General features: G+C 70.9%; 55 protein-coding genes and 1 riboswitch. Of the genes, 25 read left to right on the top strand and 30 right to left on the bottom strand.

The annotated features are described in order from the left end of the window. From ABZE72_RS00630 to ABZE72_RS00640, 3 genes are all read left to right on the top strand, one after another. A partial coding sequence (locus tag ABZE72_RS00630) for a hypothetical protein (protein WP_372727071.1) occupies nt 1–378 on the top strand: 378 nt, incomplete at its 5' end. Beyond that, nucleotides 375–650, top strand: coding sequence for a hypothetical protein (locus ABZE72_RS00635; protein WP_372727072.1), 276 nt, complete (start codon nt 375–377; stop codon nt 648–650). The genes ABZE72_RS00630 and ABZE72_RS00635, both read left to right, overlap by 4 nt. A gap of 219 nt (nt 651–869) precedes the next feature. After that, the gene (locus tag ABZE72_RS00640; protein WP_372727073.1) at nt 870–2,108 is read left to right on the top strand and encodes a PP2C family protein-serine/threonine phosphatase; all 1,239 of its coding nucleotides are present in this window, start codon (nt 870–872) and stop codon (nt 2,106–2,108) included. Between the two features lie 24 nt (nt 2,109–2,132). On the opposite strand, the gene ABZE72_RS00645 is transcribed toward ABZE72_RS00640, so the two are convergent. After that, nucleotides 2,133–2,849 carry a M50 family metallopeptidase gene (locus tag ABZE72_RS00645; RefSeq protein WP_372727074.1) on the bottom strand — a complete coding sequence of 239 codons (717 nt, stop codon included), beginning with the start codon at nt 2,847–2,849 and terminating at the stop codon, nt 2,133–2,135. 35 nt (nt 2,850–2,884) lie between these two features. Here ABZE72_RS00645 and ABZE72_RS00650 point away from each other — a divergent pair, with 35 nt between their 5' ends. The 5 genes from ABZE72_RS00650 to ABZE72_RS00670 are packed head-to-tail and all read left to right on the top strand — an operon-like array spanning nt 2,885 to nt 6,327. After that, complete coding sequence (locus ABZE72_RS00650) at nt 2,885–3,268, top strand: hypothetical protein (RefSeq protein ID WP_372727075.1); 384 nt, start codon at nt 2,885–2,887, stop codon at nt 3,266–3,268. Beyond that, nucleotides 3,265–3,720 (top strand): hypothetical protein, encoded by a 456-nt coding sequence (locus ABZE72_RS00655; RefSeq protein WP_372727076.1) that lies wholly within the window; start codon nt 3,265–3,267, stop codon nt 3,718–3,720. The genes ABZE72_RS00650 and ABZE72_RS00655 overlap by 4 nt, the downstream gene beginning before the upstream one ends. Nucleotides 3,721–3,753: 33 nt before the next feature. Continuing rightward, nucleotides 3,754–4,593, top strand: a complete 840-nt coding sequence (locus ABZE72_RS00660) for an aldo/keto reductase (protein WP_372727077.1) — start codon at nt 3,754–3,756, stop codon at nt 4,591–4,593. Continuing rightward, entirely contained in the window at nt 4,593–5,645 is a 1,053-nt protein-coding gene (locus tag ABZE72_RS00665; RefSeq protein WP_372727078.1) for an alanine racemase, read from the top strand. Before ABZE72_RS00660 ends, ABZE72_RS00665 begins: the two co-directional genes overlap by 1 nt. A 22-nt stretch (nt 5,646–5,667) precedes the next feature. Further along, nucleotides 5,668–6,327 (top strand): peptidylprolyl isomerase, encoded by a 660-nt coding sequence (locus ABZE72_RS00670; protein ID WP_372727079.1) that lies wholly within the window; start codon nt 5,668–5,670, stop codon nt 6,325–6,327. A 9-nt stretch (nt 6,328–6,336) separates the two neighbouring features. Here ABZE72_RS00670 and ABZE72_RS00675 read toward each other — a convergent pair whose 3' ends face one another. From ABZE72_RS00675 to ABZE72_RS00685, 3 genes are read right to left on the bottom strand one after another with little or no spacing between them, the layout of a single operon-like run. After that, entirely contained in the window at nt 6,337–7,224 is an 888-nt protein-coding gene (locus ABZE72_RS00675) for an oxidoreductase (protein ID WP_372727080.1), read from the bottom strand. After that, nucleotides 7,224–7,691 carry an SRPBCC family protein gene (locus ABZE72_RS00680; RefSeq protein WP_372727081.1) on the bottom strand — a complete coding sequence of 156 codons (468 nt, stop codon included), beginning with the start codon at nt 7,689–7,691 and terminating at the stop codon, nt 7,224–7,226. Before ABZE72_RS00680 ends, ABZE72_RS00675 begins: the two co-directional genes overlap by 1 nt. After that, on the bottom strand, nt 7,675–8,115 hold the full coding sequence (locus tag ABZE72_RS00685) for an OsmC family protein (protein WP_372727082.1): 441 nt from the start codon (nt 8,113–8,115) through the stop codon (nt 7,675–7,677). Before ABZE72_RS00685 ends, ABZE72_RS00680 begins: the two co-directional genes overlap by 17 nt. Before the next feature lie 58 nt (nt 8,116–8,173). Between ABZE72_RS00685 and ABZE72_RS00690 the strand changes: the two genes are divergently transcribed. Beyond that, nucleotides 8,174–8,773: a flavin reductase family protein gene (locus ABZE72_RS00690; protein WP_372727083.1), complete on the top strand. Its 600-nt coding sequence runs from the start codon at nt 8,174–8,176 to the stop codon at nt 8,771–8,773. 89 nt (nt 8,774–8,862) lie between these two features. Then, entirely contained in the window at nt 8,863–9,147 is a 285-nt protein-coding gene (locus tag ABZE72_RS00695; protein WP_372727084.1) for a Fe-S cluster assembly protein HesB, read from the top strand. Between the two features lie 75 nt (nt 9,148–9,222). On the opposite strand, the gene ABZE72_RS00700 is transcribed toward ABZE72_RS00695, so the two are convergent. Continuing rightward, nucleotides 9,223–9,366, bottom strand: a complete 144-nt coding sequence (locus ABZE72_RS00700) for a hypothetical protein (protein WP_372727085.1) — start codon at nt 9,364–9,366, stop codon at nt 9,223–9,225. A 157-nt stretch (nt 9,367–9,523) separates the two neighbouring features. Between ABZE72_RS00700 and ABZE72_RS00705 the strand changes: the two genes are divergently transcribed. Further along, a complete protein-coding gene (locus ABZE72_RS00705; protein ID WP_372727086.1) occupies nt 9,524–10,525 on the top strand; it encodes an NADP-dependent oxidoreductase in 1,002 nt (333 codons plus the stop codon). Between the two features lie 115 nt (nt 10,526–10,640). Next, nucleotides 10,641–12,326 (top strand): CHAP domain-containing protein, encoded by a 1,686-nt coding sequence (locus ABZE72_RS00710; RefSeq protein ID WP_372727087.1) that lies wholly within the window; start codon nt 10,641–10,643, stop codon nt 12,324–12,326. Between the two features lie 10 nt (nt 12,327–12,336). On the opposite strand, the gene ABZE72_RS00715 is transcribed toward ABZE72_RS00710, so the two are convergent. After that, nucleotides 12,337–14,037, bottom strand: coding sequence for an aminotransferase class V-fold PLP-dependent enzyme (locus ABZE72_RS00715; protein WP_372727088.1), 1,701 nt, complete (start codon nt 14,035–14,037; stop codon nt 12,337–12,339). Between the two features lie 110 nt (nt 14,038–14,147). Then, nucleotides 14,148–15,908 carry a SpoIVB peptidase S55 domain-containing protein gene (locus tag ABZE72_RS00720; protein ID WP_372727089.1) on the bottom strand — a complete coding sequence of 587 codons (1,761 nt, stop codon included), beginning with the start codon at nt 15,906–15,908 and terminating at the stop codon, nt 14,148–14,150. 131 nt (nt 15,909–16,039) lie between these two features. Between ABZE72_RS00720 and pepN the strand changes: the two genes are divergently transcribed. From pepN to ABZE72_RS00750, 6 genes are all read left to right on the top strand, one after another. Continuing rightward, complete coding sequence (gene pepN / locus ABZE72_RS00725; RefSeq protein ID WP_372727090.1) at nt 16,040–18,502, top strand: aminopeptidase N; 2,463 nt, start codon at nt 16,040–16,042, stop codon at nt 18,500–18,502. Beyond that, complete coding sequence (locus tag ABZE72_RS00730) at nt 18,499–19,356, top strand: formate dehydrogenase accessory sulfurtransferase FdhD (protein ID WP_372727091.1); 858 nt, start codon at nt 18,499–18,501, stop codon at nt 19,354–19,356. Before pepN ends, ABZE72_RS00730 begins: the two co-directional genes overlap by 4 nt. A 63-nt stretch (nt 19,357–19,419) precedes the next feature. After that, nucleotides 19,420–20,589: an exonuclease SbcCD subunit D gene (locus ABZE72_RS00735; RefSeq protein WP_372727092.1), complete on the top strand. Its 1,170-nt coding sequence runs from the start codon at nt 19,420–19,422 to the stop codon at nt 20,587–20,589. After that, nucleotides 20,586–23,576, top strand: coding sequence for an AAA family ATPase (locus ABZE72_RS00740; RefSeq protein WP_372727093.1), 2,991 nt, complete (start codon nt 20,586–20,588; stop codon nt 23,574–23,576). Before ABZE72_RS00735 ends, ABZE72_RS00740 begins: the two co-directional genes overlap by 4 nt. 24 nt (nt 23,577–23,600) lie before the next feature. Then, the gene (locus ABZE72_RS00745) at nt 23,601–25,115 is read left to right on the top strand and encodes a TldD/PmbA family protein (protein ID WP_372727094.1); all 1,515 of its coding nucleotides are present in this window, start codon (nt 23,601–23,603) and stop codon (nt 25,113–25,115) included. Continuing rightward, nucleotides 25,115–26,509, top strand: coding sequence for a metallopeptidase TldD-related protein (locus ABZE72_RS00750; RefSeq protein ID WP_372727095.1), 1,395 nt, complete (start codon nt 25,115–25,117; stop codon nt 26,507–26,509). The genes ABZE72_RS00745 and ABZE72_RS00750 overlap by 1 nt, the downstream gene beginning before the upstream one ends. 98 nt (nt 26,510–26,607) lie before the next feature. Here the strand turns inward: ABZE72_RS00750 and ABZE72_RS00755 are convergent, their stop codons facing one another. Further along, nucleotides 26,608–27,435, bottom strand: coding sequence for a mechanosensitive ion channel family protein (locus tag ABZE72_RS00755; RefSeq protein WP_372727096.1), 828 nt, complete (start codon nt 27,433–27,435; stop codon nt 26,608–26,610). Nucleotides 27,436–27,535: 100 nt separating this feature from the next. On the opposite strand from ABZE72_RS00755, the gene ABZE72_RS00760 reads away from it, so the two are divergent. Next, on the top strand, nt 27,536–28,150 hold the full coding sequence (locus tag ABZE72_RS00760) for a hypothetical protein (RefSeq protein ID WP_372727097.1): 615 nt from the start codon (nt 27,536–27,538) through the stop codon (nt 28,148–28,150). A 35-nt stretch (nt 28,151–28,185) separates the two neighbouring features. Beyond that, a complete protein-coding gene (locus tag ABZE72_RS00765) occupies nt 28,186–28,746 on the top strand; it encodes a hypothetical protein (protein ID WP_372727098.1) in 561 nt (186 codons plus the stop codon). A 9-nt stretch (nt 28,747–28,755) separates the two neighbouring features. Here the strand turns inward: ABZE72_RS00765 and ABZE72_RS00770 are convergent, their stop codons facing one another. The 13 genes from ABZE72_RS00770 to ABZE72_RS00830 all read right to left on the bottom strand — a co-directional run bounded on the left by ABZE72_RS00770 (nt 28,756) and on the right by ABZE72_RS00830 (nt 41,496). After that, nucleotides 28,756–30,105 carry a serine hydrolase domain-containing protein gene (locus ABZE72_RS00770; protein WP_372727099.1) on the bottom strand — a complete coding sequence of 450 codons (1,350 nt, stop codon included), beginning with the start codon at nt 30,103–30,105 and terminating at the stop codon, nt 28,756–28,758. Continuing rightward, complete coding sequence (gene gcvP / locus ABZE72_RS00775) at nt 30,102–32,894, bottom strand: aminomethyl-transferring glycine dehydrogenase (protein WP_372727124.1); 2,793 nt, start codon at nt 32,892–32,894, stop codon at nt 30,102–30,104. The genes ABZE72_RS00770 and gcvP overlap by 4 nt, the downstream gene beginning before the upstream one ends. Before the next feature lie 183 nt (nt 32,895–33,077). Beyond that, nucleotides 33,078–33,182, bottom strand: a riboswitch (glycine riboswitch). Nucleotides 33,183–33,280: 98 nt separating this feature from the next. Beyond that, nucleotides 33,281–33,823: a MerR family transcriptional regulator gene (locus ABZE72_RS00780; RefSeq protein WP_372727125.1), complete on the bottom strand. Its 543-nt coding sequence runs from the start codon at nt 33,821–33,823 to the stop codon at nt 33,281–33,283. 247 nt (nt 33,824–34,070) lie between these two features. Beyond that, entirely contained in the window at nt 34,071–34,538 is a 468-nt protein-coding gene (locus tag ABZE72_RS00785) for a bifunctional nuclease family protein (protein ID WP_372727100.1), read from the bottom strand. A gap of 52 nt (nt 34,539–34,590) precedes the next feature. Next, the gene (locus ABZE72_RS00790) at nt 34,591–35,331 is read right to left on the bottom strand and encodes a MerR family transcriptional regulator (RefSeq protein WP_372727101.1); all 741 of its coding nucleotides are present in this window, start codon (nt 35,329–35,331) and stop codon (nt 34,591–34,593) included. 2 nt (nt 35,332–35,333) lie between these two features. Further along, complete coding sequence (locus tag ABZE72_RS00795) at nt 35,334–35,855, bottom strand: FHA domain-containing protein (protein ID WP_372727102.1); 522 nt, start codon at nt 35,853–35,855, stop codon at nt 35,334–35,336. Between the two features lie 135 nt (nt 35,856–35,990). Then, nucleotides 35,991–36,377: a glycine cleavage system protein GcvH gene (gcvH, locus tag ABZE72_RS00800; protein ID WP_372727103.1), complete on the bottom strand. Its 387-nt coding sequence runs from the start codon at nt 36,375–36,377 to the stop codon at nt 35,991–35,993. A gap of 50 nt (nt 36,378–36,427) precedes the next feature. Beyond that, a complete protein-coding gene (locus ABZE72_RS00805) occupies nt 36,428–37,177 on the bottom strand; it encodes a DUF881 domain-containing protein (RefSeq protein WP_372727104.1) in 750 nt (249 codons plus the stop codon). Further along, nucleotides 37,170–37,502 (bottom strand): small basic family protein, encoded by a 333-nt coding sequence (locus tag ABZE72_RS00810; protein WP_372727105.1) that lies wholly within the window; start codon nt 37,500–37,502, stop codon nt 37,170–37,172. The genes ABZE72_RS00805 and ABZE72_RS00810 overlap by 8 nt, the downstream gene beginning before the upstream one ends. Continuing rightward, nucleotides 37,499–38,386, bottom strand: coding sequence for a DUF881 domain-containing protein (locus ABZE72_RS00815; protein ID WP_372727106.1), 888 nt, complete (start codon nt 38,384–38,386; stop codon nt 37,499–37,501). The genes ABZE72_RS00810 and ABZE72_RS00815 overlap by 4 nt, the downstream gene beginning before the upstream one ends. A gap of 1 nt (nt 38,387) precedes the next feature. Continuing rightward, nucleotides 38,388–38,990: a CDP-alcohol phosphatidyltransferase family protein gene (locus ABZE72_RS00820; protein WP_372727107.1), complete on the bottom strand. Its 603-nt coding sequence runs from the start codon at nt 38,988–38,990 to the stop codon at nt 38,388–38,390. A gap of 98 nt (nt 38,991–39,088) precedes the next feature. Then, entirely contained in the window at nt 39,089–40,138 is a 1,050-nt protein-coding gene (locus ABZE72_RS00825) for a hemolysin family protein (protein ID WP_372727108.1), read from the bottom strand. Then, complete coding sequence (locus ABZE72_RS00830) at nt 40,135–41,496, bottom strand: hemolysin family protein (protein ID WP_372727109.1); 1,362 nt, start codon at nt 41,494–41,496, stop codon at nt 40,135–40,137. Before ABZE72_RS00830 ends, ABZE72_RS00825 begins: the two co-directional genes overlap by 4 nt. Before the next feature lie 265 nt (nt 41,497–41,761). Between ABZE72_RS00830 and ABZE72_RS00835 the strand changes: the two genes are divergently transcribed. Both ABZE72_RS00835 and ABZE72_RS00840 read left to right on the top strand, forming a co-directional pair. Beyond that, on the top strand, nt 41,762–43,357 hold the full coding sequence (locus tag ABZE72_RS00835) for a DUF1800 domain-containing protein (RefSeq protein ID WP_372727110.1): 1,596 nt from the start codon (nt 41,762–41,764) through the stop codon (nt 43,355–43,357). A gap of 5 nt (nt 43,358–43,362) precedes the next feature. Further along, a complete protein-coding gene (locus ABZE72_RS00840; RefSeq protein ID WP_372727111.1) occupies nt 43,363–44,619 on the top strand; it encodes a DUF1501 domain-containing protein in 1,257 nt (418 codons plus the stop codon). Nucleotide 44,620: 1 nt separating this feature from the next. Here the strand turns inward: ABZE72_RS00840 and ABZE72_RS00845 are convergent, their stop codons facing one another. After that, nucleotides 44,621–46,201, bottom strand: a complete 1,581-nt coding sequence (locus ABZE72_RS00845; RefSeq protein WP_372727112.1) for a diguanylate cyclase domain-containing protein — start codon at nt 46,199–46,201, stop codon at nt 44,621–44,623. A gap of 257 nt (nt 46,202–46,458) precedes the next feature. Between ABZE72_RS00845 and ABZE72_RS00850 the strand changes: the two genes are divergently transcribed. Next, on the top strand, nt 46,459–49,437 hold the full coding sequence (locus tag ABZE72_RS00850) for an EAL domain-containing protein (RefSeq protein ID WP_372727113.1): 2,979 nt from the start codon (nt 46,459–46,461) through the stop codon (nt 49,435–49,437). Between the two features lie 44 nt (nt 49,438–49,481). Here the strand turns inward: ABZE72_RS00850 and ABZE72_RS00855 are convergent, their stop codons facing one another. Next, entirely contained in the window at nt 49,482–49,826 is a 345-nt protein-coding gene (locus ABZE72_RS00855; RefSeq protein ID WP_372727114.1) for a hypothetical protein, read from the bottom strand. A gap of 123 nt (nt 49,827–49,949) precedes the next feature. On the opposite strand from ABZE72_RS00855, the gene ABZE72_RS00860 reads away from it, so the two are divergent. Next, a complete protein-coding gene (locus ABZE72_RS00860) occupies nt 49,950–50,438 on the top strand; it encodes a hypothetical protein (protein ID WP_372727115.1) in 489 nt (162 codons plus the stop codon). Nucleotide 50,439: 1 nt separating this feature from the next. Next, the gene (locus ABZE72_RS00865; RefSeq protein WP_372727116.1) at nt 50,440–51,180 is read left to right on the top strand and encodes a FliA/WhiG family RNA polymerase sigma factor; all 741 of its coding nucleotides are present in this window, start codon (nt 50,440–50,442) and stop codon (nt 51,178–51,180) included. 17 nt (nt 51,181–51,197) lie between these two features. Here ABZE72_RS00865 and ABZE72_RS00870 read toward each other — a convergent pair whose 3' ends face one another. The 7 genes from ABZE72_RS00870 to ABZE72_RS00900 all read right to left on the bottom strand — a co-directional run. After that, nucleotides 51,198–51,746 carry a TetR/AcrR family transcriptional regulator gene (locus ABZE72_RS00870; RefSeq protein ID WP_372727117.1) on the bottom strand — a complete coding sequence of 183 codons (549 nt, stop codon included), beginning with the start codon at nt 51,744–51,746 and terminating at the stop codon, nt 51,198–51,200. Between the two features lie 22 nt (nt 51,747–51,768). Then, on the bottom strand, nt 51,769–52,734 hold the full coding sequence (locus ABZE72_RS00875; RefSeq protein ID WP_372727118.1) for an oxidoreductase: 966 nt from the start codon (nt 52,732–52,734) through the stop codon (nt 51,769–51,771). A 21-nt stretch (nt 52,735–52,755) separates the two neighbouring features. Then, nucleotides 52,756–53,196, bottom strand: a complete 441-nt coding sequence (locus tag ABZE72_RS00880) for a hypothetical protein (protein ID WP_372727119.1) — start codon at nt 53,194–53,196, stop codon at nt 52,756–52,758. A gap of 11 nt (nt 53,197–53,207) precedes the next feature. Further along, complete coding sequence (locus tag ABZE72_RS00885; protein ID WP_372727120.1) at nt 53,208–53,474, bottom strand: hypothetical protein; 267 nt, start codon at nt 53,472–53,474, stop codon at nt 53,208–53,210. Between the two features lie 81 nt (nt 53,475–53,555). Next, a complete protein-coding gene (locus ABZE72_RS00890; RefSeq protein WP_372727121.1) occupies nt 53,556–54,011 on the bottom strand; it encodes a PA2169 family four-helix-bundle protein in 456 nt (151 codons plus the stop codon). A 74-nt stretch (nt 54,012–54,085) separates the two neighbouring features. After that, nucleotides 54,086–54,250: a hypothetical protein gene (locus tag ABZE72_RS00895; RefSeq protein ID WP_372727122.1), complete on the bottom strand. Its 165-nt coding sequence runs from the start codon at nt 54,248–54,250 to the stop codon at nt 54,086–54,088. A 71-nt stretch (nt 54,251–54,321) separates the two neighbouring features. Next, the coding region (locus tag ABZE72_RS00900; RefSeq protein ID WP_372727123.1) for a hypothetical protein at nt 54,322–54,709 on the bottom strand (388 nt) is incomplete at its 5' end.

Here is a 54,709-nt window from a genome sequence, read left to right on the forward strand (position 1 = left end):
GAGTGGGGCCACAGCGAGGCGCCCCGACGTCAGTGGCCGACCCGTCTGAAGCGGCTGGTCAAGCGAGCGGCGATCAAGAAGGGCTACGTGCGGCGTCCCGGTGCGCGGACGACCGGATCTCGCGGTCAGGTGGGGCAGTCGTGGAGCGACTTCTTCGATGGCCTCGTCGACGCGATCGACTGCATCGCGCCGGGCGCCGAGTCGTCCTGCCGGCGCGATCTGGACCAGGTCGGTGGCCTGGGTCGCTCAGCGCGGGTCGCGCTGAAGTGTGGTGGGATGGCGGTGATCGTCTACTACTCGGGAGGCACGGCCTTGGCGGCGATGGGTGCGGGTGTCACGGCCTGCTACTGGGACGAGGCCTGGAGCGCGTGGGAGTGACGACCAGGCCGACCAACCGGTGGCTGCAGCCACGCCAACGCCGGCTCGGACCGCTGGGCACCGGACTCGTGGTGATGCTCGCATTCGTCCTGATGGACGTCCTGACGAGTGTGCTGTTCGGAGAGCTCGACGACTTCGCCCTGAGGCGCTCACTGACGGTGGCGATGCTGTCCGGTGTGACCGTGTGGCTCGTGGTGTCGTTGGTGGAGCGTCGCCGACGACGTGGGCAGACGTCCGACTCAGCAGCTACGGCTTCACGGACCCGGATCTGAGCGCGGGTGGGGCCCCCTTTCCGCCGTACCGGCGTATCGCCGATAACTGACATTATGTCAGGCCATCCGGGTGGAACCCCTCTTGCCAGCCCGCGACCGACGCCTGCTTCCCCACCTGTTCTGTCGCTTCCATGGCGTTGCAACCCCGTGGAAGCGACAGGATCCCCGGAGATCCGGGGATCCCGACAACCCAGCACCACCACGGGTTACCGTGACGCCGTGACTGCGCCGACCTCCTCGTCCACCGACACCCAGGACGACGCAGCCTTCTTGCGGAGCGAACTCCAGGCGACCCGCTGGATGCTCGACCTGGCCACCTCGCTCAACGAGACCCGCTCGGAACAGGGCATCCGGTCTCGACTCAAGCGGCTGATGGCCCAGGTCGAGGGCTCGACGGGCGCCGACCTGCACGTGCCCCCGGCCTGGCACGGCTCCCCCGACCACCCCGACCACTCATTCACCAGCGCCCTGGAGCGCTGCGGCGCCAGCTCGTCGCTCGTGTGGCAGCCCTCGGACACCACGCCGGACGACACCTCGGGCACCCTGTTCGTCCCGGTGGTCGGCCCGACCGGTCTGCTCGCGATCCTGAGCTGGGGCTGGCGCCGGCGCCCCGATCTCGAGGATCCCTCTCAGACGGCCCGGTTCGCCGCCATCGCCCGCCACGTGGCCGCCTCGCTCGAGCGGGCCCAACTCCTGGAGCGTCGGACCGGGATCGCCATGGGCCTGCAGTCGGCGATGCTGACGCCACTCCCCCGCGTCCCTGGTCTCGAGCTCGCCGCCTGCTACGTGCCGGCCTCGGACGACGAATGGGTCGGGGGCGACTGGTACGACGCCGTCGTGCTGCCGGCCGACGACCGTCACGACCTGCGGGTGGCGGTCACCGTGGGCGATGTGATGGGCCACGACCTGCCTGCGGCGGCGATGATGGGCCAGGCCCGAGCCCTGCTGCGCCAAGCCGCCCAGCAGCACGCGGACCATGGTCCGGCTCTGATGTTCGAGCGCTTCGAGGAGACCTGCACCGAGCTCGGGGTGGCCGCCAGCGGCAGCGCTGTGCTCGCCTGCCTCGAGCGCTCCCGGACGACCGGCGGCTGGTCCCTGCGCTGGACGTCCGCGGGCCATCCACCCCCGATCGTGGTCGACGCCCACGGCACCGTCCGGCGTCTCGAGCTGACCGCCGAAGCCCAGGGCATGCTGTTCGGGTACCGCGACGTGTTCGACGGCGCGCGCGTGGAGTCCCACCTTGCCCTGCAGCCGGGCGCCACCGTGCTGTTCTACTCCGACGGGGTCATCGAGATGCCCGGACTCACCCTCGAGTCCCAGATGGACGAGCTCGGCGACGTGCTCGAGAGCGAGCACCACCGCGGCCCCCAGGCAGTCGTGGACTCGATCAGCATGAACTTCGGCACCGGGTACGACGACATCGTCGCCTTGGCCGTGCGACTCCCCGCCGACGCCTGAACGCTGCCCTCACATCGCCTGCCCTCACGTCGCGGGCAGCAGCAACCACCGTCCACCCAGGACCAGACAACCGAGGGTGAGCAGCAGGAAGGACCCGACCCAGACCAGCGCCGGCACCCGGGTCAACCGCGCCAGGACGTCCGCGTCGGAGGTCCGGCTGCGCGACCGCCGTCGGTGGCCCTGCAGCTCGAGCACCGCGCGCGGGGCCGCGATGAGCAGGAACCAGGTGCCGACGTACGCGGTCGCCACCTGCACCTCCTCGGCCGCCCACCAGGAGACGGCGCCCACCGCGATCCCGGCCACGCCCACGGCATAGAGCCCGTAGAAGTTGCGGATCTGCACCAGCAGCAGCGCGAGCAGCAGGACCGCGAGCCAGAGCGCCGCAAGGGCATGCCGCTCGCTGAGCAGGAAGGCCGCACCCAGCCCGGCCAGCGCCGGTCCGGGATAGCCGGCGAAAGCCGTGACCACCATGCCCGGACCACTCGACCTCCCGCGCGAGACGGTCAACCCGGAGGTGTCGGAGTGCAGCCGGATCCCGGCGAGACGCCGCCCACTGAGCACCGCGGCCACGGCGTGGGCGCCCTCGTGCGCGATCGTGACCACGTGGCGTCCGATCGACCACGTGCCGGGGACGGCCACGAGGACCAGTGCCGCCACCCCGGTGAGCAGCACCAGGCGAAACTCCGGGGCCGGCTGGGTGCCGACGAGGTCGTTCCACACGCGGCTGAGGACTCCGGTCATGGCCACACCGTAGAGGCACGCCTAACCTGAGTCCCATGACCCGCTTCCCCTTTGCCTTCTCCCCCGCCTACCGCGCCGCCTCCCTGCCGTTCGGCGTCCTTCCCGGCACAGCCTGGGCCGAGGTGGAGGACGACGAACTGCGCTGCCGCTTCGGCATCTGGCGCCTGTGCACCCCCCTGAGCAACATCGCCTCGGCCCAACGCTCTGGCGGGTTCTCGTTCGTCAAGGCAGCCGGCCCGGCCCGGCTGTCGCTCGCGGACCGCGGCGTCACCTTCGCCACCAACGGTGACGACGCGGTCTGCCTGCGCTTCCACGAGCCGGTCAAGGCGATCGACCCCACGGGTCTGCTGCGCCACCCGGGGGCGACGCTCACGGTGGCCGACCCGGACGCCTTCCTGGCCGCCGTGGGGATGGCGTGAGCGAGACCCCCTCCCCCGGGCACCGACGCCCGGACGGCGTCGACGACGCGACCGTCGCGGCGCTCGGCAAACTCTCCGAGGCGCTGGAGGCGGTGGAGGTGGCCCGCGGGCACCTGTATGCCTTCCACCGGCTCTGCGGGACCGCGGACCTGACCCTGGGCACGGCCGTCGAGGAACTGCGCGACGCCGGCCACGGCGAGCTGGCCGACCGGATCTCCGACGAGCTCGTGGGCCGCAACGTTCTTGACGGCAGGTGGAGCTTCCAGATCGTCGAGGAGTACGACGCGACGTACTGGACGACGTTTCGCACCCTGGAACGTGAGGCGCGCGAAGCACTCGTGCACGGTCGCCAGCACCTGCACGAGGCCGAGATGAAGGAGGAGCGCCGCACCCGGGGACACCCGCACCACACCGCGCGACCGTCCGGGTCCGGCGCACCGACCGGGACCTAGCCCTCGCCACCGACGCCCACCTAGGTTGGGCGCATGGCACTGGTTCCCTGCGTCACTCTCAACGACGGCACCTCGCTGCCGGCGATCGGCTTCGGCACCTACCCCCTGACCGGCGACGACGCGGTTGCTGCGGTCGAGTCCGCGATCGGCTGCGGCTACCGACTGCTGGACACGGCCGTGAACTACGGCAACGAGGTCGAGGTCGGCGAGGGCATCCGGCGTTCCGGGATCGCCCGCGAGGAGCTCGTGGTGACCAGCAAGCTCCCCGGCCGGGCCCACGGGTACGACGAGGCGGTGGCGAGCGTGCGGGACTCCCTGGCGCGGCTCGGACTCGACCGCATCGACCTGCACCTGATCCACTGGCCCAACCCTCGGGTGGGCCGGTACCTCGACGCGTGGCGGGCGCTCGTCGACCTGCAGAAGGACGGCCTGATCCGGACCGTCGGCGTCTCCAACTTCACCTCCGAGCACCTACGGGTCGTCATCGACGACACCGGCGTGGTCCCCGCGGTGAACCAGATCGAGCTGCACCCGCACTTCCCCCAGCCCGAGATGCGGACCGAGCACGAACGCCTCGGCATCCAGACCGAGTCGTGGAGTCCGCTGGGCAAGCGCCAGGCACCCTTCGGCGCACCGCCCGTGGCCGCTGCCGCCGAACATCACGGCGTCACCCCCGGCCAGGTGATCCTGCGCTGGCAGGTCCAGCTCGGCTCGGTGCCCATCCCCAAGTCCGCCACCCCGAGTCGTCAGCAGGAGAACCTCGACGTCTTCGGGTTCACCCTCTCCGTCGACGAGATGACGGCGATCAGTGCGCTGGCCCGCCCGGACGGTCGCCTCTTCGGCGGCGATCCGGACACCCACGAGGAGCAGTGATGCCGGCCACGCCGTACCTCTGTGTCGACCTGCCGCGGCTGCGCCGCAACATCCGGGTGGCGGCCGAGCGCGCCGACGAGGCGGGGATCGCGCTGCGTCCGCACGCCAAGACCCACAAGAGCATCGAGATCGCCAACCTCCAGCTGGCCGCCGGCGCCACCGGCATCAGCGTCGCCACGATCGGCGAGGCGGAGACGTTCATCCGCAACGGGGTCCGCGACGTCCTGATCGCCTATCCGCTGTGGCTCGGAGACGACGCGGGTTCGCGGCTGCTCGACCTGGCCCCTGACGCCCGCCTCGCCATCGGCATCGACTCGCCCACCAGCGCCGCCAACGCCGGCCGTCTGCTGGGCGGCTCGAGTGTCGAGGTGATGGTCGAGGTGGACTGCGGTCAGCACCGGTCGGGGTCCCTGCCCGATCAGGCCGGGGAGATCGCCCTGGCTGCCCAGCGCTCCGGCCTCACCGTGCGTGGCGTCTACACCTTCCCGGGGCACAGCTACGCCGTCGACGCGCAGGAAAGCTCGGCGCGGGACGAGGCGACCTGCCTGAGGACCGCCGTGGAGTCGATGCGCGCCGCCGGCATCGAGCCCCAGGTGGTCAGCGGCGGCTCCACCCCGTCGCTGCGGTTCACCGACGCGTCCGTGGTCAACGAGCTTCGCCCCGGCGTCTACGTCTTCGGCGACGCCCAGCAGTGGGAGCTCGGGGTGATGGACCCCTCCGAGATCGCTCTGACCTGCCGGGCCACCGTGGTCAGCCACGCCGGCGACCGGTTGGTCCTCGACGCCGGGAGCAAGGTGCTGGGCGCGGACCGGGCGCCCTACGCCACCGGACACGGACGGCTGCCGCACTACCCGGAGGCTCGCATCGTGCTGCTCGCCGAGCACCACGCGGTCGTCGACCTGGCCGGAGCGGCCCTGCCCGCCCTGGGCAGCCAGGTCGACGTCGTGCCCAACCACGTCTGCAACGCCGTCAACCTCGTGGACACGCTGTACGCCGAGGAGTCGGGCGAGCTCCGACCGTGGCAGGTGGCTGCCCGCGGACTCAACAGCTGAGGGCTCGCCTACCATCGACCCCATGTTGAAGCGACCCCTCGCCGCCCTGGCCACCCTCGTGGCCGTCTCCGCGCTCGCCGGCTGTGCCGACGACTCCACCGACACCGCCGACGACGCCCAGGCGACCGGACCGGCCTGCACCTACACCGAGGACGGCCGCGACGCCGCCAAGGAGGTCGAGCTGCCGCCCGAGAACGCGACCGTCTCCGGCACGGTCGAGGCCACGATCGCCACCAGCGCCGGTGACGTGGTGGCCGAGCTCGACGCCGACGCGACCCCGTGCACGGTGAACTCGTTCGTCTCGCTGGCCGAGCAGGGCTACTTCGACGACACCGCCTGCCACCGCCTGACCACCCAGGGGATCTTCGTCCTGCAGTGCGGCGACCCGACGGCCAGCGGGATGGGCGGCCCCGGCTACTCCTACGACGACGAGCTCAGCGGCGAGGAGACCTACGGCCCCGGCACGTTGGCGATGGCCAACGCGGGCCCCAACACCAACGGCTCGCAGTTCTTCATCGTCTACGGCGACAGCCCGCTGCCGCCGAGCTACACCGTCTTCGGCCAGATCGACGCGGACAGCCTCGAGGTGGTCAGCGCGATCGCCGAGAAGGGCACCCAGAGCGGTGGCGGCGACGGCGCCCCGAAGGAGAAGGTCACCATCACCGCGGTCGAGACCGACTGACCCACCCGCTCAGAGCGGGAAGCCGACGCCTGTCAGCGACTCCGACTCCGCCCACAGCCGCCGGGCGAGGTCGGGGTCGCTGGCCTGTCGGCTCCGTCCCACCAGCGTCGGCCAGCCACGCATCTCTCGCGGACCGTGCGGGCCGACGTAACTGTTGCCGGGCAGGTCGAGCGTCGCGGCGTACAGCGTCGGCAGCGCACCCTGCCAGGCCGGCATCCCGACCAGCCGATGGCCGAAGTCCCCGATCCGGGTCAGCATCGCGTTCCCCGTGCCCCCGGTGATGCCGGTCGCGGTGGCGCCGGGGTGGGCGCCGGTGGCGCGCAACGTGGATCCAGCCGCCGTCAGGCGACGCTGGAGTTCGGCGAGGAAGAGCAGGTTCGCCAACTTGGAGGCGGCGTAGGCCGCGAACGGCCGGTAGCCGCGCCGGGACCAGTCGAGGTCCGTCACGTCGAGCTCGGCCGTCCGGTGCGAGGCGGACCCGATCACCACCACCCGGTCGCTCAGCGTCGGCAGCAACAGGTTGGTGAGCGCGAAGTGGCCCAGGTGGTTGGTGGCCAGCTGCAGCTCGAAGCCGTCGCCGGTGCGGGTGAAGGGCACCGCCATCACGCCGGCATTGTTGATCAGCACGTCGACCGCGCCCACTCGTGCGGCGAACGCACGCACCGAACCCAGGTCGGAGACGTCCAGCTGCTCGACCACGGCCCGGGCACCCCAGGATCGCGACACCTCGGCACCCTTGTCGGGGTTGCGGACGGCGAGGACCACGTCCGCACCGCAGTCGACGAGGCGGCGCGCCGTCTCCAGCCCGATGCCACTGGTCGCGCCGGTGATCACGAAGCGCCGTCCCGTCTGGGGCGGCACCGCGGTCCACGGTCCGACGGATCGCTTCGATGCCATCAGGCCTCCAGGATCTTCTTCAGGGCAGTCAGGTCCTTGGTCGTGGCGCGGCGCATCGCCGAGGACAGTGCGGGGGCCGCCAGCTTCGAGAAGCCGGTGGCCCGGCCGGTGTTGCGCAGCGTCATCCGGGTGCCCGGTCCCTCGGGCGTCCAGGTGTAGGTGGTCCGCATCGGGAACGGTCCCTGGCTGGTCTCCATCACCAACCGTTCACCGGGGACGAGCTCGACGACCTCGTAGGTGTAGTTCAGCTGGCGGCCCAGGAACCTGGCCGTGAAGTCCATCCTGGAGCCGACCCGCAACGGAGGCTCGGTGCGCCACTCCACGGTGCGGATGTTCTCGTACCAGGCCGGCGCGTTCGTCGGGTCGCCGGAGTACGCCGCCACGTCGGCCGGAGACCGCGCGATCAGGGTCGAGACCCGGACGTCGACGTCGTCGGCCGATCCGCGCTGGTCAGCTGCGGGTGGCATAGGTCACCGGTTCACCCAGGGCGACCGTGCGGCCCACGGTGCACAGGCGGTCACGGGTCATCTCGAGGGCGCGCGGCAGCACCTCACGCGCCTGGTCGCCGGCCTCGCCCTCCGGGAAGCGCAGGTCGAAGGTGACGGTGAGGCCGACCATGTGGTTGCCGCTCTCGTCACGGACCTTGTGCCCCTCGGCGCGTACGTCGAAGGCCTCGGCCGTCGCCCGCTTGCCCGTGATCAGGTCCACGTCGATCGCGCCGCACCCGGCCAGCGCGACAAGCAGCAGTTCGGTCGGGGTGAAGTCGGGGTCCTGGCCGGACCCCACCGGCAGCACGCCGCCCCGACCGTTGGTCGCCTTGTAGCGCAGGGGCCCGATCCGGGTCAGGTCGATGCTGCGCAGGTTCTCGTCCGTCGGGCTCTTGTCGTCCATGCGCACAGCCTGCCAGACCCGAACGCGGGGCCGCGGCCGAGCGCCGTACCCTCGCGACATGCGCACCGTCATCCGCTGCGACGACCCCGAGGTGGACCCCTACCGGTGGCTGACCTCGCTGGTCCTGCCGCGCCCGATCGCCTGGATCAGCTCGGTGGGTGCCGACGGTGTGGCCAACCTCGCGCCGCACTCGTTCTTCAGCGTGGCCTGCGCCCACCCGCCGATCGTCTCGTTCACGTCGGTGGGCGACAAGGACACCCTGGCCAACGTGCGCGCCACCGGTGAGTTCGTGGTGAACCTCGCAACGCTGGCCATGCTCGAGCTCGTCAACAACACCAGCGCGCGCTTCGCGCCCGACGTCGACGAGGCGGCGGCGCTGGGCATCTGCGTGGAGCCCAGCACCTTGGTCACCCCGATGCGCGTGACCGACTCCCCCGCCTCGCTGGAGTGCCGCCTGCACTCGACGCAGACCCTGGGCGACTCGACTCTGGTGCTCGGCGAGGTCCTCGCTTTCTCGGTGCGCGAGGAGATGCTGGTCGACGGGCGACCCGACGCCTCGCGCCTGCGGCCGCTCTCCCGGCTGGGCGGCAACCTGTGGGGGCTGCCCCCCGATCCCGTGGCAGTACGCCGGCCGGTGCAGCCCGACGAGATCGTCTGACAGTCAGACGAACACGCCGCGGGTTTGCGTCAGTAGGGGGCCTCGGAGATGGTGGAGGTTGCCCCTGCACGCCAATCGGAAGGCGAGTCATGCTCACCCTCACCGAGAACGCCAGCACCATCGTCAAGGACATCACCACCCAGTCGGGTCTCACCGAGACCGCAGGTCTGCGGATCACCGCGGAGAGTGCCCCCGAACCCACCTTCTCCGTCAGCGCCGCCGAGGCGCCGGAGCCGGGCGACCAGACCGTCGAGCAGAACGGCGCCACGGTCTACCTCGACGAGGAGGCCGCCGTGCTGCTTGACGACAAGGTGCTCGACGCCGCCGTCGACGAGGGCGGCCGGGTGGAGTTCGCCCTGGGGATGCGCGCCTGAGCCTCCCCTTCGAACGACACGAGCCCCGGGCGATCCGCCCGGGGCTCGTGCTGTCTGGTGCGTCGTACGGGTGGCTCAGCGAGCCTGGTGTCGACGCGAGCGGCGCTGCCGTCGCGCGTCCTGCTGGGCGAGCTCCACGTCCCGTAGCAGGGCCCGGTCCTGGCCCTGGTGCGCGCGAGCGCCGACAATCCCGTAGGCGAGGTGCAGCTGGCTGGTCATGGAGCATCATCCCCTTTCAGCCCGTTCCAGGGCCCGTGGTGCGTAATAGGTATGTTCGGTTTGTCGACCCTTACAGAGTAGCGACTCGTGAGGCCCTGTTCCGAACCGACGCGAGGGTGATCTCGGCCACCACCGCACGACTGACACAATCACCGGCATGACCACCCCCACCCGCGAGATCCACCTGGCCTCCCGCCCCACCGGACAGCCCACGCTGGAGAACTTCCGGACCGTCGAGACGGAGCTGGCCGATCCGGCGCCGGGGCAAGTCCTGGTCCGCAACACGTTCCTGTCGGTCGACCCCTACATGCGCGGCCGGATGAACGACGTCAAGTCCTACGTGCCGCCGTTCCAGGTGGGCGCGGTCCTGGACGGCGGCGCGGTCGGCGAGGTGATCGCCTCGGGCGAGGAGTCCCTCCCGGTCGGCACGACGGTCCTGCACCAGGCGGGGTGGCGCGAGCACGCGCTGATCTCCGCGAAGGCGGCGCGACCGGTCGACGTCGCCCGGGTGCCGGCCTCCGCCTACCTCGGCGTGCTCGGCATGCCCGGACTGACGGCGTACGTCGGGCTCCAGCGCATCGCCGCGATGAAGGAGGGCGACGCCGTCCTGGTCTCGGGCGCTGCCGGAGCCGTCGGCTCCCTCGCCGGGCAGATGGCCCGACTGATGGGGGCCTCGACGGTGGTCGGCTCGGCGGGATCGGCCGAGAAGGTGGCCTGGTTGACCGACGAGCTCGGTTTCGACGCGGCCGTCAACTACAAGGACGGGGCGATCGGCAAACTGCTGGCCGGGCACGGCCCGTTCGACGTCTATTTCGACAACGTGGGGGGCGACCACCTCGAGGCCGCGATCAGCCACCTGGCCGACTTCGGCCGGGTCGCCGCCTGCGGCGCCATCGCGTCGTACAACGACGAGCGCCCCTCGCCCGGCCCCCGCAACCTGATGATGCTCGTGAGCAAGCGCCTCACCCTGCGCGGCTTCATCGTCAGTGACCACGCCGACCTGGCGGCCGAGTTCCACCAGCGGGTGGGTGCCTGGGTGGCCGACGGGCAGCTGGTCTTCCGCGAGACCGTCGTGGACGGTCTGGACCAGACGCCCCAGGCCTTCCTCGACCTGCTCGCCGGCGGCAACACCGGCAAGATGGTGGTCCGCCTGCCGTGAGGCGCGGCCTCGTCGGGCGAGAGTGATGGGAAATTCTTGGCGACACGCCGAATTACATCGTTGACATTCTTCCGATCGGTTCACTCACGTCACATTCGCCCCTAGACTCCCACCCGTGCCTACCCCCCAGCGCACGCTGCACCGCGCCCTGTTCCTCGCGGTCTGTGCCCTCCTCGTCGCGCCGTTGACGGTGACCGCGCCCGCCTGGTCCGAGACCGCGCGGCCGAGCCCGGCCGACCGCCCCGAAGGCGGCGTCTCGGCCGAGGCCGCCCGGCGCGCCCCCGGCGTCACCACGCTGTGCACCGGCTACGCCGGCTGCCGGAACTCCGGTCGCGGCAACGCCGGCTACGCGCAGAACAGCGGCACGATGTACTGGCGGATGTACTCGGGCCACAACTGCACCAACTACGCCGCGTACCGGATGGTCCTCAGCGGCATGCCCAACACGCGCCCCTGGTCGGGCGGCGGCAACGCCACCTACTGGGGCACCTCGATGCCGGAGATCACCGACAAGGTGCCGGCCGTCGGAGCGATCGCCTGGTGGAAGGCCAACACCGGCCCGGCCGGCTCCGCAGGCCACGTCGCCTACGTCGAGGAGGTCGTCTCCCCCGACGAGATCATCATCTCGCAGGACAGCTGGGGCGGTGACTTCTCCTGGGCCCGGGTGGTCAAGGGGACGAGCTGGCCGAGCGGCTTCATCCACTTCAACGACGTCAAGCTCGAGAACACCGAGCGCCCCGCGGTCGACGGGCTGGCCCGCGTGGGCGCGACGCTGAACGCCTCCCCCGGCGCCTGGAACCCGAACAACGTCACCTACTCCTACGAGTGGCGCGCCGCCGGGGCGGCGATCCCCAACGCCACCGGCTCCACCTTCACCGTGCGCCGCGCCCAGGAGGGACAGCGGATCCGGGTCGTCGTGACCGCCTCCCAGCCGGGCTACCCGACCAGCACGGCCGCGTCCACCCGAACCCCGGCCGTCCAGCCCGGACAGATCACCAACACCCTGTTGCCGGTCATCAGCGGTACGCCGAAGGTCGACCAGCCGCTCAGTGCCGGCACCGGCTCGTGGAACCCCACCCCCGACTCGCTGACCTACCAGTGGTTCGCCGGCGGTCGGCCGATCGCCGGGGCCACCTCCTCGACCTTCGTGCCCGGGCCGGCGCAGGTGCAGCAGCCCCTGGCCGTCGAGGTGACCGCCGCGAAGGCGGGCTACGACTCCGTGTCGGCTCGCTCGATCAGCACGGCGGCGGTGGCTCCCGGGACCTTCACCGTGGCGCGGGCCGCGCGCCTTCTCGGCAAGCCGCGGCTGCAGGAGCTCGTCCGACTCGACGCCGGCGAGACGTCCCCCTCCGAGGCGGACGTCAGCGTCGAGTGGTTGCGCGACAACCAGCCGATCCCCGACGCCACGGGGCCGACGTACCAGCCGACCGTCGAGGACCTCGGTCGCCGGGTGGCTGCGCGGATGACGCTGACACGCGAGGGCTACACGCCCCTGGTCGTGCGGCTGCGCTCGATCGGCACCGTGCGGACCGAGCCCCGGATGAAGGTGCGCACCAAGCGCCCCGGCCGCGGCAAGCTCACGCTCGACGTACGGATGCGGGCTGCCGGACTCGACGCCGTGCCCGGGACGGTGCAGGTGGTCTCCGGCGGCGAGGTGTTGCGCGAGATCGCCCTGCGCAACGGCGCGCGCACCTTCACCCTGCGCCGGTTGCCCGAGGGCGAGCAGCGCTTCACGATCCGCTACCAGCGCACCGACCAGGTGCTGCGCACCACGACGAAGCGGACGCTGCGGATCAAGTGACCCGCGAGGCTCAGGCCTCGAGGCACTCGCTGGGCAGGTCGAACCAGCGCAAGTGCTCGAAGTCGGCGCTGACCTGGGCCGGGTGCTCCGCCAGGTCGGGGCCGGTGGCCGCGGCCAGGATCGCGGCCCCGTCGCGCAGGTGCTCGGCGAGCAGCTCCTCTCCCCCGGTGTTGCGCGAGGTCGGTCTGACCATCGCGCCGTCCGCATAGGAGATGTCGCGAAGGCTCAACGGCGGATCGACCACCCCCTTGCGGTGTCGCCACCGGCCGGTCGCCGGGTCGAAGCAGTAGTCGCCCAACAACCGCCAGCCGTCGTGCGCGACCAGGCGCACGGCGTCGACCAGGTAGTCCACGACCGCGTCCGAGATGAAGTAGTTGAAGTTGATCCGGACCCACCCCGGCTTGATCCCCTCGCACCCGCCGGCGATCTCGCGCTCGAACTCGTGGGAGCGCTCGAGGTCGATCCCCAGCAGCCGGTGGCCGTAGGGCCCGGCACACGAGCAGCCACCGCGCGACTGGATCCCGAAGAGGTCGTTGAGCAGCGCCACGACGTAGTTGTGGTGCAGGTAGCGCCCCGACGGGGAGCGCAGGACGAACGAGACGATCGAGAGCCGTTCGGCGTCGAGGTTGCCGAGCAGCTCGATGGCCGGCTCCGCCTTCCAGGCGGCCACCGCACGGCGCAGGTGGCGCTCCTCCTGCTCGCGGATCGTGTCCGTGCCCACCGCCTGCTTCAGCTGGAAGACCAGCCCGGCCCGGACCGACTCGATGATGGCGGGCGTGCCGCCCTCCTCGCGCTGGGTGGGGTCGTCGAGGTAGCGGTGGTCGTCGTCGTTGACGTAGGCGACCGTCCCGCCGCCCGGGACGTCGGGCACGCGGTTGCCGAAGAGCTCCCGCCGGGCGACCAGCACCCCCGGGGTCGAGGGGCCGCCGATGAACTTGTGCGGCGAGAGGAAGATCGCGTCCTTGTACGACGTGGGTCGCTCCGGGTCGACCGGCCCCATCGCGATGTCGACGTACGGCGCGGCCGCGGCGTAGTCCCACAGGCTCAGGGCGCCGTGCTCGTGCAACAGCGTCGCGATCGCCGCCGTGTCCGAGACGATGCCGGTCACGTTCGAGGCGGCCGAGAACGACCCCAGCTTCAGCGGCCGATCGGCGTACTTCTCGAGCTGCTCGCGCAGGTCCGCGAGGTCGACACCGCCGTCGGCGTCCTGGTGGATGGTGACGACGTCGGCGATGGACTCCCGCCACGGGATCTCGTTGGAGTGGTGCTCGTACGGGCCGATGAAGACGACCGGCCGTTGCGCGGGCGGGATGTGCTCGAGCAGGTGGTGGGCATCGTCGAGAACCGAGGGGATGCGTAGTCCGAGGATGCCGATCAGCTTCGCGAGGGCCCCGGTGCAGCCGGAGCCAGCGAAGAGGACGACCGTGTCCTCGTCTCCCCCGACGGCGTCACGGATGATCTCGCGTGCGTCCTCGCGCAGCCGCGTGGTCTGCAGCCCGGTGCCGCTGGACTCGGTGTGGGTGTTGGCGTAGCTCGGCAGGACCTGGTCGCGGATGAAGTCCTCGATGAACCCCAGGGCCCGACCCGAGGCCGTGTAGTCGGCGTAGGTGACCCGACGCGGGCCGTACGGCGTCTCCATCACGTGGTCGTCGCCGATCACCGAGTCCCGGATCAGACGCAGCAACGCCTGCTTGTCGCTGCTCTCGGTCACTGCCTGGCCTCCCGGTCCCTCGTGGAGCGTGTGTCGCCCAGTCTAGGTCCGCGGGTGGGCACGGAACGGCGGGCCGGGAGCCAGCACCCGACCCGCCGAACCGATCCCGGCTACCTGACCAGGACGCGCACCCACTTGCGACCCAGGACCACCTTCTCGGTCGGGTCGCTCAGCGTGTCGACCGTGATCGGCCGACGGCGCCCCTCCAGCGAGAGCTCGACGGCCACCTGGTCGTTGCGGACCAGCGAGGCGACGTACCGCTCGGCCTGCTCGATCGTGTGCAGGTTGCCGAGCTCCGACCACATCATGCCGCCGCCCAGCGCGCTGATCCGACCTCCGGAGCCGCCGGCCTTGCGCGGCACCATCATCCGGACCGGGACCCGGATCCGGTCGGCCGAGCTGCGCAGGTTGATGCCCAGGACGAGCTTGCGACCGGCCTTGGCGAGCGCCGGTACCTTCCGGGAGACCGAGCGCCAGGCACCCTTGCGGTACTGCTCGACGCCCACGACCCGCCAGGTCGAACTGTCGTCGTCGATGGCGTTGTCGGTGCGGACCTCGTCGATGCTCAGGTCGCTGATGGAGCTCAGCGCCCAGATCAGGTCGGCGACCGGCCAGGCGGACTCGTAGGTGATGTCCCACTCGGAGGCGTAGCGGTCCGTGGCCGACAGCTCGAACGGGTCGGCCCCGACGTGCCCGCTGATCGTCCAGTCGAGCAGCGCGGAGCCCTTGCCGTAGCCGTCCCGGACCCGGTCGTTGGTGCTGAGCACCTGGTAGAACGTGGCCGCCGGCATCGCCTCGGGGACCGACACGTGGGTCTCCCCGGTCCGGTCCCGGGTGAGGTAGGTCGCGTGCGAGGTGATGGCCGAGGTCTCCGGCAACGGGCCGAACGGGCCGGAGATCCCGCTCAGGTGGTCGTCGGTGACCGTGCCCACGGGGGAACCCAGGTTCGCCATCTTGTACGGCGACCCGACCGAATCCTCCTGGATGTAGAGCGCATCCGCCGGGTGCAGGCTCAGGGTGGTCTGGCCGAGGAAGGTCATCGGATGACCGAACCCGACCACCTCGCCGTCACACACGGACGTGGCCGTGCCCACCGCGGCCATCGTGACCGTCCCGTAGGACAGTGAGGCCGCCATGTTCCCGCCCGCCTCGATGGTCTCGGCCCCGGGTGCCTGGCCGGCCGCGCGGACCGCGCCGGCGCGGTAGGTGCTGTGTGGCAGCCACGGGTGCTGCTTGGTGCGCTTGGCCTGGGCGAGCCTGCCGGCCCGCACGCCGGAGACCCCCATGGGCATCTTGAGCTGGGCGAAGCCCTGCTCGGCCTGGGCGCGGGTGACCTCGGAGTCCCGGGCGATCGCGCGGGCCTGCTCCTTGGTCACCGGAATCCGTCGCGGGGCCACGCCGCCGAGGTAGTCGTCCATCTCCTCGAAGGGGGTGACCCCGGCGACGGGCGAGGGCCCCCAGCTGAGGCCGTAGGCCACGGCGCCGATCAGCCGCCCGTCGGAGGCGTAGACGGGCGAGCCGGACATGCCGGACCAGATCCCGCCCACTCGGTCGATCTCGGCCGAGTTCAGTCGCACCATGACCATGTCGAGGTCCGCTGCGATGCCGTCCTCGAGCACACCGAGCACCTCGCCGGTGAACGGCTCCGGCGTGGTGCCGTCGCTGACGGTGAGCCCGTTGACGGCGTCTCCCTTGGCCACGTCCGCGACCGGGAAGGGCACGGCACAGTCGGCAGGCGGGTCGGCGGACGGGTCGGGCGGCGCGGACTGCGCCGACACCGACGTTGCGGCCAGCCCGGACAGCACGAGTCCGGTGAGGGCAGCGGACGACGCGAGAGCGCGTCTACGGCCTGCAGTGAATGAGTTCCTCATGGAGCGTCTCCCCGATTCCCGAAATGAACGTTGGACGCACCATGCGCCCCCCAGATCCACTATGACAAAGGTCACAGCGGTTTGGTTGCCCTGCGGGGGCATTGATTGGGCCCCAACCTAGGGTGGTCGCCGTGACCACCCCGTTCCAGAGCCTGCGCCACACCGAGGCGCAGGCCCGCCACGACCTCCTGATCGTCGACGAGTACGACGTCCGTCTCGACCTCGCGGCGTCCGAGACCACCTTCCGCTCGACCACCACGATCCGCTTCACCTCGCACGGCGGCCCGACCTTCGTCGATCTCAAGCCCGAACGGGTCCACGCGGCCCGGCTCAACGGCACCGAGGTGGACGTGGACCTCCTCGAGCGCGGCCGACTGCCGCTGGAGACCCTGGCCGGTGGCAACGAGCTCGTCGTCGACGCCGAGATGCGCTTCCGCAACGACGGGGAGGGCCTGCATGCCTCCCTCGACCCCGCCGACGGCAAGCGCTACGTCTACGGGATGAGCTTCATGGAGGCCGCGCCCAGCATCTTCGCCTGCTTCGACCAGCCGGACCTGAAGGCGCCCTACACGCTGCACGTCCGCGCTCCGAAGGACTGGGTGGTGGTCGCCAACGCCCCGGGCGAGCAGGTGGAGCCGGGGGTCTGGGAGTTCGCCCGCAGCCAGCCGCTCTCGACGTACTTCATCACCCTGGTGGCCGGGCCCTATCACCTGATCCGCGACGAACACGACGGCATCCCGCTCGGTTTGAGCGCACGCGCCAGCCTGGCCCGCGACCTCGACGCCGACGCCGACGAGCTGTTCACGATGACCCGGCAGTGCTTCGACGAGTTCCACCGCCTCTTCGGCATCCGCTACCCCTTCGGCGACTACCACCAGGCCTTCGTGCCGGAGTTCAACGCCGGCGCCATGGAGAACCCGGGCTGCGTGACCTTCCGTGACCCGCTGGTCTTCTCCAGCCGGGTCACCCGCGGCACCCGGATCCAACGGGCCACCACGGTGGCCCACGAGATGGCCCACCAGTGGTTCGGGAACATCACCACGCCGAAGTGGTGGGACGACCTGTGGCTCAACGAGTCGTTCGCCGAGTACATGGGCAACCGGGTCACCGCCGACGTCACCGAGTACGGCGACGCGTGGACCCACAACGCCTATGCCCGGCGCCAGTGGGGCCTGATCGCCGACCAGCGACCCAGCACCCACCCGGTCGCGGGGAACGACGCCGTCGACGCCGGCACGGCGCTGCAGAACTTCGACGGCATCTCCTACACGAAGGGCTCGAGCATCCTGAAGCAGCTGAACGCCACCGTGGGCGACGAGGTGTTCTTCTCCGGCGTCGTCGACCACTTCACCCGGCACCGGTTCGGCAACGCCACCATGCACGACCTGTTCGCGAGCTGGGAGCGTGCCGGCGCGGGCGACCTCGCGTCCTTCACCGGAGGCTGGCTGCGCACCGCCGGTCCGGACACGATCGTGCTGGACCGGACCGCAGGCGTGCTGCTGCGCACTCCCCCGGCGGGCCACCCGGCCGACCGCCCGCACACCCTGCGGGTCGCCACTGCCCCGCTCGACGGCCCGTGGACGATCGACACCGTCGAGATCACCGCGCCCCGCACGTCGTACCTGACGACCGAGGGCGCGGCCGTGCTGCTCGACCCCTACGAGGACTCCTGGGCCCTGGTCCAGCCCGACCACGTCACCGTGCAGGCGCTGAAGACCCTGCTCCCGGCCACCGAGGACCGCCTGCTGCGGGCCGGCGTCTGGAACAACGTGCGCAGCGCGTTCCACAACGCCGCGATCGCCCCGGCCGACGTGCTGGACCTGATGGAGGCCGGCCTGCCCACCGAGGACAGCGACGACGCGTTGCAGTACACGATGCCGTGGCTGATCGGGCGGGTCGCCCCGCTGAGCGCCGACCCGGCCGAGTCCCTGGCCCGCATCCACGCCACCGCCCTGCACCGGCTGGCAACCGCGGAGAGCGGGTCCACCCTCCAGCTCTCCGCCTTCCAGGCCGCGATCAGCTCGGCCTCCGACGCCGGCACCCTGCGCACCTGGCTGGACGGGCGGGCCCTTCCCGACGGGATCGAGATCGATCTCGACCTACGCTGGCGGGTGCTCTTCCGGCTGGCCACCCTGGGCGACTCGGATCGCCGAGAGCTCGATGGCGCCCTCGCCGCCGAACCGACCGCCCGCTCGCGGGTGGAGCATGCCCGGTCCACCGCCGGCCTGCCGGACGCGGACGCCAAGGCGTGGGCCTGGGCCCGCTTCCTGGGTGAGATCGACGTTCCCAACTACGAACTGGACGCGATCGGGGTCGGCATGTGGCGCCCCGGCCAGGAGCACCTGACGGCGCCGTACGTCGCGCGCTACTTCGAGGAGGTGCCCGGCACCGTCCAGATCCGCAGCGGCTGGGTGCTGGCCGACACGGCCGAGTCGTTCTACCCCAGCACGGCTCTCGACACCGACACCGTCCAGCGCTCGCACGCGCTGATCGCCCGCGACGAGGTGGACCCGTCGATCCGGCGACGCGTGGTGGACCTGACCGACGACCTCGAGCGACGTCTCGCCGTCCTCGAGGCGTTCGGGGCTCGATGAGCTCCGAACCGCTCGACCCGACCGGCAGCAGGCCGCGGCGGCCGGGTCCCACGGTCCGCACCCGGGTGGTCGAGCTGGGCAGCGACGGCACCGAGCGGCGCCACGAGGACCGACTCGCGACCGAGGAGCCGCTCGAGGTCCGGCTCGCCTGGCCGGGCGTGCCCGCCCGCCGGGTCTGGCTGACCATGCGCACACCGGGTCACGACTTCGAGCTGGCCGCCGGCTGGCTCGTGCACGAGGGCATCGCAGCCGTCGACCAGATCGCCGGCGTGGCCTACTGCACCGACGCCGAGCTGGCGCCGGAGCAGGAGTTCAACGTCGTCACGGTCACCCTCACGACGCCACCGGTCGTCGAGCCCGGGCAGCGCCACGAGAGCCGCTCGACCGGGTCGTCGGCCTGTGGCGTGTGCGGCAAGGACAGCATCGCGGATGCGCTCGCCGTCTCCTCGGGCGCGCGGTGGATGGGCGGCCTTCCCGCCCCCGACGTCGTACGCCGCCTGCCGGAGGTGCTGCGCGAACAGCAGCGGACCTTCGCACGGACCGGTGGGGTGCACGCGGCCGGCCTCTTCGAGGCGGACGGCACGCTGTTGGTGGCCCGCGAGGACGTGGGCCGGCACAACGCGGTCGACAAGGTCACCGGTGCGCGGGTGCTGGCCGGGCGACCGGTGGCGGCCTCGTGCCTGGTGGTCAGCGGTCGAGCGGGGTTCGAGCTGGTGCAGAAGGCGGTCGCCTGCGGGGTCGGTGCGCTGGTCTCGGTGGGGGCGCCCACCAGCCTCTCCGCCCAGCTCGCCCGGGACAGCGGAATCGCCCTCTACGGCTTCACCTCGGCCGCTCGCTGCGTGCGTTACTCCTGACACGTCGCCCGGCCCCCGGCGTGGGGACCACGGACTGTCGGTGGTCCTTCCTAGGTTGGTCACATGCGCCTCCTCCACACCTCCGACTGGCACCTGGGCCGGTCGTTCCACCGTGAGGGGATGCTGGGGCACCAGGCGGCCTACGTCGACCACCTGCTGGAGGTGGTCGAGTCCGAGCGCGTCGACGTCGTGGTCGTCGCCGGCGACATCTACGACCGCGCCCTGCCGCCCGTCGACGCGGTCCGGCTGGCCGACGAGACACTGGCCCGGCTGGCTGCCTCGCGCGCGAAGGTGGTGCTCACCAGCGGCAACCACGACTCCGCCCAGCGCCTCGGCTTCAGCTCGCGACTGATCGACGCGGCGGGGGTCTTCATCCGCGCCGATGCGTCCGGGGTCGGCACGCCGGTCGTCCTGGAGGACGAGCACGGCCCGGTGGCGATCCACGGCCTGCCCTACCTCGACCCCGATGCGGTGCGGGAGCCCTGGGGACTGCCTGCCCGCTCGCACCAGGCCGCGTTGACCGAGGCGATGCGTCGCGTGCGTGCCGACCTCGACGCCCGCTCGGGCGCCACCCGTTCGGTCGTGCTGGCGCACGCCTTCGTGGCGGGCGCCGAACCCAGCGACTCCGAGCGAGACATCAGCGTCGGTGGGGTCTCCCTCGTGCCGACCTCCGTCTTCGACGACATCGACTACGTCGCGCTCGGACACCTGCACGGGCGGCACACCCTCACCGAGTCGATCCGCTACAGCGGCTCCCCGCTGGCCTACTCCTTCTCCGAGGCCGACCAGCGGAAGGGGTCCTGGCTGGTCGAGCTCGGCGCGGCCGGCCTGGCCTCGACCACGTTCGTCGACGCCCCGGTCCCCCGCCCCCTGGCCCGGCTCCGCGGCGGGCTCGACGAACTGCTCGCCGACCCCCGGCTCGCGGCCGACGAGGGCAGCTGGGTCCAGGTGACGCTGACCGACGACGTGCGTCCGGCTCGGGCCATGGAGCGCCTGCGTTCCCGGTTCCCGCACACCCTCGTGCTCGCCTTCGAGCCGACCTCAGGGCAGCGCGCCGGCGCACCGGCCGCCCGCCTGCAGGGTCGGTCGGACCACGACATCGCGCTGGACTTCGTGGCCGAGATGCGCGGCGCACCGGCCAGCGACGAGGAGTCGAGCCTGCTCCGGGACGCCTTCGACGCCTGTTGTGAGGACGCCGACGTGGACACCCTCCTCAGCGAGGTCGAGCGATGAGGCTGCACCAACTCGACATCACGGCGTTCGGACCGTTCGCGGAGACCGTGCACGTCGACTTCGACGAGCTCTCGGCCGCCGGCCTCTTCCTGCTCACCGGTGCCACCGGGGCCGGCAAGACCAGCGTGTTGGACGCGGTCTGCTTCGCGCTGTACGGCGACGTCCCCGGCGAGCGCAATGCGGCCAAGCGGCTGCGCTCGGACCACGCCGCTCCGGGCGTTGCCCCTCGTGTGGAGCTGGAGGCCACCCTGTCGGGGCGTCGCTTTCGCATCGTCCGCTCACCCGCGTGGGAGCGCCCCAAGAAGCGCGGTCAGGGCACGACCACCCAGCAGGCATCGGTCACGATCTCCGAACGGATCGACGGCGAGTGGACCCCGCTCTCGAGCCGACTCGACGAGACCGGTCACCTCATGACCCGGCTGCTCGGGATGAACGTCGCCCAGTTCACCCAGGTCGCGATGCTCCCGCAAGGGCGTTTCCAGTCCTTCCTGCGGGCGCGCTCCGAGGAGCGCCACCGACTGCTGCAGCAGCTCTTCCGCACCGGTCGCTTCGACGAGGTCGAGCGCTGGCTGCGCGAACGACGGCTCGCCCTGCGCCGTGAGTCCGAGACCGCCCATCAGCAGGTGGCCGACCTGGTCAGCCGGGTCAGCGAGGCGACCGACGCCGCCCTGCCCGAGAGCTGGGACGTGCGCGACCTCTCGTCCACCGCCAGCACCGGCGAGCTGAGGGCCTGGGCCGCGGGCTTGCGGGAGACCGCCGCCACCGAGAGCCGTCGCTGCGTCGAGGCCGAGGCCGCGGCGACTCGCAACGAGGCCGCGGCACGTCGGGCGCTGGACCGGGCCCGCTCCCACCTCGATCGACGGACCCGGGTCCTGGCCGCGGTCGCCGAGCGCGACGCGCTGGCGGCAGCCTCCGACGAGCACGCCGGCGCCTGCCGAGCGCTGGCCGAGCACCGCCGCGCCAGCGGCGTCGCACCCTTGCACCGGATGGCGGCAGCAGCCCGCGTCGCCCACGAGGGCGCCGAACGCGCAGCCGACGAGGCCTCTCGGAGCGCCGCCCAGGAGCTCGGCCTGCTCCTGGTCGACGAGGCCACCCTGAACGCCTCGGTGGAGAGCTCGTTGGAGCAGGCCGCCCGGGTCCGGGCCGCCCTGCCGCGGGCCCAACGCCTGCGTGCGGTCACCCGGGAGATCGGCACCGCGCAGAAGCAGCACGGTGCAGCCACCCAGCGTCTGGCCGGGCTCCGCGAGCAGGGAGCGCAACTGCCGAGGCGGTTGGCGTCGCTGCGCGCGCAGCTCACCGCGTCGCTCGAGGCGGCCGCTCGCGTGACGATCCTGCGGACCACCATCGACCAGTGCCGAGCCCGGCTCGAGAGCCACGCCCAGAGCGAGCTGCTCGAGCTCGAACTCGAGGCGGCCACCGCCGCCCTGGCCGAGGCCCGGGCGCTCACCGCCCGGGCCCGGGAGACCTGGCTCGACCTGCGGGAGGCTCGCCTGGACGGGATGGCCGCCGAGATCGCCTCGGCGTTGGTCGTCGGGGCCTCCTGTCCGGTGTGCGGTTCGGCCGAGCACCCCGCCAAGGCCAGCCCCTCGCCGGGCTCGCCGGACGCCGCGGACGAAAAGGCGGCGCTCACCGCGCTGGACGACGCCAAGGCCGCCGAACACCTGCACGACACGCTGGTGCGCGACCTCAGCACCCGCATCGCCGTCGCCCGCGCTGCCGCCGGGGACGAGGACGTCCGGGCGCTGCGCGAACGGCTGATCGAGACCGAGTCCGTCCTCGCCGAGCTGGCGCCGCAGGTCGAGGCCGTCGAGCAGCTGCGGCACGACGTCGAGGCCGGTGAGGCCGAGCGCGACCGGGTCGCCGAGCAGATGCACGCGCTGGCCACCGAGGTCAGCGCCCTCGACGAAGGTCTGGCGGCTCGCCAACGGGAGCAGGCGTCCCTGCGCGCCGAGCTGGCCTCGCTCAGCGACGGCGTGCGCGACCTGACGGCCCAGCTCGACCTCCACCAGGCGCGAGCCACCGCCGGCCGGGTCGCCCTGCGGGCGCTCCAGGAAGCTGCGGCCGCGGCCACGAGCCGGGAGGAGACGGCGGCCGCCCTCGCCGAGGCGGTTCGGGAGCGGGAGTTCGGCTCGGTCGAGGAGGCACTCGCCGCCGTGCTCGAGCCGCCGGTGCTCGCCGACCTCGAACGCCGTACCCGCGACCACGAGCGCCGGCTGGCCACCGCGACCAGCGTGCTGGAGGAGCCGGGGGCCGCCGAGCTCGCGGTCAGTGACGCCCCCGACGTGGCCGCCTTGGAGGCCGCGCACGCCGAGGCCCTGGCCGGGCTGGGCGTCGCCCGCGCCCAGCTCAGCCGCTGGCAGGGGCGCGTTCACCGCCTCGACGCCTTGGTCGCCGAGCTGGAGGCAGCTCTCCAGGCCTGGACACCGCTGCGCGAGGAGCTGGACCGGGTGACCGGGCTGGCCAGCTTCGTCGACGGCAAGTCCTCCGACAACCGGTGGCAGATGCGGCTCTCGGCGTACGTCCTGGCCTACCGGCTCGCCCAGGTGGTCGCGGCCGCCAACGAGCGACTCTCCCGGATGAGCGACCAGCGCTACTCCCTGGAACACACCGGTCGCCGAGGCGCCGGCGAGACCCGGGGCGGGCTCAGCCTGCTGGTGCGCGACGACTGGACCGGCGAGACCCGCGACCCCGCGACCCTCTCGGGTGGCGAGACCTTCGTGGTGTCGCTCGCCCTGGCCCTGGGCCTCGCCGACGTGATCACCCAGGAGGCCGGCGGTGCGGACCTCGACACCCTGTTCGTCGACGAGGGCTTCGGTTCACTCGACGCCGACACCCTCGACGACGTGATGGACACCCTCGACTCGCTGCGCGACGGCGGACGCGTGGTCGGCGTGGTCAGCCACGTCGCCGAGATGCGTGACCGCATCCCCACCCAGCTCCGGGTGACCAAGGTGCGCACCGGCTCCACGCTCGCCCTGGCCCGCTGATCGGCATCGGATAAGTTCGCCGACATGAGTGGACCCGGCCTCGATCCGACCTTCACCGCCCTGCCGTACCGATCCCTTGGCGAGACCGCGTTGGCCCGGGCCCGCGAGCTCGGGGTCACCCACGCCGACTTCCGTTTCGAGCGTGTCCGGTCCCAGCACCTGGGTGCTCGCGACGGTGTCCTGCAGAGCGCCAGCGACGATGAGGACCTCGGCTTCGCCGTACGGGTCATCCACCGTGGCGCCTGGGGGTTCGCCGCGGGTGTCCACCTCACCGAGGCCGAGGCCGTCCGGGTCGCCGAGTCAGCGGTGGCCGTGGCCCTGGTGGCAGCCGAGATGACCACCACCCCGGTCGAGATCGCCGACGAGCCCGTGTACGACGACGTCACCTGGATCTCGTCGTACCAGGTGAATCCGCTGGACGTGCCGACCTCCGAGAAGGCCGCACTCCTCACCGAGTGGACCCAGCGACTCCGCACCGCTTCCTCGGTGGAGCACGCATCGGCGTACCTGCTGCAGGTGCAGGAGAACAAGTACTACGCCGACCTGGCCGGCACGCGCACCACCCAGCAACGAGTCCGGCTCCAGCCCGGCTTCGAGGCGATGGGCAGCACGGCCGACGCCTTCGACTCGATGAGCTCGATCGCTCCCCCGGTGGGTCGCGGCTGGGAGTACCTGACCGACGGAAGCCATGACTGGGACCGTGAGCTGGCGGAGGTCCCGGAGCTGCTGGCCGAGAAGCTGGCCGCCCCCAGCGTGGAGGCGGGGACCTACGACCTCGTCATCCACCCGTCGAACCTCTGGCTCACCATCCACGAGTCGATCGGCCATGCGACCGAGCTCGACCGGGCCCTGGGCTACGAGGCCAACTACGCGGGCACCTCGTTCGCGACCGTCGACCAGTTGAACTCGCTGCAGTACGGCTCCCCCATCATGAACGTCACCGGTGACCGGCAGGTGGAGCACGGCCTCGCGACCGTGGGCTACGACGACGAGGGTGTGGCCACCCAGACCTGGGACATCATCCGGGACGGGGTCCTGGTGGGTTACCAGCTCGACCGGCCGATGGGGCGGATGCTCCCGGAGCTCAACGAAGGGCGCTCCAACGGCTGCGCCTACGCCGACTCCCCCGGCCACATCCCGATCCAGCGGATGGCCAACGTCTCCCTGCAGCCCGCTCCCGACGGTCCCTCGACCGAGGAACTGATCGGACGCGTGGAGCGCGGGCTGTACGTGGTCGGCGACAAGTCCTGGTCGATCGACATGCAGAGGTTCAACTTCCAGTTCACCGGTCAGCGGTTCTACCGCATCGTGGACGGTCAGCTCGCCGGCCAGGTCCGGGACGCGGCGTACCAGGCCACCACCACGGACTTCTGGAACTCGCTGGAGGCCGTCGGCGGTCCCCAGACCTGGGAGCTCGGTGGCGCCTTCAACTGCGGCAAGGCCCAACCGGGCCAGGTCGCCAGCGTCAGCCACGGCTGTCCGACCTCGCTGTTCCGCGACGTCCGTATCCTCAACACGAACGACGAGGCAGGCCACTGATGACCCTCCCGATCACGCCCCAGTCCCTGGTCGAGCAGGCGCTCGTCTCCACCACTGCGGACGACTGCGTGGTGATCGTCCGGGACACCACCAGCGCCAACCTGCGGTGGGCCAACAACACGCTGACTACCAACGGCGTCGCCCACCAGATCGCGGTCACGGTGGTGTCGTTCGTACGACGGACCGACGGCGTGGCCACCGGGTCGGTGAGCGGCAGCGCAACCACCCCGGCCCAGGTCGCCGCGCTGGTGGAGTCCGCCGACGCGGCCGCACGGGCGGCCTCCGCAGCCGAGGACGCCCAGGACCTGGTGCGCGACCGGGTCTCGGACGACTGGGACAAGCCCGCGGTGACCACCGACATCCACGTCTACGACTCGTTCGCCCCGGCGCTGGGCGAGGCGTTCGGCCGGGCGTCGTCCGGGGGCCGGGTGCTCTACGGCTTCGTGGACCACCAGATCACCACCACGTACCTCGCCTCCACCACCGGGCTGCGACTGCGGCACGTCCAGCCCACCGGGCACTATGCGTGCACCGGCAAGACCGCGGACCTCTCGCTGAGCGCCTGGGTGGGTGGCGCCACCCGGGACTTCGCCGACGTCGACGCGCAGGCGATGGAGGCCACCCTCGAACAACGCCTCGGCTGGGGTGCCCGCCGGGTCGACCTGCCGGCCGGTCGCTACGACACGATCCTGCCGCCGAGCTCGGTGGCCGACCTGATGATCGACGCCTACTGGTCCGCCGGTGCTCGAGTGGCCCACGAGGGCCAGTCGGTCTACAGCCGACGCGGGGGCGGCACCCGAATCGGGGACGACCTGGTGAAGCCCGGCGTGCACCTGTGGTCCGACCCGTCCTACCCGGGGCTCCAGTGCGCCCCGTTCGCAGTGGCCAGCTCTTCCGACAACGAGCAGTCCGTCTTCGACAACGGTCTCCCTCTGGGGCGGACCGACTGGATCCGCGACGGACGGTTGACGTCACTGCTGCAGACCCGGCACTCCGCCGGACTCACCGGCCAGCCGGTGACCCCCGGGATCGACAACCTGGTGCTCTCGGTGGACGGCGCCACCGGCAGCATCGACGACCTGGTCGCCGGTACCGAACGCGGGTTGTTGCTGACCTGCCTGTGGTACATCCGCGAGGTCGACCCGCAGAGCCTGCTGCTGACCGGCCTGACCCGCGACGGGGTCTACCTCGTGGAGAACGGCGAGGTCACTGGCGCGGTGAACAACTTCCGGTTCAACGAGAGCCCGATCGACCTGCTGAACCGGTTCTCGCACGCCTCGGCGACCGAGCTCAGCTTCAGCCGCGAGTGGGGCGACGAGTACTTCTCGCGTACGGCGACGCCGGCGTTGCGGGTGCCGGACTTCAACATGTCCAGCGTCTCGCAGGCGATGTGATGCTCGATTCACTGGTTAACCAGTGAAATGAGCACTTCACCCAGATAACTCCCCGGGTGAAGTGCGGGTTCTCTGGGTGAGGTCGACGGCAGCCACCCCTAGCTCTCGACCGAGGTGCGCAGCAGGTTCGCCTCCGGCGCGAGGTGCAGCACCCGCTGCGGGAACGCGATCACGACGCCAGCGGCGTCCAGGTCCCGCTTGACCGCCACCGCGACCTCACTGCGCACCCGCCACAGCACCGCGTTCGGCGAGTGGTGCCAGAAGCGCAGGGCCACGTTGATCGTGCTGTCCCCGAACTCGTAGACCCAGGCCTCGGGTCCCGGTTCGTCGTGCACGTCCCCCACCCCGGCCGCGGCCCGGATCATCAGTTGCCGCGCGGCATCCAGGTCCGTCTCGTAGTCCACCCCCACCACCAGTTCCGTACGTCGCGCCTCGCCGCGGGTGTAGTTGGTGATCGGTGCCTCGAGCACCTTGGACGCCGGAACCACCACGTCGTTGCCGTCGAACGTCACCAGGCGCACGGTGCGCAGGTTGATGTCCACCACGCGCCCTTCCAGGTCGTTCGTGGCGATCTGGTCGCCGCGGCGGAACGGGCGCCGAACCTGCAGGATGATCGAGGCGATCGCGTTCGAGAGCACCGACTGCACCGCCAGGGCGACCGCGATGCCGCCGATCCCCAGCGCACCCAGCAGCGGGGTGACCTCGATTCCCAGCGTCTTCAGGATATAGAGGACGACCGCCGAGAGCGCGAGCACCTGCAGGAACCGTCCGAGCAGCTGCGCCGCCTCCGGATCGGAGTCCCCGCCCCGGAAGGCCCGGACGACCACCCGTCGCACGAGTGAGGCCGCCACCACGCCGAGCACCAGGATGCCCGTCGCGACAAGGAGCTGCCCGACGGTGAGACCGGCGAAGAGTTCATCGTCCATCGCACGAGTGTGCCGCACAGCACACCCCGCCTGCTGCAACCCCCGAACCACAGGGCGCGTCTTGGTGGGGTATCGCAACACTCACCCCAGGAGCAGAACCATGACCACCAGCCACCGGCGCCAGCTCTCCGGCGCCCTCGCCCTGATCGCGGTCCTCGCGGTCGGCGCGGCACTTCTCGTCGCCTTCGGCGCCCGTCTGCCGATCGCCTCGGCCCTGACCTCTCCCGGAGGGTCGTCCACCGGTGGACCGACCACCTCCGACAACACCGACCGCGGCCAGGTCAACACCGCCAACCAGGTCCGCGAGCGCGGCAACGCGATCCGCTGCACCGCCCAGCTCGCCGGCCACGAGGCGTACGTCGAGCTCTACGAGAACAGCCACTACGGCAACAGCGTGCAGATCGTCCTCGACGACGACGGCCTCGGCGCCGGTCGCGAGGTCGTGAGCCCACTCGTCACCGGCGAGCAGGTGCACGGCTCCGTCGTCGTCGACGGCACCCGTGCCGTGGTCTCGGGCCCGGCCACCCGCAACGCCGACAAGATCCCCGTCGCTGAGGAGTTCGACCACGCCGGCGAGCACCTCACCACGAGCGGCTTCCGCCGGAGCCTGACCACCGACCTGACTCTGCGGTACGGCGCCAGCACGGTGCCGCTGTCCTGCGACGACGCGTTCCACTTCGTCCTCGACGTCACCCGCGAGAAGACCACCGACTGACCACCCAGACCACTCATCACCACCAGGAGAACACCATGACCACCCACCCCTTCGTCCGAGCCACCGCCCTCGCCGTCGCCGCCGCCGGTCTCACAGTCCTCACCGCCCTCGCCCCGGTCCACGCGTCGCCGACGTCCTCCCCCACCTCCGGGGAGCGCGCCGAGAGCTCCACCCAGCGCGAGATCGGCAACGTGATCGAGTGCATCGGCCGGATCAACGGCAAGCGCGCCTACGTCAGCCTCTATGAGAACGACCAGTACGTGAACGTGATCCAGGTCGTCATCGGGGACAACGGCAACGGTCACAGCCGTGAGGTCCCGCGCGGCTTCATCGACGACCGCACCGTCCGCGGATCCGTCCAGATGGACCGTCAGCGAGCCGTGGTCCGGGGCACCGCCCGTCGTGTCGGCAAGAAGATCCCCGTCCACGAGGAGATCGAGAACGACGCCGGCCAGCGGATCACCATCGACGGATTCCAGCGCCGCATCGTGGCGGACCTGACCCTGCGTCACGGCCGGGCCAGGAAGCCGCTCACCTGCGACACCGCCTTCCACTACAACCTGAAGGTCACCAAGGAAGACCTGAACGAGGAGTGAGAACGACCCTCAGCGACCCGGATGCCCACCAGGAATGGGCGCATCCGGGTCGTACGGCGTCCGGGTGTAGATGAAGGTGGCGATCTCGAGGTGGCTGACCGCCCCGTCGGCCCGGCGTACGACGTGCAGCGTCTCGCCGGCGTGGTAGCCGCTGATCCCCCGCACCCGGTCACCGACCACGGCGAAGCGGTACTTCTCCTCCACCCCGCCACGCCGGGCCACCAGGTGCGTGCCCTCCATCGCGAAGACGAACGGCGTGTTGCCCCAGTGCCAGACCCCCAGGGCGTCGACCAGTTCGGCGGGCACCTCCGCGGTCGGCTCCCACACCGGTGCGATCGTCGGCTCACAACGCTCCAGCTCCTCGAGCAGCGTGATCGCCAGGTCGGTCGGCGAGGCACCGGTGGTGGCGTTGGCCAGCACCGCCGCCGCCGTACGCCGATCCCGGTCCACCAGGCACGCCGCCAGGAACCCCGGCATCGAGCCGCTGTGCCCGACCAGCATCCCGGCCCCACCGGAGAACAGCTGGAACCCCAGCCCGTGCGCGTAGCCCAGGCGGTCGTCCCGGTCGCCGGCCTGCGGGTGGCTGGCCAGCAGCAGCCAGTCGAGCTGCAGCACGTCCGGGTGGCCGTCGAGCAGGAACTGCGCGTACCGGCCGAGGTCGGAGACCGTCGACCACAGCTGTCCGGCTGGCGCCATCGCGCCCGTGTCGGTCGCGGGCTCCGCTACGAGCGTGCCGGCGTAGGGGTGCACGCTCCACCCCTGGGCGGCCGCGCCGTCGGGCAAATAGGAGGTGCGCGTCATGCCGAGGGGATCCAGGATCCGCTCCTGCACGCACTGCACCCACGACTGCCCGTGCAGCCGGGCCGCCACCTCCCCGAGCAGCCCGTAGCCCAGGTTGGAGTAGTGGAACTGCTGCCATGGGGCGAAGGCAGCGCCCGCGCCGTCGTTGAGCGCGGTCAGCTCGGCGAAGTCGAGCCCGGCGCTGCGCTCCCACCAGGAGCCGGCGGGCTCGGACTGCATCCCGGAGCTGTGGGCCAGCAGGGTCCGGACGGTCCGGTCGGCGTACCCGACCTCCCCGAGCACCGTCGAGGCCGGGTCGTCCAGGTCGAGTCGCCCGTCGCGGACGAGCTGGAGCACGAGGACCGCGGTCAGCGTCTTGGTGATCGACCCGATCCGGAACTGCACGTCCGCCGGGTCGTGGCCGGGCACCGGGTCGGCGCCCCGACTGCTCGACCAGACCGTCTCGCCGTCGCGCACGAGTCGGGCCACCAGCGAGGGCAACCGACCCAAGGACTGGGCACGGGCGAGATGGGCTTGGAGGCGGCGACCCGTGCTGCCCGCCACGCTGTGCGGGATCACTCCGCGAAGGCTTCCGGCGGCGGGCAGGCGCACACGAGGTTGCGGTCGCCGTACGCCTGGTCGATGCGGGCCACCGGCGGCCAGTACTTGTCCGGGTCGATCCCGGTCGGGAACACGGCGAGCTCGCGCGAGTAGGCGCGATCCCACTTCTCCACCAGGGCACGCGAGGTGTGCGGGGCGCCGCGCAGCGGCGACTCCTCCGGGGTCCACTCCCCCGCTGCCACCCGGTCGATCTCGCCGCGGATCGCGATCATCGCGTCGCAGAAACGGTCGATCTCGGCCAGGTCCTCGGACTCGGTCGGCTCCACCATCAGCGTGCCGGCGACCGGGAACGACATGGTCGGGGCGTGGAAGCCGTAGTCGACCAGGCGCTTGGCGACGTCGTCGACGCTGACGCCGGTCTCCTTGGTGAGCCCGCGGACGTCGAGGATGCACTCGTGGGCGACCAGGTCGCCGTGGCCGCGGTAGAGCACCGGGAAGTGCTCGCCGAGACGGGCGGCGATGTAGTTGGCCGAGAGAACGGCGACGGCCGTCGCCCGGCTCAGTCCCTCGGCGCCCATCAGCCGGATGTAGGCCCAGGAGATCGGCAGGATCCCGGCGGAGCCGTACGGCGCGGCGCTGATCGGGCCGATCCCCTGCCGCTTGGCGACCTCGGGATGCATCGCGTGCGAGGGCAGGTACGGCGCGAGGTGGGCGCGGACGGCCACCGGCCCGACACCGGGACCTCCGCCACCGTGCGGGATGCAGAACGTCTTGTGCAGGTTGAGGTGCGACACGTCGCCACCGAACTCACCGGGCTTGGCGTGACCGAGCAGGGCGTTGAGGTTCGCCCCGTCGACGTACACCTGGCCGCCGTGGCCATGCACGATCGCGCACAGCTCGGTGATGGTGTCCTCGTAGGCGCCGTGCGTGGACGGGTAGGTCACCATGATGGCGGCCAGGTCGTCGGCGTGCTGGTCGCACTGGGCCCGCAGGTCGTCGAGGTCGATGGAGCCGTCGTCGCCGGACTTCACCACCACCACCTTCATCCCGGCCATCACGGCGGAGGCGGCGTTGGTGCCGTGCGCCGAGGACGGGATCAGGCAGACGTTGCGGGCGGTGTCGCCGTTGGCCCGGTGGTAGGCGCGGATCGCCAGCAGACCGGCGAGCTCGCCCTGGGAGCCGGCGTTCGGCTGGATCGACACCTTGTCGTAGCCGGTCACCTCGGCCAGCCAGCCCTCGAGTTCGTCGACGAGCTGGCGGTAGCCGGTGGCGTCCTCGGCCGGGGCGAACGGGTGAAGGTCGGCGAAGCCCGGCAGCGAGACCGGCTCCATCTCAGTGGTGGCGTTCAGCTTCATCGTGCAGGAGCCCAGCGGGATCATCCCGCGGTCCAGCGCGTAGTCGCGCGCGGAGAGCTTGCGCAGGTAGCGCAGCATGGCGGTCTCGCTGTGGTGGCTGCTGAACACCTCGTGGGTGAGGTACTCGGTCTCACGCACGAGCGCCGCCGGAATCGCGTCCGGCGCGGCGGCGTCGAGGGCTGACAGGTCGATCGAGTCGATCCCGGTGGCCACCCCGAAGGCCCGCAGCACGCTGGTCAGCGTGGATCGGGTGGTCACCTCGGACGCCGAGACACCCACCCGGTCGGTGTCGACGAGCCGGAGCTGCAGCCCGTAGCCGCGAGCGGTCGAGACCACCTCGGCCGCACGACCGGGCACCTGGACCGAGAGCGTGTCGAAGAAGTCCGCGTGCTCGACGCTGATCCCGGCCTCGCGCAGCGCGTGCGCCAGGACCGCGGCGTAGCGGTGGGTGCGGGTCGCGATCGCCCGCAGACCCTCGGGACCGTGGTAGACCGCGTACATCGACGCCACCACGGCCAGCAGCACCTGGGCGGTGCAGATGTTGGAGGTCGCCTTGTCGCGACGGATGTGCTGCTCGCGGGTCTGCAGCGCCAACCGGTACGCCGGCCGACCCTCGGCGTCCACCGAGACACCGACCAGACGGCCGGGCAGGTGCCGCTCGAGGCCGGCGGCGACCGACATGAACCCGGCGTGCGGCCCGCCGTAGAAGAGCGGGACGCCGAACCGCTGCGAGGAGCCCACGACGACGTCGGCTCCCAGAGCGCCGGGTGCCTCGAGCAGCGTCAGGGACAACAGGTCGGCGGCCACCACGGCCAGCGCGTTGCGCTCGTGGGCGGCCGCGATGACGGCGCGTGGGTCACGGATCCGGCCGGAGGCTCCGGGGTACTGCACCAGGACGCCGCACAGCTCACCCTCCGGCAGGCCGTCGTCCAGGTCCGCGACGACGACCTCGGTCCCCATCGCCTCGGCGCGGGTCCGCACCACGTCGATGGTCTGGGGCAGTGCATCGGCGTCCACGACGAAGGGGCCGGAGGCCTTGCGGTTGCCGCGTCGTACCAGCGTCATCGCCTCGGCCGCAGCCGTGGCCTCGTCGAGCAGCGAGGAGTTGGCCGTGGGCAGACCGGTCAGATCGCCGATCACGGTCTGGAAGTTGATCAGGGCCTCGAGGCGTCCCTGCGAGATCTCGGGCTGGTACGGCGTGTAGGCGGTGTACCAGCTCGGGTCCTCGAGCACGTTGCGTCGCACCACCGGCGGGGTGATCGTGGCGTGGTAGCCCAGGCCGATCATCGGCTCGCCCGGACGGTTGGCTGCTGCGATGGCGCGCAGTTCGCGCGCGGTCGCCTCCTCGGTCAGGGCGGCCGGCAGGTCCAGCTCGGCGGCGGCCCGGATCCCACCGGGGACGGCCGCCTCCATCAGGTCCTCGAGCGAGGAGAAGCCGAGCCGCTCCAGCATGACCTCGACATCGGCGGGGCGGAGCCCGATGTGGCGCTCGACGAAGGGCAGCGCCGAGTCCAGCTCGGACAGTGTGCGCGGGGACGTGTGGGGCTGGGACAACGGGGGCTCCTCGAAGCGGGCGATCGGGTCGCCTCCCCCTCTGTCACGTCGCCGGTCGAGCCGGCGTCGCTTCAGAGTTGCCTGGTCCGCACGGTCCTGGCGCCTGAGAGTTCCGGGGAGGAATTGCCCCTTCGGCGCTCCACCCGGTCGACGAGCACCGGGCGAAGACTCTCCCGTGCGGGATTGTCAGCCCCGTCAATCTACCATCGCACCCGCGACGTCCTGAGCACGACAGCGGCCCGCCACCACAGGGGTGACGGGCCGCGGTGCGACGTGGGATGCGGTCAGCCGGTCTGGCGGGCGGCACGCCGGGCGGCGAGCTCGTCGCCCTCGCTGGGCGCGGTCTCGTCGTCGGCGGTCCGCTCACTCGGGAGCTCGGCGAGCGTGCCCTCGATCTCCTGCCAGACGCCACCGATCGCGATGCCGAAGACCCCCTGGCCGCCCTGGAGCAGGTCGATGATCTCGTCGTTGCTGGTGCACTCGTAGACCGAGGCGCCGTCGCTCATCAGCGTGACACGGGTCAGGTCGTCGGTGCCGCGCTCGCGCAGGTGCTGGACCGCGGTACGGATCTGCTGCAGCGAGATGCCGGCGTCGAGGAGCCGCTTGACGATCTTGAGGATCAGGATGTCGCGGAACGAGTAGAGCCGCTGGGAGCCGGAGCCCTTGGCGCCGCGGACGGTCGGCTCGACCAGGCCCGTACGCGCCCAGTAGTCGAGCTGGCGGTAGGTGATGCCGGCCGCGCTGCAGGCGGTGGGGCCGCGGTAGCCGGTGTCACTGGGCAGAGGGGAAACGTCGTCGGCGAAGAGCAGCCCCTGCTCTTCTGCCACCTCGGCAGCGTGGGCCGCCTCGGCGGTCGGGCCCTGCTGCTGCTCGTTCTCGTTCACTCGAGTCCTCCGCGTCTACTCCGTTGACCGTAACTCGCGGGGGAAGAGTGGGACCGGCGAACCGGCAACCACATCAGTGGAGTTACAACAGAGACAGTTCAAGGTAGGCCTCAGGTGGAGGGTGGTCAACGACGACAGCGGCGTGTCGCAACCATCAACCTCTACTTGAGGGTGAGACTACCGACGTCGATCAGTGCGCGTCGAAGTCCTCGGGCGTGACCTGGTCCAGGAACTCCCGGAACTTCTCGACCTCGTCCTCCTGCTCGGCAGGAACCGCCAGACCGGCCTCGTCGAGCACCTCGTCGGCACAGACGATCCTGGTGCCGGTCCGCAGCGCCAGGGCGATGGAGTCCGATGGTCGGGCGCTGACCTCGGCACCGGAGGCGAAGACCAGCAGCGCGAAGAACACACCGTCCTTCACCTCGGTGATCCGCACCTCGGAGAGCTCGTTCCCGGTGGCGTCGAGCACGTTCTTCATCAGGTCGTGGGTCAACGGCCGCGGCGGTACGACGCCCTGCTGGGCGAAGGCGATCGCGGTGGCCTCGACGGCCCCGATCCAGATCGGCAGATACCGCTCCCCGGAAACCTCGCGCAGCAGCACGATCGGCTGGTTCGAGGGCATCTCGACCCTGACTCCCATGACATCGACTTCGCGCACGTTCCTCACCCTACTCCCGTGGCCCACATGGCACGGACCCCTCCGACAGGGATCAGGAACTGCGCAGGCCGATCTTCACCAGTGTCGCGTGGAGACGGACCGAGAGTGCAGCGATCTCGCTGACCGCTTCCTCGGCGCGGGCCTTCGCGGCGGCGTCCCGGCTGCGCTTGTGCGGAGCGACGATCTGCTCCACCAGGCCGACCTCGCGGTCCGCGGAGGTCTTGAACGCCCGCAGATGGCGCGGCTCGAACCCGAAGTCGGCCAGCTCGCGGGCGGTCTTGGCCACCACGAGCGCGTCGGTGTCGTAGTGCCCGGTCCCCGGTCGGGGCGTGATCAGGCCGAACTGCTCGAGCTGCTCGAGTTGCTCCTCGGTGATCTCGGCGATCTTGACCAGCTCGCGTCGCGAGAGCCGCAGGTTGTCGCGACGGTTGAAGGACTCGGCACTGGGCAGTCCGTCAGCGGCCAGGGCCACACTCGGCACCGTCGGCACCACCGCGTCGATCGGGGGCGGCTCCAAGCCCCGGTCGATCGCGTCGAGGTGCTCGCCGATCACCTTCAGCGGCAGGTAGTGGTCACGCTGCATGAGCAGGACGTAGCGCAGCCGGTCGACGTCCTGGCTGGAGAACTTGCGGTAGCCGGCCGGCGTCCGCTCGGGCTTGATCAGCCCCTTATCCTCGAGGAAGCGGATCTTGGGAATGGTGACGCCGGGGAACTCGGGCCGGAGCTGGTCGAGGACCTCGCCGATGTTCATCCGCGACCGGGCGGCGCCCGAGGCGGCGGCCGTGGGAGCCATCGTCAGTCGCTCTCGTGTCCGGAGAAGAAGACCAACCGGTACTTGCCGATCTGGACCTCGTCCCCGTCCTTGAGCCGGACGCTGTCGATCCGGTCGCGGTTCACGTAGGTGCCGTTCAGGCTGCCCACGTCGTTGACCGAGAACGTCGACCCCACCCGGTGAAACTCGGCGTGTCGCCGCGACACGGTGACGTCGTCGAGGAAGATCTCGCTGTCCGGATGGCGACCGGCGTTGACCAGGTCGGCGTTGAGCAGGAACCGGCTGCCGGCTCCGGGGCCTCGCTGGACCACGAGCAACGCGTGACCGACAGGCAGGGCGTCGACCGCCGCGGCGTCCACGGCGCTGAGCTTGCGGTCGGAGGTCTCGACCTTCTCGGGGCTCGCCACCGCGATCGTGGCGGTGGACTCCCCCGCCACGTCCCCCTGGCTCTCCGAACCCTCCACGGCCACCAGGCGGGTGCCGCACTGCGCGCAGAAGCGAGCGTCGTCGGGGTTCTGCCTGCCACATGATGTGCAGAACGGCATTGCTCATCCTCCGGGTCGAGTTCAGCACCGACACCTGGCCCCGCGGCAGTGGGAAAACCCTCAAGGCCGGGTTGAGGTTGACGGTTGAGGCGAACCTATCAGCCCCAGCGCCCGTATCAAGTCGGGCGCGCGAAGTCACCCCTCCAGGCTGGCGACGTACGCGGCCTGGTCGAGCAGGCCCTCGGCCTGCGACGCGTCGGCCGGGACGACCTCGAAGAGCCATCCACCGCCGTAGGGGTCGTTGTTCACCAGCTCTGGGGTGGCGTCGAGGCTCTCGTTGCGCGCCACCACCTCGCCGGTGATCGGGGCGTAGATGTCGCTGACCGACTTGGTCGACTCCAGCTCCCCGCACGTGCTCCCGGCCTGCAAGGACTCGCCCACCTCGGGCAGCGACACGAAGACGATGTCGCCGAGTGCGTCCTGGGCGTAGTGGGTGATCCCGACCCGCACCGACCCCTCGTGCTCGCCGGGCGTGCGCAGCCACTCGTGCTCGGACGTGTACTTCAGGTCCTCGGGGTACATGCGGTTCTCCTCCAGGTCAGCGGGCCGGTCGGGGCACTCGTGCGGGCAGGCTACTGCCCGGGGTCAGGCTCGGCGAACAGCGGCTGCCGGGGCTCGCGCACGCTCTCGATGTCGAGGGAGGCGAGCTCGTCGATCTGGACGGCCTGACCGTCCTCCTCGAACTGGGTACGCGGTCCGCGCAGGAAGGTGATGGCGCCTGCCAGGGTGTGCGGCTCGCCGATCACGTCGATGACGTACGGCGCCGCCAGCAGTGTTCCATCGACGTAGATGCCGCCGACCCCGTCCTCGAGCGAGGTCTGGGCGACCACCCGCACCTTGCCGTTGATCTGCATCGCCTCGGCCCCGGCGGAGCGGAGCTCCTGGATGGTGTCGAGCAGGGTGTCGATGTCGACCGGTCCGCTCACTTCGGTGATCGTGACCCGGATCCCCGGACCCGTGACGGGCACCAGGCCGGCCAGGATCGCGAGCGTGTCGGCCCGCTCCTGAGCCTGAGCCAGAGCGGCCTGTCGCGCGTCCGTGCTCGACTGCAGGTCCGCGCGCGTGCGCTCGAGGCGTGCGATCTCGGCCTCGGCCCGCTGGGTTGTCCCCGCCAGGCCGTTCAGGACGTCGATCAGGTCCTGCTCCCGGTAGCCGGCGTAGGTGTCGTCGATCCCGGTGGAGCGGACCTGGGTGACCGCGGAGAACCCGACCACGGCCAGCAGGATCGCCACCACGACCTGCGCGCGCGACGGTGTGGTCAGCGCCGAACGCAGACGCTGACGCCCGGTGGGCGCAGGAGTGCCGGGAGCATCGTCAGGCATGGAACAGGTGCCTCCGGATGGCCGCGACGTTGGAGAAGATCCGGATCCCGAGAACCACGATCACGCCGGTGGACAGTTGGCCACCCACGCCGAGCTTGTCGCCGAGGTAGACGATGGAGGCGGCGATCACGACGTTGCTGAAGAACGAGACGACGAACACCTTGTCGTCGAAGATGCCGTCGAGGTAGGCGCGCAGTCCGCCGAAGACGGCGTCCAGAGCTGCCACCACGGCGATGGGCAGGTAGGGCTCGAGTCCTTGGGGCACGTCGGGCTGGAAGATCAGCCCGAGGACGATCCCCAACAACAACCCCAGTGCGGCTATCACGGCCTGCCCCCTTCGGTGATCTTGCTCTCCGCCTCGGCGCTCGTCCCGGTCCTGACCTTGCGGAGCCGCAACATCTTGTCCGAAGCGGCGGGCAGTTCCAAGGCGTCCTCATTCTGCATCTCGAACTCGAAGCCCAGCTGATTGACCAGGCTGAACCACTGCTGACCGTGCGTGCTGTCGAGCAGCCCGGCCTGCAGGTCCCGGGTGTCCCCCACGGCCAGGACCGTGTACGGCGGACTGAGCGGACGGCTGTTCACGTGGATGACGACGTCGACGTTACGGATGCCCGACAACGCCGTGAGGCGCTGCCCGTTGATCGAGATGGCCTCTGCTCCGGCGTGCCAGAGCCCGTCGACCAGCAGGGCGAGATCCTCGTCGCGGATCACCTGGGTGGCATCACCGTCCGGGGTGTCGGAGGTGACGATCCGGACGCCCTCGCCCTTGACGGGGACGAACCCGGTGTTCACCTCCATCCGCCGCATCCGCGCGACCGCGGCCTGCTCGGTCCGGGTGAGCTGGGCGAGCTGGTCCTCCAGACCGACGTTGCGTTGGCGCAGGTCCACGATCTGCTGCTGCATCTCGGCCACGTCCGCGCGTCGCGACACGATCTGCTGGACCAGCGTCGCCCGCCCAGCGTCGTCCACAGTGGCATTGCGCGAGGTCTGCACGAACGCAGTGGTCGCCATGATCCCGAAGACCGCCACCACCACGGCCGCCGTACGGCGCGGACGACCGGGGGGCGGGCCTGGCGCACCGGCAGCCCGGCGTTCGGCCGCGTGCAGGTAGTCCTCGTCCATGGACTGCTGCGTGATCAGGGTCAACAACGGCATCGTCACCCGGTCGGGCAGCGGCCGGGCGCTGTCACGCGGTTCGGTGCCCGACATCTCACCCATCGGCGACCTGACGTCGCCGGGGCTCGGTGGTGGCCAGCAGGCGCCGGACCTGCCAGGCGTAGAGCAGACCCGCCCACCAGTAGAGGCCGATTCCCCAGCCAGCGAAGGCCCACCCGAAGACCGAGGCCAGGGTGGCCACCACGCCGTCGCCGTCGCCCAGGAGCAGCAGCGGGAAGGCGTAGAGCAGGTTGAAGGTGGCGGCCTTGCCCAGGAAGTGCACCGGCAACGCGCTGTACCCCCGGGTGCGCAGCAGTGGCACGAGGCCCCACATCAGCAGGTCGCGCAGGGGCAGCAGGATCGCCACCCACCACGGGATCACGTCGCGCAGCGCGAGGCCGATCACGACGGCCAGGATGTAGAGCCGGTCGGCGACCGGGTCGAGGATCTGGCCCAGCACCGAGACCTGGTCCCAGCGTCTGGCCAACCAGCCGTCGAGGTAGTCGGTGATCCCCGAGACCACGAGGACGGCGAGCGCCCAGATGTCCGCCTCGGGCCCCAGGACCAGCCACAGGAACAGGGGCACGCCGGCGAGCCGAAGACCGCTGAGCAGGTTCGGCAGCGTCCACACGTCGGTGCGCGTCGGGTCGTCCCCCACAGGTCCCTGCAATTCGTTCGTCCGAGTCTGTGCCGTGGACACACTATCCACCGGACCGCCGGCCACGCGTCGCCCACGCGCCGACCTGCGTCCGCCGCTCAGAGAGGCTCCTCGAGGTGCGCCGCGTCGCGGATCTCGCCGACGAGCTCCTCGATGACGTCCTCGAGCGTGGCCACGCCGACCGTGACGCCCTCCGCATCGACGACCCGGGCCATGTGGGCGCCGCGCCGCTGCAGCGTCTCGAGCGAGTCGTGCAACGAGTCGTCGCAGGAGACCTGGGCGAACGGACGGATCCACTTGTCGTCGATCGCGTGCTCACGCCGGTGCTCGTCGGGCTCGAGGACGTCCTTGATGTGCAGGTAGCCCATCAGCTCGCCCCCGTCGGTCTCCACCGGGAAGCGGCTGAAACCGGTGGACGCGCACAGCGCCTCCACGTCGGCCCGGCTCGAACCCCGCCGTACGGTCGTGAGGGTGTCGGGCGGCATCAGCACCGAGGCCACCGTCTTCTCGGTGAAGCCCAGCGCACCCGCGAGTCGGTCGTACTCGTGGTCCCCGAGCAGGCCCTCGCCGCGCGACTCCTCGACCAGGGCGGCCACCTCCTCGCGCGTGTACGTCGAGCTGACCTCATTCATCAACCGGACGCCGAAGACCCGCAGGATCGCCGAGGCGATCGCGTTGATCCCGTCCGCGAACGGACGCACCACCCGGAAGATACCCCAGATCACCGGTCCGAGCAGCATGGCCACCCGGTCGGGGCCGGCCAGGGCGATGTTCTTCGGGATCATCTCCCCCATCACGACGTGCAGGTAGACCACGATCGAGAGCCCGATGGCGAAGGCGATCGGGTGCAGGAACGCGTCCGGGACGTGGGCGCGGTGCAGCACCGGTTCGATCAGGTGGGCGACCGCCGGCTCACCGACGGCACCCAGGACCAGGGAGCAGACCGTAATGCCGAGCTGGGCGACCCCGATCACCGGGAAGATGTTCTCCATCGCCGTGAGCGTCGTGCGGGCCATCCGGGACCCCGCCTCGGCGCGCGGCTCGATCTGGGTACGTCGCGCCGAGACCAGGGCGAACTCCGCCGCCACGAAGAAGGCGTTGCCCAGCAGCAGCAGGACCGCGACCGTCAGTGCCATGGTGGTGCTCATGCCTGACCCGCCGATGCGTCAGGATCGCCGTCGAGCAGACGCAGGCCGACCCGGTCGATGCGGAGCCCGTCCATCCGTTCGACGGTGAGCACCGCCAGCAGCTCCCGAGGCTCGTCGGGGTCGGAGGTGTCGGGCACCGGCACCTCCGCCATGTCGCCGGGCTCCGGCATCCGGCCCAGCACCCGCAGCACGAGGCCGGCGATCGTGTCGTAGTCCTCGTTCTCGGGCAGGGCGATGTCGGTCAGGTCCTCCACCTCGTCGGGCCGGAGCAGACCGGAGAGCGACCAGCTGCCGTCGCGTCCCCGCCTGGCCCGGGCGCCGAGCCGGTCGTGCTCGTCGGCGATGTCGCCGACGATCTCCTCGATGACGTCCTCGAGGGTCACGATGCCCGCGTGGCCGCCGTACTCGTCGAGCACGATCGCGAGCTGGAACCCGTCCTTGCGGAGCAGGTTGAGCAGCGGATCGAGCCGCAACGAGTCGGGCACCACGATCGGCTTCGCCATCAGGTGCTTGATCCGGGTGGTGGCACGTTCGTTGACCGGCAACGCGACGGCGTGCTTGACGTGCACCGTGCCGACCACGTTCTCCTCGGCGTCGATGACCGGGAACCGACTGTGGCCGGTGCTGCGGGCCAGGTCGATCACGGCACTGGCCCGGTCGTTCGCCTCCAGGCTCACCGTACGGACGCGGGGGGTCATGATCTCGCCGGCCGTGCGCGAGCCGAACTCGACCGAGCGCTCCATCAGCTCGGCCGTGTTCTCGTCGAGCGTGCCCTGGTCCGCGGAGCGGGCGATCAGCGAGGCCAGCTCGGTGGAGCTGCGCGCCGAGCGGAGCTCTTCCTGCGGCTCGATGCCCAGCCGGCGCACGAACGCGTTCGCGGAGCCGTTCAGGAACCGGATCGGGACCCGGTTCACGGCCGTGAAGCCACGCTGGAAGCGCTGGGTGGCCCGCGCGGTCTCCATCGGCAGGGCCAACGCGAGGTTCTTGGGCACGAGCTCGCCGAAGATCATGGTCGCCACGGTGCCCAGGGTGAGGCCGATCCCCACCGCCACCGGCGTCACCAAGGTCTCCGGTGTCCCGGCGGCGGCCAGCGGCCCGTCGATCAGCTCGGCGATCGCGGGCTCGGCCAGGAAGCCGATGGCGAGGTTGGTGATGGTGATCCCGACCTGGGCGCCGGAGAGCTGGGTGGAGAGGCTCTGCAACGCGAGCTGCAGGCCCTGGGCGCTGGGGTCCCCGGCCGCGGCGTCCTGGTCGACCTTGCTGCGGTCGACCGTGACGAACGAGAACTCGGCTGCGACGAAGATGCCGCACGCGGCGATCAGCAGGATCGCGACGAGCAGCAGTAGCCAGGGGGTCATGAGCGCCGTCCCCGGGGGTGCCGGGAGAGGGGGCGACTTTGAGGGCCGTCCATGGGGGTGGCTCGTGATCCTTACGCCGGTGGTGAAGTCAGGACGGAACTCTACCGGCCGCCCGGTGGTGCCCGGTCGCGCGGCCCGTCCGACCGTTACGGGTGCCCCCTCAAGTCGGGGCGCACGGCGACCGACATGCCTGGTATGGACCAACCGGTCCCGCGTCCCCCGCCGTCGGAGCGCTGTCGCTCAGCGCATGGAGTGCCCGCCCCCTATGTCCGCGACGCCCGAGCAGGTCACCCCCGACCAGGTCGCCCCCGCCACCTCCCGACGCACGCTGCTCGGTCAGGCGGCGGCCGTGGGCGTCGGTGGCGCGGTGGCCGCCCTCGCCGTACCGGCACCGGCCGAGGCCGCCCGGTACCGCCCGGCCCGCTACCGGGGCAAGCGGATGCTCACCCGCCGGGGCCGGCTGGTGCTGAGTCGGTTCTCCTACGGGATCACGCCGGCGCTGGCTGCCCAGGTACGCAAGCAGGGCGGGTGGCAGAAGTGGTTCGACAAGCAGCTCACCCCCGACCGGATCAACGACTCCCAGATGCGGCGCTACGACGCCTGGTGGCCGGAGCTCTCGCGAGGCCCCGAGGACCTCTGGGTCCGCTCGCGCAACGGGGGCCTGCGGGGCTCGCAGGTGATGCTGTCCTACGAGCGCTGGGTGCTCACCCGCCGGATGTACACCCGCCGCCAGCTCCTCGAGGTGATGACGGAGTTCTGGGAGAACCACTTCAACGTTCCCGCGATCGGCAACGACCACTTCGTCCACCGCAAGGCCTACGGCGACGCCATCCGGGCCCGCGCCCTGGGCAGCTTCGAGGACCTTCTCGGCACGGTCATTACGCACCCGGCGATGCTGCTCTACCTGGACAACGCCGTCTCGACCGCCAAGGCCCCCAACGAGAACCTCGGCCGGGAGCTGCTCGAGCTGCACACGGTCGGCCGCGGGAACTACGGCGAGGACGACGTGAAGAGCAGCGCCCGGATCCTCACGGGCTGGACCTGCGACATCCGCGGCACCTGGGCTCCGCGCTACGTGGCGGAGAACCACTGGCGGGGACCGGTCAGGGTGATGGGGTTCAGCGACCCCAATGCGGCGGCCGACGGTCGCGAGCTCACCCGGCGCTACCTGGGCTACCTGGCGCACCACCCCGCCACGGCCCAGCGGATCGCCCGCCGCCTGGCCGTGAAGTTCGTCCGCGACAACCCGCCCCAGGCCCTCGTCGACCGCCTCGCCACGGTCTACCTCGACAACGACACCAGGATCGCGCCGGTGCTCCGGGCGCTGATCGCCTCGCCGGAGTTCGCCGATTCCACCGGGGCCAAGGTCAAGGATCCGGGTGAGGACCTGGTCAGCACCTACCGGGCGCTGCGGGTACGCCTGCTGGCCCCGAAGTCCGGATCCGACGCGGCCAACCAGATGCTCTGGCAGGCCGACAACATGGGCGCCATGCCGTTCGAGTGGCCGGCCCCCGACGGTCAGCCGATCGACAACGAGACCTGGTCCAACCCCTCGCGCCTGCTCGGCTCGATGGAGACCCACTACGCCCTCTCCGGCACCTGGTGGCCGCGTGAGGGTGTGCGGTACCGGAAGCACCGCGCCTGGGTTCCGACGTACCCGATCCGCTTCGACAGACTCGTCGACCACCTCTCGCAGGAGCTGCTGCACCGGCGCTCGACGGCCGAGCTGCTGGAGGCCTGCTGCGCGGCTGTCGACGTACGACCCCGTGAGCGGATCACCCGCCAGCACGCCCTCGTCCGGTACCAGATGCCACGGTTGCTGACCACCTTCCTCGACTCCCCCTACTTCCTCACCAGGTGACCACGATGAGCGACGCCTCCCCCCGTGCCTGCTGTGACGAGTTCGCCGCGGTCTCCAGGCGCGGCCTGATGCGCGGCGCGTTGGCCATGGCCGGCACGACGACGATCCTCGGCTCCGCCGTGGTGCGCGCCTCCGCCGCAGCACCCACGCCCGCGAGGTCCGTGATGGTGGTCGTGTCGATGCGCGGCGCCGCCGACGGCCTCTCCCTTGTCGTTCCTCACGCCGAGCGCGCCTACTACGACGCCCGGCCGCGACTCGCCATCCCCTCCGACCGCCTCCTGGTCAAGGACGGCCAGTTCGGTCTGCACCCCGAGCTCGCCCCGCTGGTGCCGATGTGGCTGCAGGGCAAGCTGGCCGCCGTGCACGCCACCGGCCTGGCAGCACCGAACCGCTCGCACTTCGCCGCGATGGAGGAGATCGAGGACGCTGCCCCGGGCTCGAGCAAGCGCGAAGGCTGGCTGAACCGGCTCATCGGCACCCACCCGACCGGCAACCCGCTCCAGGGCTTCTCGTACTCGCTCGGTGGTCTGCCGACCTCCCTGGCCGGCCCCCAGCCGGTGATGTCGGGAGGCGACCTCGACCGCGTGGCCATCCCCGGTGAGGACAAGTACGACAGCGGCGGTCGCCGCCGCTCGCTCAAGGCGATGTGGGACAAGAACCCGACCGCGCTGGGACGCGCGATGCGGACCACCTTCGCCGCGGTCGACGACTTCGGTCCGGTTCGCGAGGGTGACGAGACCCCCCGCAACGCGGCGATGTACCCCGACTGCGAGCTGGGGCGTGCTCTGGCGGCGGTCGCCCGGATCATCCGGGGAGACGTGGGGGTCGAGGTCCTCACGGTCGACCAGGGTGACTGGGACCACCACAGCGACCTCGGGACCGTGGACTGGGGACGCATGAAGCGCAATGCCGGGGAGTTCGCTGCGGCCGTGGCCGCGTTCTACCGCGACCTCGGGCTCCTCGGGGACAAGGTCACCCTGGTCACGGTGAGCGAGTTCGGTCGCCGGGTGCGCGAGAACGCCAACTACGGGCTGGACCACGGCTACGGCAACGTGATGTTCGTGGCCGGTGCCGGCGTGAACGGCGGCCGCTACTACGCCAGGTGGCCCGGGCTGAGCACGGACCACGACGCGGATCTGATGGTCACCACGGACTACCGCAACGTGCTCGCCGAGATCGCCCAGTCCCGCTTCGGCGCCTCCAGCAGCGCCGTCTTCCCGGGGCTCGTGCGCGAGCAGGTCGGCGTCATGAAGGGGATCTGACTCAGGTCAGGTCCTCCGTCATCACGAAACGCCCCTTGCCCTGACCCTTGGCGATGTACATCGCCGCATCCGCCCGCCGCAACAGGGCGCGGGCTGTTGTCTCACGGGCCCCGGAGTCCGGGGCGGCCGACACCGGCGCCGGGACACCCCGCCGCGCGTTGCCCGCGCGCCGCTCCACGATCGGTTCCACCCACCCGAGGTGTCGCGAGACACCCACGCTGACCGAGGGGTGGATCTCCTGGCCGTTGAGCAGCAGCGGCTCCTGGACCGCCGCCACGATGCGCTGGGCCACCCGGGTCTCCTCGCTGCTTGCCTCGAGAAGGATCGCGAACTCGTCGCCACCGAGCCGGGCGACCGTGTCGGTGGCCCGGACGCAGTCCAGCAGCCGGTCGGCCACCGTCTGGAGCAGCCGGTCCCCCGCCTCGTGACCGAGCTCGTCGTTCACCCGCTTGAAGTCGTCGAGGTCGCAGAACATCACGGTGACGTGCGTGCCGGGCTGCATCAGCGCCCGGTCCAGCCGGTCGCCGAAGAGCACCCGGTTCGCCAGCCCGGTCAGGTTGTCGTGCAGAGCCTGGTGCTTGAGCAGGTCACGGGTCTCCAGCAGTTCCGACAGCAGTCGCTCGTTGTCGAGCATGGCCAGGAACTGGCGCACCAGCACGAGCACCAGGAGGGTCATGCCGAGCGCGATCTCGTCGGTGGGCGACCCCTGTCCGCGAGCGACCTGGAGCACCAGGGTCCCGACCGCGACCAGGAACGGCACGTAGGGAAGGAGAAGGAGCAGGGGGGACGGGCGAAGCGCGTGCCCCGGGCGCCGGGTCTGCCAACGCCCCTGGGCCGAGGAGTCGACGCTGACGGTCGAGGCAGCCACCGCCAGGAGCAGGAACCCGAGGAACGCAGCGATGCTCACCAGCGCCGACGAGGGGTCCCCCGGCAGGCTTGCGTAGTAGACCCGGACGCTGTCCGAGAGCGCCAGGCTGATGAGGCCGAGCGCCAGGATCGCCAAGGTCGTGCGGTCGGCGGCCCGGCCCCGGATGAACGCGATGAGGACGAGCGTCGCGACACCGATGTCCCCGATCGGGTAGACGAGGGACACCGCCAGCGATCCGCCCATCCCGGCCTCGCGCTCCACCACCGAGGACAGCGTGGTGACCCAGGCGAGGGTGACCAGCGACCCGCCGATGATCAGGCCGTCGAGCAGGTCGCGGATCGGCACCCCGAGCTGTCCCGGCTGTCCGCGCAGCCAGACGGTCAGGCCGATCGTCGCCGCCACCGGGAAACCGATGAACCCGACCTGGCTCACGTCCTCGACGGCGAACGGCAGGGCAGCCTCTAAGGTGCACAGGGCCTGGCCGAAGGCCCAGGCGGCCGCCGCGAGCGCCAACCACGTCCACGTCCAGCGCTGGTACCCCGTCGTCCGTCGTACGACGTGCGCACACACCACGGCGGCCGCCAGGGCCGCCAACAGCTGCCCACCACCGGTCAGGGAGGCCATCGTGCTCGGGTCTGGGGTCGACAGCCACAGCACCATCGCGTAGATGGTCCCGAGGAAGACGACGGAGGCAACCTTCAGCCAGGCATTCATGGATTCTCCCGCCTGGCGGTACCGAGGTGACTCGACTGAGGACGCGATCGAGCCGGGTTGCTCGACGCAGCACGATACTGCCGCCGACCCCCGGACGGAGCCGAACCCGCCGCCCGGCCGGACCGGTCCAGCGTTCCGGCCCCGCCGCCCTCGCTCAGGTGAGTAGTCTGGAGGAGGTTCACGCGCGGTCCCGTGCTCACCTGCGCTGCCGAGCGCAGCACCAGCACTCCCGCGGCGATCCGACGGGGGGTGGGGCAATGGCGAAGTTCGCCTTCGAGTCCGGCGTGGACGACGGACGCCCGACGCTGCGCGCCCTGCTGCCGTTCCTCATCATCGCGGTCGTCCTGATCAGCGCCCTGGGTGTGCCCACCTCGCGACTCGAGGGCGCCCTGCCCGCGCTCGCGCTCGGCACATTCGTCGCCGCAGTCGTCGTCCAGGCGATCGCCGTACGACGCCCCCGTCGCAGCGCCCTGGATCCGGTCGGATCCTGGCTCTTCTTCGCCGGGGTGTTCGCTCTGGAATTCATCGCAACCGGATCCACGCTGGCGGTCGCGCCGCTGATCGTTCTTCCTCTGCTGTGGCTGGCCCTGTTCGGACAACGCATCCATCTCGTCATCGCCTGTGTGCTCAGTGCCGTGGCACTCCTGCTGCCGTTCGCCCTGGCCGGTCCGGGCGGGTTCGAGACGCACCATCTCGTCACGGCGTTGGGGTTGTGCGCCCTCGTCTTCGTGGTGACGCCGGTCGTCCACGGAGTCGTGCGGGAGCTCCACGAGCGCCGGAGACGTGAGCACGCGGCTTCCGCCCAGCTGCGCAGGGTGATGGAGGCGGCCACCCTCAGCGCCATCATCTCCACCGACGCGGAGGGCACCATCACCAGCTTCAGCCGCGGGGCGGAGCTGCTGTCCGGCTACTCCGCGAGCGAGGTGATCGGGAAGACGACGCCGGACTCCTTCCTGGCGTCGGCGGACGTCGCGCGCGTCGCGGCGAGCCTGGGGGTCCCCCCCGGCCTTCCGGTCATCCAAAAGCTCGCCGGCCTCCAGGAGCCGGCCCGGACATGGGGCTATCAGCGCAAGGACGGCGCCCACGGACACCTGCGCCTGGTGGTGACCGACCTGACCGACGAAGCGGGCGCGGTGTGCGGCTACCTCGGGGTCGCGATCGATGCCACGGCGGAGGTCGCCGCCGGAGCTGCGCTCCGCAGGTCCGAGGCCCGCTGGCGCATCGCGATGCAACACCTGCCCGACACCACCGTGCTCGTGCTGGACGGGGAGATGCGGGTGCGGATGTCCGCCGGCGCCGGCGCGCTGCGCTCCGGGATGGGCGAGGTCACCGGCCGACTGCTCGCCGACGTGATCAACCCGGAGAACGTCGAGGCCCTCACCCCGCTGGTCGTGAACGCCCTGCAGGAAGGGATCGACGGTCGCAGCGAAATCACGGCCACAGTCAACGGTCACGAGCACGACGTCTGGGTCAGCCCACTGCCACCTGAACCCGAGGCCGAACCCGAGGTGATGATCGCCGCTCGTGACATCAGCGAGCAGCGGGCGCGCGAGCGCGAGATCGTCCGAGCCCGTGACCGGGCCGAACGGCTCTTCCTCGACGCCCCGCACGGGATCGTCCTGCTCGACACCGACGGCTTCGTCACCGCCGTCAACCCGTCGTTCGCCCTGCTGTCCGCGCGCAGTGAGGACGAGTTGCTCGGAGTCGAGTTGGCCAGCCTCGAGGCCTCCGATGACAACGTGCTCTCCCAGCACCTCAGCGACGTCCTGCGAGCCCCGAGCGGACGCTCGACCGCCGAGTGGACCCTGCATACCGCGGACGACCGGATCGTGCACGTGGGCCTGTCGAGCATCCTGCTGGGCAGCACCGAAGGAGAGCCGGACCAGGTCCTGGTCAACGTCATTGACAACTCCGAGCGCTACCGGCTCGAGTCGCAGATGACGCAGATGTCCGAGCACGACCCCCTCACCGGGCTGGTCAACCGCCGCCGCTTCTCCGTCGAGCTCGGCAGCCACCTCGAGTACTGCCGGCGCTACGGGTATCGCGGCGCCCTGCTCCTGATGGACCTGGACCACTTCAAGGAGATCAACGACACGCTCGGCCACAACGCCGGCGACGAGCTGATCGTCTCGGTCGCCTCGGTGCTGCGCAGCACGGTGCGCGGGACCGACGTCGTGTGTCGGTTGGGGGGCGACGAGTTCGCCGTCCTGCTGCGGGAGACCGACCGGGCAGGGGCCGAGCTCGTCGCGGAGACCGTCATCAACCAGGTCCGGGAGTACGCCCGCTCGCTGGAGGGCAACCACCGTGACATCACCGCCAGTGTCGGCGTGGTGATGGTGGACGAGCGGAACAGCTCCCCCGGCGACCTCCTCGCCGCCGCGGACATGACCATGTACGACGCCAAGGACGCCGGCCGCGACCGGTGGGCCCTGCTGGACTACGAGCTCTTCGACCTGCCGCGCGTGGGCGCCCGGATGGCCTGGAACACCCGGATCGAGCGGGCCATCGAGAACGACGACCTGGCCCTCCACCTCCAGCCGATCTGGGACATGAAGCTCGGTCGGGTCACCGGCGCCGAGGTGTTGCTCCGGCTCGCCGACGGTCCGACGCTCGTCTACCCGAGCAGGTTCCTCTACGTCGCCGAGCACACGGGCCTGATCAAGAAGCTCGACGAGTGGGTGCTCAACAAGTCCCTGGGCATCCTCAAGCGTCTGCAGACCCTGGAGCCGACCTTCCACCTGGAGGTCAACGTCTCGGGCAAGTCGATCGGTGACACCCGGCTGGAGAAGACATTGATCGCGGCGCTCAACCACCACGACGTCGACCCGACCGGTCTGGTCCTGGAGATCACCGAGACCGCCGCCGTGGCCGACATCGCAGCCGCGCGTGCGTTCGCGCAGCGGGTGACAGCGCTCGGGTGTCGCTTCGCCCTCGACGACTTCGGCGCCGGGTTCGGTTCGTTCTACTACCTCAAGCACCTGATCTTCGACTACGTGAAGATCGACGGCGAGTTCGTCAGCACCTGCCACCTGAGCCCGACCGACCGGGCCATCGTGCACGCGATCGTCGGCATCGCCCACGGCCTCGGCAAGCGCACGATCGCCGAGTTCGTCTGCGACGACTCGATCATGGAGGTCATCGAGGCCGAGGACGTCGACTTCGCCCAGGGGTACCACATCGGCAAGCCGATCGAGCTGGAGAAGTTCGTCGAGACGTTCCTTCGGCCGGCCCCCTGAGTCAGGAGCCGGCCGAAGTCCCGGGGGGGAATGGAGGTGTCTGGTCAAGCGCGCAGGTACTCGGGCGTGCTCCGGTCAGCGGCGGGCGTGCCGTTGAGGAAGGCGATGAGGTCCATGGATCGGTATGACTCGTCGGTCTCCCGGCTGACCCGGACGAGTTCGCTGTTCTCGCGCCGCGGGCCCGGAGCCAGGTGTGCGGCCGGATCGAAGTCGATCTTCTCCAGCAGGAGGGTCTCGATGTCCACCGAGTCGACCCGGCGACGTCGGCCTCGGCCGAACCCGAGCGTGCGGTCACGGTCCCAGTGCTTCTCGTCGTCGGCAGGCGTCGACGTCAGCAGGATGACGACGAAGGAACAGACCATTCCCAGCAGCAAGAACTCGGCGAACATGACAGCCTCCATGAGAGTTGGAACCGGCGAGATGGAGCTTCGCCGACCAGATGCAGACTTCTTCGGTCGCGGGAGTCCCGAACTTGAGGGCCACGCCTTCTCTTTCGGGGATAGTGTCGGGCCATGACCAGCTCGGGGGACCACGCAAGCAGCAACCGGTTGGCCGATCTCGACCGTGAAGCCCTCCGGCGGTACCGGTCCGCCCTCGAGACCGAGGAGGACCGCGTCTCGTACCGCCGGCGCCTCATCCACGCCCAGATCGACCTGCTCGAGGCCGGCTTGAGCCCGGCCAGCAAGTTCAGCACCGAGGACCTCGTCCGCGTGCTGCGCGATCCCGGCCCCGGCAGCGGCGGACGGCGAGCCCTGGTCCGGATCCCCACCGAGACCCTCGCCAGCATCTCCGACCTCGCCGACGTCCTCGACACCGATCCCGACCGTGACGACCCCGACCAGGTGGCGGCCGCGCTCGCCACGCTACGCGAGGCCGAGCGAGCTCTGACCGAGCACCGGCGGTCGGTGCACGAGAAGCTGGACGAGGCGACCCAGGAGCTGATCAACCGCTACCGGGACGACCCCCGCGCCGCGCTCTCCGTCATCCCGTCGGAGCGCTGACATGGACTCGATCGCGTCGAACGACGCCGTGGTGCGCTGGTGGACAGCGTTCAAGAACGACAACGACCAGGAGGCCCGCGCCAACCTGGTCCTGCACTACACCCCGCTGGTGAAGTACGTCGTCGGGCGTCTGCGCTCGGGGATGCCCTCCCACGTCGACCAGAACGACCTGCTCTCGGACGGGGTGATGGGCCTGATGGATGCCATCGAGAAGTTCGAGCTCGACCGGGGTCTACAGTTCCAGACCTACGCCACCCAGCGGATCCGGGGAGCGGTGGTCGACGGGCTGCGGTCGTCGGACTGGGTGCCCCGGGCGGTCCGGGAGAAGATCCGCAGCATCGACATGGCCCAGGCCACCCTCGAGCGCCGGCTCGATCGGCCCGCCACCGACCACGAGGTCGCGGCCGAGCTGCAGCTCAGCGTCGACCAGCTGCGCCACATGTACACCGAGACGTCGTACACGCAGGTGGTCAGCTCGGACGCCCTCGAGCTGCACGAGGGATCGCAGCCGAACTCCCTCATCGCCGACGCGGACTTCGGCGACGACCTGCCGGAAGGCTTCCTCGACGCCGTACGCCGCCTGCCCGAGCGCGACCAGATCGTGGTCGCCCTCTACTACTGGGAGCACTTCACGCTGGCCGAGATCGGGCAGGTGCTGCAGGTCACCGAGTCGCGGATCAGCCAGTTGCACAGCCGCGCGACGATGACCCTGCGGCGCACACTCGCCGGCTCGGACGCCTGAGGCTCGGCGGCCCGACCTCAGCCGTCGGTCACCGCACGCCAGCAGGCCGTGGCGAGCAGCGGTCTGATCGCCGGGTCGACGCAGCCTTCGGCGGCCACCAGCCGGACCACCGGCCCCAGCGCGAGGTCGAACAGCAGCGGCAGCGGCAGGGCCGTCAGGTGCGCCACCAGGTCGGCCAGCGCGGGCGAGGCCAGCCAGATCTCGGCCGGGGTGCCCGACCCGGCGTCGTGGGCGACCTGCGCGAACGGCGAGACCTCGACCTGGACCAGGAAACGAGCGCGGTCGGGGTCGGCGACAAGGTGGTCGAGAGCGCCGTGCCAGAGCTGGTCGAACCGCTCACGCGGCGGCAGGGACACCCCCACGCCCGCGACCGCGGCAGCGATCAGCTCGGTCTTCACCTCCAGGTGGGTGGCCTGCACCAGCGCCTCCTTCGAGGCGTAGTGCACGTAGGCGGTGCCGGTGGCGACACCGGCCGCTCGGGCCACCGACGCCATCGAGGCGCCGTGGAAGCCGTGCTCGGCGACGAGCCGGACCAGTGCTCCGCGCACCGCCGCTGCCCGATCCATGCTCACCGCTGCCGCCCCGGCCTCACCTGTCGAGGGCGGCGACGACGTCGAGGGTCACCCCCGTCTCGCGCTCGGAGACCACCCAGAGCTCGTTGATCCGTTTCGTGGCGTCGAAGCGGCGCAGGATCGGCCGGCGAACGGCCGCGCCGTTGCTCGCGAACATCGGCGCGTAGAGCTCCCCGCCACGGGCCCGGGGGTCCGTCGCGGCCCGCAGCTGCGGGCGCACCCCGATCGCCGGCGGCATGCCCATCCGCATCGTGAGCTTGTGGAAGAACGGCCCGGCCCATCCCCCGCCGCCCTGGGAGACGGTGTGCGCCTGCAGGTCGGTGTTGGAGAGGCCCGGGTGGGCGATCAGGCTCTGCGCGGTGACGCCGGCTCGTTCGAACGCGCGCTGCAGACCGAGGCCGAAGTGGTAGTTGGCCATCTTGGCCTGGGCATAGGACTTCCAGGCGCCGTAGTTGCCCTCGAGGTGCGGGTTCGCGGGGTTGACCGGTCCGCCCAGGAAGCGCGCCGTGCTCGTCACGGTCACCACGCGCGCCGCAGGAGCCCGCAGCAGCTGCGGCAACAGGTGGGCCGTGAACGCGAAGTGGCCCAGGTGGTCCACGCCGAACTGCATCTCGAAGCCGTCGACGGTACGGCGCTCCGGCATCGCCATCACCCCGGCGTTGTTGACCAACAGGTCGATCGTGTCGTGATCCGCCACGATCTTCTCGGCAGCCTGCGCCACCGAGGAGAGGTCGCCCAGGTCGAGCGGGACGAGCTCCAGCGAAGCGTCCGGATGCGCAGCCCGGATCTCGGTCACCGCCTCGGCCGCCTTCTCCTGGTTGCGCACCGCCATCACGACGTGCGCGCCGGCTCCGGCGAGTGCCTTGGCGGTCTCCAGGCCGAGTCCCCCGTTGGCACCGGTCACGACCGCCGTGCGGCCGCTCTGGTCGGGAATGTCGTGCTGGGTCCAGGCCATGTGCATCTCCTCTGACTGAATGTTCATTCAGTCTAGAGGACGTTTTCACTAGCCCGGAACGGCGACCCGCAGGTCGGTCACCACCCGGGGACACGCTCGGCAGGCACGGGCACCCTGGTCGGCGTACCACCGGCACTGGGGACGGATCCCGCACTTCGCGAGGCGCTCCCCCGACGGACCACCGTTTGACTCCCCCGCCAGGTCTGCCGCCTCGCCGGCGTCGGCGATCAGCTCTCCCAGCCCGCAGTGGCTGCCTGACCAGTGGCCGCACTCGGACTCCACGCACGGGCCCGCGAACCGGTACTGCGCCTCGAGGGGACGTCTCTCGTCGGCTGGCAGCGCCTCGATGTCGTCCCGGGACAGCGGCACGGCCGGGCTCACGTACGCGACCCGGCCTCCGCTGCCGATCATGCCGAGGAAGACCGTTGCGTTCTCCACCGACGTGCTCGGGCACATCCGGCCACAGGCTCCGTCGGGAAGGGCGTGCATCCCGGCCACGGTCAGCGCCGGAACTGGTCCTGGACGACCTCTTCGATCCGCGGGCCGAACCTGTCGGCGAGGTCTCCGGTCAGCACCCAGATGCCGTACCACTCCGGGTTCAGCTTCAGGTGGTTCTGCCCGAAGAGAACCGGGGACTCCATCTCGACCTTGGCGTCGGTGAGGGCCTGCAGGCCCGCCCGTTGAATCGCGGAACCGATCTTGGCCCGCTGGGCGTTGGAGAGCTCCACGCCGTCGACCACGAACCTGAAGTCTGCTCGTCCCTCCATGAGGGCACCTCCCGAGTGAGTGCGAGTGATCCTGGTCCAGTGATACGCCGCGGCGGCACCGGCGTCCATGACCCGTCGGTGTCAGTGGGAGGGGTCCGAATGGGTCATCCGGCGGGCAAGCTCCGCGCGCGCCAGCCGGATCTCGTCGAGCTGCAGGTCGGCGAGGGTCCGCAGGCGTTCGGACAGCTCCTGGCCGAGGGACTCGAGGTAGATCTCGATGGCGTGGTCCTCGCCCTGGATCGCGGACGACAGCACGCTGTCGGGGCTGGAGCCCGAGACCAGGTCCTTGAGGGCCATCCAGCCGCGGTGGACCGCAGCCACCCGCGTGCCCGACTGGTCGATCTCCTCGTCATGGTCGCCGGCCACACCGCGCAGTTGGGTGACGAAGGCCTCGCGCTGCCGGCTGTAACGCTCGAAGAGCTCAGCGAGCTCCTCGTGCCCGTGGTGCGCGAGGTGCTCGGCCCCGGCGGCATAGCCGATCTTGCCGTCCTCGAGGGTGCGGACCAGTTCCTGGGTGCACTGCTCGTCGTTCGACATCGAAGGCAGCCTCTCGTCGGTTCGAGCTGGATGCCCCCGGGGGACGGGGCCGGTGCCTCATCGTGGCACGGAGATCAGGCGGGCGTGGACGTGTTCTTGTTCTTCTGCCCGGTCCGGGACTTCGACGCGGTCTTCGCCGGCGCGTGGGGGCGAGCTTCGGGGGCGACCGTGGTGTCACCGGAGTCCGGGTCGATCGCAAGATCCTCGACCACGGAGTCGTAGATGGGCATCGTTTCCATGCGTGCGGGAGTACCCGGCCCGACCGGCGGCAAACGCGTCGAGGAGCGAATCCCACCTCTCGTGCCCAAGATCACAGTCGGCGCCCGTCGTGCCAGACGGCGTCGTGGGCACGGTGGGTCTGGCTCAGCCCGCGCTCGAAGAACCGCTCGTAGTAGCCCTCCTCGACGTGGTGCGCCTGCAGCCACACCCCGGGAACGTGGATCGCTTCGGTGTGGGCCGGGAACCGCCCGTGCGTCTGGTGGATGTAGGTGCAGATGTCGCGGGTGCAGGCGATGACGTCCGCGCCGTACTCCTCGGCCTCGGCCAGGTACTTCGCGCCGAACTCCCCGCGGTAGATCCGGGCGAACAGCGCCTCGTCGGCGTAGATGCCGTGCGGCCCGAACTTGTCGGCGACCACCGCGTCCACGGCCGCTGCCATGTCCGGGTAGTTGGGAGGGCACATGGTCTTGATCAACCAC

This window comes from Nocardioides sp., assembly GCF_041600255.1.
In the GTDB taxonomy this organism is placed as follows: Bacteria; Actinomycetota; Actinomycetes; order Propionibacteriales; family Nocardioidaceae; genus Nocardioides.

Excerpts from the sequence above, each read along its gene's own strand:
- ABZE72_RS00645 (WP_372727074.1), bottom strand. The coding sequence starts at position 2,849 with ATGACCGGAGTCCTCAGCCGCGTGTGGAACGACCTCGTCGGCACCCAG.
- ABZE72_RS00650 (WP_372727075.1), top strand. The coding sequence starts at position 2,885 with ATGACCCGCTTCCCCTTTGCCTTCTCCCCCGCCTACCGCGCCGCCTCC.
- ABZE72_RS00660 (WP_372727077.1), top strand. The coding sequence starts at position 3,754 with ATGGCACTGGTTCCCTGCGTCACTCTCAACGACGGCACCTCGCTGCCG.
- ABZE72_RS00665 (WP_372727078.1), top strand. The coding sequence starts at position 4,593 with ATGCCGGCCACGCCGTACCTCTGTGTCGACCTGCCGCGGCTGCGCCGC.
- ABZE72_RS00670 (WP_372727079.1), top strand. The coding sequence starts at position 5,668 with ATGTTGAAGCGACCCCTCGCCGCCCTGGCCACCCTCGTGGCCGTCTCC.
- ABZE72_RS00675 (WP_372727080.1), bottom strand. The coding sequence starts at position 7,224 with ATGGCATCGAAGCGATCCGTCGGACCGTGGACCGCGGTGCCGCCCCAG.
- ABZE72_RS00680 (WP_372727081.1), bottom strand. The coding sequence starts at position 7,691 with ATGCCACCCGCAGCTGACCAGCGCGGATCGGCCGACGACGTCGACGTC.
- ABZE72_RS00685 (WP_372727082.1), bottom strand. The coding sequence starts at position 8,115 with ATGGACGACAAGAGCCCGACGGACGAGAACCTGCGCAGCATCGACCTG.
- ABZE72_RS00690 (WP_372727083.1), top strand. The coding sequence starts at position 8,174 with ATGCGCACCGTCATCCGCTGCGACGACCCCGAGGTGGACCCCTACCGG.
- ABZE72_RS00695 (WP_372727084.1), top strand. The coding sequence starts at position 8,863 with ATGCTCACCCTCACCGAGAACGCCAGCACCATCGTCAAGGACATCACC.
- ABZE72_RS00700 (WP_372727085.1), bottom strand. The coding sequence starts at position 9,366 with ATGACCAGCCAGCTGCACCTCGCCTACGGGATTGTCGGCGCTCGCGCG.
- ABZE72_RS00705 (WP_372727086.1), top strand. The coding sequence starts at position 9,524 with ATGACCACCCCCACCCGCGAGATCCACCTGGCCTCCCGCCCCACCGGA.
- ABZE72_RS00720 (WP_372727089.1), bottom strand. The coding sequence starts at position 15,908 with ATGAGGAACTCATTCACTGCAGGCCGTAGACGCGCTCTCGCGTCGTCC.
- ABZE72_RS00730 (WP_372727091.1), top strand. The coding sequence starts at position 18,499 with ATGAGCTCCGAACCGCTCGACCCGACCGGCAGCAGGCCGCGGCGGCCG.
- ABZE72_RS00735 (WP_372727092.1), top strand. The coding sequence starts at position 19,420 with ATGCGCCTCCTCCACACCTCCGACTGGCACCTGGGCCGGTCGTTCCAC.
- ABZE72_RS00740 (WP_372727093.1), top strand. The coding sequence starts at position 20,586 with ATGAGGCTGCACCAACTCGACATCACGGCGTTCGGACCGTTCGCGGAG.
- ABZE72_RS00745 (WP_372727094.1), top strand. The coding sequence starts at position 23,601 with ATGAGTGGACCCGGCCTCGATCCGACCTTCACCGCCCTGCCGTACCGA.
- ABZE72_RS00750 (WP_372727095.1), top strand. The coding sequence starts at position 25,115 with ATGACCCTCCCGATCACGCCCCAGTCCCTGGTCGAGCAGGCGCTCGTC.
- ABZE72_RS00755 (WP_372727096.1), bottom strand. The coding sequence starts at position 27,435 with ATGGACGATGAACTCTTCGCCGGTCTCACCGTCGGGCAGCTCCTTGTC.
- ABZE72_RS00760 (WP_372727097.1), top strand. The coding sequence starts at position 27,536 with ATGACCACCAGCCACCGGCGCCAGCTCTCCGGCGCCCTCGCCCTGATC.
- ABZE72_RS00765 (WP_372727098.1), top strand. The coding sequence starts at position 28,186 with ATGACCACCCACCCCTTCGTCCGAGCCACCGCCCTCGCCGTCGCCGCC.
- gcvP (WP_372727124.1), bottom strand. The coding sequence starts at position 32,894 with ATGCTGGAGCGGCTCGGCTTCTCCTCGCTCGAGGACCTGATGGAGGCG.
- ABZE72_RS00790 (WP_372727101.1), bottom strand. The coding sequence starts at position 35,331 with ATGGCTCCCACGGCCGCCGCCTCGGGCGCCGCCCGGTCGCGGATGAAC.
- ABZE72_RS00795 (WP_372727102.1), bottom strand. The coding sequence starts at position 35,855 with ATGCCGTTCTGCACATCATGTGGCAGGCAGAACCCCGACGACGCTCGC.
- gcvH (WP_372727103.1), bottom strand. The coding sequence starts at position 36,377 with ATGTACCCCGAGGACCTGAAGTACACGTCCGAGCACGAGTGGCTGCGC.
- ABZE72_RS00805 (WP_372727104.1), bottom strand. The coding sequence starts at position 37,177 with ATGCCTGACGATGCTCCCGGCACTCCTGCGCCCACCGGGCGTCAGCGT.
- ABZE72_RS00815 (WP_372727106.1), bottom strand. The coding sequence starts at position 38,386 with ATGTCGGGCACCGAACCGCGTGACAGCGCCCGGCCGCTGCCCGACCGG.
- ABZE72_RS00825 (WP_372727108.1), bottom strand. The coding sequence starts at position 40,138 with ATGAGCACCACCATGGCACTGACGGTCGCGGTCCTGCTGCTGCTGGGC.
- ABZE72_RS00830 (WP_372727109.1), bottom strand. The coding sequence starts at position 41,496 with ATGACCCCCTGGCTACTGCTGCTCGTCGCGATCCTGCTGATCGCCGCG.
- ABZE72_RS00835 (WP_372727110.1), top strand. The coding sequence starts at position 41,762 with ATGTCCGCGACGCCCGAGCAGGTCACCCCCGACCAGGTCGCCCCCGCC.
- ABZE72_RS00840 (WP_372727111.1), top strand. The coding sequence starts at position 43,363 with ATGAGCGACGCCTCCCCCCGTGCCTGCTGTGACGAGTTCGCCGCGGTC.
- ABZE72_RS00845 (WP_372727112.1), bottom strand. The coding sequence starts at position 46,201 with ATGAATGCCTGGCTGAAGGTTGCCTCCGTCGTCTTCCTCGGGACCATC.
- ABZE72_RS00850 (WP_372727113.1), top strand. The coding sequence starts at position 46,459 with ATGGCGAAGTTCGCCTTCGAGTCCGGCGTGGACGACGGACGCCCGACG.
- ABZE72_RS00855 (WP_372727114.1), bottom strand. The coding sequence starts at position 49,826 with ATGTTCGCCGAGTTCTTGCTGCTGGGAATGGTCTGTTCCTTCGTCGTC.
- ABZE72_RS00860 (WP_372727115.1), top strand. The coding sequence starts at position 49,950 with ATGACCAGCTCGGGGGACCACGCAAGCAGCAACCGGTTGGCCGATCTC.
- ABZE72_RS00865 (WP_372727116.1), top strand. The coding sequence starts at position 50,440 with ATGGACTCGATCGCGTCGAACGACGCCGTGGTGCGCTGGTGGACAGCG.
- ABZE72_RS00870 (WP_372727117.1), bottom strand. The coding sequence starts at position 51,746 with ATGGATCGGGCAGCGGCGGTGCGCGGAGCACTGGTCCGGCTCGTCGCC.
- ABZE72_RS00875 (WP_372727118.1), bottom strand. The coding sequence starts at position 52,734 with ATGAACATTCAGTCAGAGGAGATGCACATGGCCTGGACCCAGCACGAC.
- ABZE72_RS00880 (WP_372727119.1), bottom strand. The coding sequence starts at position 53,196 with ATGCACGCCCTTCCCGACGGAGCCTGTGGCCGGATGTGCCCGAGCACG.
- ABZE72_RS00885 (WP_372727120.1), bottom strand. The coding sequence starts at position 53,474 with ATGGAGGGACGAGCAGACTTCAGGTTCGTGGTCGACGGCGTGGAGCTC.
- ABZE72_RS00890 (WP_372727121.1), bottom strand. The coding sequence starts at position 54,011 with ATGTCGAACGACGAGCAGTGCACCCAGGAACTGGTCCGCACCCTCGAG.
- ABZE72_RS00895 (WP_372727122.1), bottom strand. The coding sequence starts at position 54,250 with ATGGAAACGATGCCCATCTACGACTCCGTGGTCGAGGATCTTGCGATC.